Origin of the sequence: Collinsella sp. An271 (genome assembly GCF_002159695.1) — a bacterium.
In the GTDB taxonomy this organism is placed as follows: domain Bacteria; phylum Actinomycetota; class Coriobacteriia; order Coriobacteriales; family Coriobacteriaceae; genus Collinsella; species Collinsella ihumii.
In genome coordinates, this window is the sequence record NZ_NFJE01000005.1 from 1 (window position 1) to 57,671 (window position 57,671).

Here is a 57,671-nt window from a genome sequence, read left to right on the forward strand (position 1 = left end):
GAGGGCTATATCAAGCTCAACTTCTTCAACCTGTTCTGGGTATTCATGGTCTGCAGCGTCATCGGTCTCGTGCTCGAGATCATCTGGCACATGACCGTGGTCGACCCGGACCGCGCGGGGCTGCTCTTCGGCCCGTTCTCACCAATCTACGGCGTGGGTGCGGTGCTTATGACCGTCGCGCTCAACCGCTTCTACCGCAAGAGCTTCGTCATCATCTTCTTGGTGAGCGCCGTGATCGGCGGCGTGTTCGAGTTTGCCGTGAGCTGGTTCATGCAGACCGCATTCGGCGCCGTCGCCTGGGACTACACGGGCCAGATGATCTTCGGCATCATCCCCGACCCTATCGCCATGATCGCGCAAGGGCGCACGAGCACCATGTTCGCCGGCATCTGGGGCTTTCTGGGCCTCGTGTGGATCAAGCTGCTCCTGCCGCGCCTGCTCCAGGTCATCAACCTCATCCCGTGGAAGGCGCGCTACTCCCTCACCTCGCTGTGCGCGGTGCTCATGCTCGTGAACGCCGTCATGACGCTGCAGGCGCTTGACTGCTGGTTCGAGCGCGTGAGCGACATCCAGCCGTCATCGCCGGTCGAGGAGTTCTACGCGAAGCATTTCGATAACAGCTACATGGAGCACCGGTTCCAGAGCATGACCATCCATCCCGACGACTCGAGCCGTATCGACACGTCGACGCCGGGCGAGGTCATGCAGCCGAGCGCATAAGGGCGTGCCCGCCCGCCTCTCCGAAGGAGCGCGAGGGGACCGAAGGCAGCTTGGCCGACGGTCCCTTAAGCGGGTCGCTCGATCTCCGTGACGCACTCGTTTTTGAGGGTTCCCACGAGCGCCTGCAGCGCGTCGATGACGCGGGGGCGGATATCACCTCCGATGAGCACGAGCATGATGTCGTCGCCAACGGAAAGCTCGCCCTCGTTCAACCAGGCTCGCACATAGCCGATGCCCGGCATCTCGCGCGCCGCGGCAAGCGCCGTCTCGACCTTGTCGCGATCGTAGGAAAACGTCATGCCGCCGACCTTGCGACCCGCCTCGACGCCGTCCGTCTCGCACGCGCGCACCTGCGCCTTGGGCGTTTCGCGAACCGTGCCGTTATGGATGAGGTACATGCCGCAGGAGCGGAAGCTCGGGTCGTTTTTCGCCTCGGCAAGCCATGTATCGATCGAAGGCATCTGGTGCGCCATGGGAGCTCTCCTCACATCGTCGCGGAAAACGTTTCTGCCCTCCTTTGTTCCCACGGGAGCCCGTGTGTAAACGACTCGTAAGGAGCGCAAACGGGCGATTTGCACGAAAGCGCCCACGAACCGCCGTGCGCGCATCGGCCGCGCCGTAATTATTTTCATAGGAGAGGCCCGCGAAAGCTTATTTTCATTTTACGGACCGCTTAACGATATAAGCAGGTAGAGCCCCTATCTTTGACAGTGCCGGCACCATTGCCACCACGAAAGAGGGGAATCGATCATGTCTACCTATGCAGAGCGCGGCGCCACGGGGTCGCAAAAGCTCATGGTCTTCGTCCTATCCATGTCGCTGTACGGCCTGGCAACGCTCATCTCCGAGCTGATTCCGTCGGTCCAGATCGGCATCGTCGAGCTGTCGGTCGAGTTCTTCCTGTTCATCCCGCTGACGCTCGCCATGCTCTTCGACCCGCTGTCGGCCGCGCTTGGCGCCGCGACGGGCGAGCTGGTGTTCTCCGAGATCATGCTCGGCCAGTTCGGCGGACTCGGAGAGCTCGAGAAGTTCCTGACCGTCACCATCGCCGTCTACCTCGCGGGCCTTATGGTGCGCGACCCCAAAAACATCAAGCAGGTCGCCCTTGCCGCCATCAGCGGACCGGCCATCCAGCTCGCCATGAGCGCAGTGGTCGACATCGTCAAGGTCCAGGTCGCCGTCGACGACTTCGAGGCGATCCCGGGCCTTCCGGAGTCCGTCTTTGCCACCGAGGGCTTCTCGTTTCTGAACGACCTGTGCTTCTCGGGCATCCTGTTCTGCCTGCTGCCCACCATCTTCTTGGTCCCGAGCCTGTACGGCAAGATCGAGCCGCTGCTGGGCTGCAAGCCCCGCACGGCGACCGATGATGCCGCGCCTGCCCTGAGCGGACGCGTTGTCGCCTGGTCGGTCGTCGGCTTCGCCGTCGCCATCGCAGCCGCCTGCATCTCCAAGGCCGGCATGTCGATCATCGAGTGGGAGGTGGATTGGGCGGAAAGCCAGACCGCTGTTCTGGCCGGCATCGCCGTCGCCGCCGTCGCAGCCCTTATCGTCGGCTTCTGGGCACGGCGCAGCGCCCAGCTCAAAAACGCGTAAGGCGGGCGCCCCGTGTCTGCTGTGACCCTGCGCGACGTCAGCTTTACGTATCCCGGAGCAGCAGCCCCGACCCTCCGGCACGTCGACCTGGACGTGCCGGAGGGCGACTTTCTCGCCATCATGGGCGCGAACGGCTGCGGAAAGTCCACGTTGTGCAAAACCATGAACGGGCTGATCCCGCAATTCATCGTCGGCGACCTCAGCGGCTCGATCACCGTGTGCGGCGTCGATGCGGCCCGATCTCACATCGGGGATCTGGCGCAGCGCATCGGATACGTCTATCAGGATTTCGAGAACCAGCTTGTCCGCCCCACCGTCATCGATGAGGCGTCGTTCGCATGCCTGAACTACGCGTTCGACGATTACCTGGAGCGCGGCATGAGGGCGCTCGAGCTCTGCGGCCTCGCCGACCGCGCCGACTCCTATATCTGGCAGCTCTCCGGCGGCCAGAAGCATCTGCTCGCCCTTGCCGGAGCCATCGCGCTCGAGCCCGACGTCATCGTCCTCGATGAGCCGGTGGCGCAGCTCGACCCCTATCACGCCCGCCAGACCTATGAGGTTCTGCGCGACCTCAACGAGCATCATGGCAAGACGATCATCGTCATCGAGCACCACACCGACTTCATCGCCGACTACTGCACGTCGGCGGCGCTCATGCATGACGGCGCCATCTCATGGAACCTGCCCGCCCATGAGGCCCTGCAGCGCATCGAGGACCTCGAGGCGAGCGACGTGCACCCTCCGCAGATCGCTCTCGCCGGACGCGCGCTCAAGGAGGCGGGCGCCCTGCACGCCGCCGCGCCGCTGCCGACTACGGTCGAGGAGGGTTTCGCCGCCTTCTCCACCATCCCCTTCATGCCCTCTCCCCGCTCAAAGCGCAAGGCGGACGAGCCCTCGCGGCCGATGCGAGACCGTCCGATAGTCGAGTTCAGGAACGTATCGGTGAGCTACCGCAGCGTGAAAGGAGAGCCGCACCGCGTCTTCGACGGCCTGGACCTCACCATCCGCCGTGGGGAAAAGGTGGCGCTCGTGGGTTCGAACGGCGCAGGCAAGTCCACGCTCCTGAAGCTCATGTGCGGCCTCATCAAACCGCAATCCGGAGAGATCCTCCTGGACGGCACGCCCACGCGCGGCATGGGGCCCGACGAGCTCTCCGAGCAGCTCTCGCTTGTCTACCAGAATCCCGAGCAGATGTTCATCAAGGACTCCATTCGCGCCGATATCGAGTTCGCCATGCGCGCCCGCGGCGTCAAGGATGCCGCCGAGCGCACCGACGAGCTCCTGGAGCGCTTCCGCCTCAGCGATCTGGCCGACCGCGACGGACGGCTCATGTCCGGCGGCCAGATGCGTCGCGCCTCGCTCGCCATCGGCATCGCGCTCGATCCGCCCGTGCTGCTGCTCGACGAGCCGACCGCGAATCTGGATATCGGCACGCGGCAGGAGATCATCAGGCTCGTCGCCGACCTGCGCGGCGTGACCGACACCGTGGTGATCGCGACACACGACATGCAGCTCGTCTGCCAGTTCGCCGACCGCATCATCGTGCTGTGCCAGGGAGAGATCATCGGCGACGGCACCCCGGACGAGATCTTCATGGACGCAGGCATCGTGGAGCGATCGGGCATCAGGCCTCCGGAGATCTTTGCCATGGGACAGGCGCTCGACAGCACCGCCGCCTGCTACACGCTCGATGACTTCTTGAGCGGCTTTCCCGCATGGCGCGCGCGCAACGGATCGAGCGCATCCGACGGTGCGGCGCCCGGAGCACCGGGTGCCGCAGGTACAGACGATGGGAAGGGTTCAGCATGATCGAGAAGATATCCGAAAACGTCATGGACAAGGTGTCGATTGATTTTTTGCGCGACCAGGTGCTCAAGAATGCCTACGGCAACGACGACACGCCCATCGCCACGCTCGATCCGCGCGTCCTGTTGCTGTGGTACCTGTTCTTTGGCCTCGTGCCATGGTTCTTGAACGACGTCGCCGTCCTTTTGGGCATGTTTGCGTTCACCGCGATCACCACGCGCATGGCCCGCGTGGCGCCGCTCGTGCTGTTCGTGTTCGCCCTCGGCGTCTTCTCCCAAACCGGCTACATGTTCGTCGCCTCGCTGCTGTTCGGAGGCGACCTCTCCACGCTCGCCCCGCTGCTGGTGCTGACCCTCAAAGTCGCCACGGTCTCGCTCGCGAGCATCACGGTGTTCTCGGGGCTCGACCCCGACAGGCTCTCATGCGGCCTTCTGTGGTTCGGTTGCCCGGAACGCCTGTCGTTTTCCATCAGCTTCGCCTACCGCATCCTGCCCATCCTCATGGAAGAGCTGCAGAACATCCTGCTTTCCTACCGCATGCGCGGGCGTGCGCCGGAGCATGACACCGTCATGGGCAAGATCCACTGGATCGTCTACCAGGTGAAGACCATCGTGCAGTCATTCTATCCGCTCATGCTCAACACCGCGAAACGCTCGCGCACCACCGTCGAGGCGCTCGAGCTCAAAGGATACCGGTACGCCTCGACCAACATGAAGGTGCTCAAGATCAAGCTCTCGACGCTGCACGCCGGTCCTCGCGAAGCGCTCTTCGCGGCCGTCAGCGTCGCATGGGCGGCCCTGTGCTTTGCCGCCCCGCATATCCTGGAGGTCCTCTAAGTGATCATCGATTTTCACACGCATGGAAAACTTGCCAAATACCTCGAGTTTTCCCCTGCCTACACAGACTGGCTGTTCGGGGCCGCGCGACGCGCCGGCCTTGATGCGCTCTGTCTGACCGAGCACTTCAACACCCAGGGCTTTCGCCAGGTTTACGCCGACATCTCGTCGCGCTACCCGCGCGAGGGCGACGCGTTCGATGTCAACGGCCTGCTCGTGTTCCCGGGCATGGAGGTCGATATCGCAGAGGGCGGGCACACGCTGGTGCTTGGGCCGATGGAAGATATCCTGAGCTTCAACCTCGCGCTCGAGCCGCACAAGGCGAAGGGCTCCTTCCTTCCGTTTGACGAGCTCGCTGCCGAGGTGAAGCGGCGCGACCTGCACTTTGGAGCAGGCCATCCGTTTCGCGCGCCCGGGCACATCCCTGAGCTTTCCGACGAGCAGCTGCATGCGTTCGAGTTCGTGGACCTCAACGGCAAGGATCTCAGCCACGACCGCACGCGCACCGTCGAGAAGACCTACGCGTTTGCCCAGAGAATCGGCGATGTCCCGGTCGTGTCGGGCAGCGATACGCACCAGGCGTTCCAATACGGATGCGTCACCACGCGCATGGACGGCCGCTGCACGACGTACGACGAGCTGTTCGAGATGGTCAATGCGCGCGCATACCAGATCGAGCTTGCCGACGACCTGGAATTCCGCGTGCTCACCGCGGCCACGCTCAAACGCGCGCTCAAGGAGATCGATCGGCTGGGCGGCAGCTATGTCGACACCATCCTGGCAGGGCCCGCCGCCTGAGAACTGTGCCTTTCGGCGCCCGCCGGGCACGACCGCATGTGGTAGATATTCGCGCACGACCCCGAGGAGGATGCCCGCATGATGCCGATTTCGCTGTTCAAACAGGGCGTGGCCTACACGCAGGCGGAGCACACCATCATCGACTTCATCACGTCCAACCCGACCGAGTTTTTGGTCATGCCGATCCAGCAGCTCGCAGCACGCCTTGGCGTATCGGACGCCACCGTCTCGCGCTTCGCCCGCCATGCGGGGTTTCGCGATTTCAAGGAGCTCAAGGCGACCGTTGCGGCAAGCACCCTCGGCCCGGCGGAGAAGATCGCCGCGAGCATCGAGGGTGGCCCGACGTCGCCTCGGGCCTTTTTGGAGCGCCAGCAGTCCTACCTGGGCATCACGGCCGAGCGCATCGACGAGGAGGCGTTCATGAAAGCGGCACGCACGCTCGCTGGCGCCTCGCTCGTCCTGATTCACGGCAAGGGCGCCGCGTCCTGCTGCGCCGAGCTTCTCCGTTTTCGCCTGTCGCGTTTCTCCAAGCGCGTGGTCGTCGTGCCGCCCGCCGGCTCTGAGCTCTTCGAGGGATTGGTGCATATGGACAAAGACAGCGTCCTCGTGACGTTCGGCTTTCAGCGCCTGCCCGAGGAGAGCAGGATCGCCATCGAGCAGGCGCGCTCCGTCGGGGCCACGTCCATCCTGTTTACGAGCCGCGCGCTGCACGGAGCCGGGGCGGAGCCCGACATCGAGCTTGTCGCATATCGCGGGGAGCCGCTTGAGTACCATTCGATGGCGGGCGCCGTCGCGCTGGTGGACGCCCTCGTCGTGGCGGTTGCCGCGCAGCTGGACGGCAGCGCGACCGACGAGCTCGAACGCCTCCGTGCGCTCAAGCGGGCCTATGAGAGCACGCTGCCGCGATAACGGCCACCGCGCGCCGCGGCGCTATACGCCGTGGGCGACGATCTGGTCGACCGAAAGCACCATCACGGCGCGCGTGGTGCGCGGGATGATCTCGCCGGCGCAGGTGACGAGGCTCATGACCTGCTCGGTGTCCTCGATTCGCTCGGCGGCATCGGGAGCCTGCGCCTTCGCCTGCGCGAGCATGTCCTCGAGATACGCGGTGAGCGACTCGCCCTCGCCCAGGAAGTTCGGCTGGCGCGCCTGGATATAGGTGTCCTCGACCTGCGCGGTGAGCAGCGGCGTCATGACGAACGTGGCGCTCCGGGTGATGTAGTAGGCGGTTTGGATCTTGTCGAACTCCGCCTGGTCAGTCGAGTTGTCGACGACCTGGAACATCGTGCCGTCGTAGGTATGGTGGCCGTACAGCGTGGTCTGCTGATCGTACATCCCCGGAGGGGTGTTGGCCATGTCCATGAAGATCGCGCCCGAGTCGTTCGGGGTGCCGTCGAACAGCTGCTTGAGGTACGTGGTGTTGTCATCGGTCTGAACGACCGGATAGTTGACCGGAGTGCCCGGGATGTAGATCCATCCCACGATGTCGGAGTTGATGGCCGACAGCGCATCGAAATCGACGCTCGGGACGCCGTCGCCCATGTCGGACTCCACGGTATAGCTCTCCAACTCCTCGTAGGATTCCTGCGCCTGCTGGTAGCGCATCTGGATCGCGAGGAACAGGCCGCCCGCGACAAACAGAAGCGCGACACCGATCACGATCAAGATGATCGCGAGCACAGGGACCCTGCGCTTGCGGCGCACGGTCGCCCCCGCATGCTGGGACGGCTCATCTTTTGCGGAAGCGACTTGGCGTGCGGAAGAGGGTGCCGGGCGCGCTGCGGGCTTCGGCGCTTGAGGCGTCGCCGGGCGCGAAGCGGGCCTCGGGGTCTCAGGGGCGGGCCGAGGGCCAGAGGCGGCCGCGTTTTGCGAGGAGGCGACCGGGGCGCCGAGGCTTTCAAGGGCGGCGGCGCGCGCCGACTCCTCGGACAGCCCGGCAAACGCCTCACCGGGAAGCGACGCGGTCTGCTGCGCGTCGACCGCAGGGGCGACAGGGGTCTTCTTCGGCTGCTCGGCAGGATGCGGAACGGCGGACGCAGGCGCCGGACGCGCCGCGACGGGCGCCGCGCCCTGCCGCGCAAACCGCGTGCCGGCGGGGCGCGTCACGGCGTCAGAGGAGGGCGGCTCATCGCCAGCGGGCCTTGCGGGAGCGAAACGCTTGCCCGCGGGACGCCCGACATGCTCCTCGAGCGCAGACTCGCACGCGGGCGCCGCAAACCGCTTGCCCGCGGGGCGCCCGGAGCCATGCGGGGCCTCTTTTTGGGGAGCATGCGGGGAGGCCGGCGCGAAGTGCGTGCCGGCGGGAACCATTCGCGTGCGCAGCCCGGAAGCGGCGGCAGGATTGTCCCCCGCTCCGCGCGCCGGCGATGTCGCATGGTTGTTCCGGGTCTCGTCCGCAGCCATCTGCCCCGCCTCCTCGCTCTGCATCCGCGCCCTACGCGCGCTTGCTACGCCTCCGCCATCTCGCGCTTAAGGTTCTCCACGACCGCGCGGTACTCGGGCATCGTCGCGCCGAGGATCTGCGTGGCGTAGATCGCTGCGTTCTTGGCGCCGTTGATGGCCACGCAGGCCACCGGCACGCCCGAGGGCATCTGGACCATCGACAGCAGCGAGTCGAGGCCGCCCAGATCGCTCGTCTTCATGGGGACGCCTATGACCGGCAGCGGCGTGAAGGCCGCCACGACGCCGCCGAGGTGCGCGGCCTTGCCGGCGGCAGCGACGATGACCTTGATGCCGCGGTCGGCCGCGGTCTCGGCCCACTCGTGCACCTTGTCGGGCGTGCGGTGCGCGCTCGCGATCACGAGCTCGTACGGAACGCCCAGGCGCTCGAGCTCGGCGGTGCATCCCTCCATGGTGGGAAGGTCGGACTTAGAGCCCATGATGATGCCGACGAGCGGGGTCTTTTCGGTGGAATCTGCCATGTTGCGGCCTCCAATGCGAGAACGGCGGCGAGCACGAAGCGCCCGTCCCTTGACTACAAACGCCTTCAGTATACCCGCCCGCGCCGTCGTAGGGACCGCCCGTCCCGACCGCGCGCCCACGCAAATTGGGGCGATCTTTTGGGGACAGTCCCTTTTTGTTCACGACGGCGCATGTGCGCCGTCGTGAACAAAAAGGGACTGTCCCCAAAAGTTCGCCCCAATTTGCGTGGGCGGGCTGACCGGAGGTTTCCCTACACCTCGTACTGCGGCAGGTCCTGCAGGGCGATGACCTCCATGCCGGAGCCCTCGCCGCCTTGACGTGCCTGCTGCACCGCCTCGATGGCGGCCACGAACGCGTTCGCACCGGAAAGCGCCGTCACGCAGGTCACGCCGCGGCGCACGGCCTCGGTGCGGACCCGGTATCCGTCGCCGCGCGCGCCCTGGCCGTACGGCGTGTTGACGATCAGCGCGATCTCGCCGTTGGCGATCATGTCGCCGATGTTGGGATGAGGCCCGCTGATCTTCTCCACGACCTCGCACTTGACGTTGCCGCCGGCAAGCACGCGCGCCGTGCCCTCCGTGGAGCAGATCTCGAAGCCCAGGTAGTGGAAGATGCGCGCGACGGCCAGGATGTGGCGCTTGTCGCGGTCGTTGACGGAGATGAACACCTTGCCCTTATCCGGCGTGGGCAGCTCGTAGCTGATCGCCAGCTGGGACTTGGCGTAGGCCTCCGGATAGCTCTTGGCGATGCCCATGACCTCGCCGGTGGACTTCATCTCCGGCCCCAGGATCACGTCGGCGCCCGGGAAGCGGCCCCAGGGCATGACGGCCTCCTTCATGCAGAACCAGTCGAGTCGACGATCATCGGCGGGAAGGTGCAGGTCGGCGATCTTCTCGCCCGACATGATGCACGCCGCGGCCTTCGCAAGCGGCACGCCGGTGGCTTTGGAGATGAACGGGACCGTGCGGCTCGCGCGGGGATTCGCCTCGATGACGTAGACGGTTTCGCCGCGGATGGCGTACTGCACATTCACGAGACCGCACACGCCGAGCGCCAGCGCGATACGGCGCGTCGTGTCGCGCAGCTTCTCGACCAGGCTTTCGGAGAACGAGAACGGAGGGATGCACGTCGCCGAGTCGCCGGAATGGATACCGGCCTCCTCGATGTGCTCCAGGATGCCCCCGATGTAGACCTCCTCGCCATCGCACAGCGCGTCGACGTCGGACTCGATCGCACCCTCGAGGAAGCGGTCGAGATACACCGGGTAATCGGGGCTCACGCGTGCAGCCTCGGCCATGTAGTCGCGCAGGTGATCAGCATCGTAGGCGATCATCATGCCGCGGCCGCCGAGCACGTACGAAGGACGCACGAGCAGCGGATAGCCGATGCGCGCGGCGACCGCCTCGGCCTCTTCGAACGAGGTCGCCATGCCGGCCGGCGGGTACATGATGCCCAGGTTGTCGAGCAGGGCGCTGAAGCGCTCGCGGTCCTCGGCCAGGTCGATGGCCTCGGGCTGGGTCCCCATCACGTGGACGCCCGACTCGGTCAACATGCGCGCGAGCTTCAGAGGGGTCTGGCCGCCGAGCGTCACCACGACGCCGTCGGGGCGCTCGACATCGACGATGTCCATCACGTCTTCGTACGTCAGGGGCTCGAAATACAGGCGGTCGGACGTATCGTAGTCGGTCGACACGGTCTCCGGATTGCAGTTGACCATGATGGTCTCGTAGCCGCGGCTCGCCAGCGCGTAGCTCGCGTGCACGCAGCAGTAGTCGAACTCGATGCCCTGGCCGATACGGTTGGGACCGGCTCCCAGGATCATCGCCTTGGGCTTGGCGCACGGCGTGACCTCGTCGGGGGCGACGCGACGGCGCTCGTCGAGACCGGCGCGCATGGGCGCCTCATAGGTCTTGTAGTGATATTCCGTGGCGCTCTGGAACTCGGCGGCGCACGTGTCGACCGTCTTCATGGACGGCGTCACGCCCAGGCCCTTGCGGTAGGCGCGCACGAAGCGCTCGTCGCTCCCGGTGAGCAGGGCGATCTCGGCGTCGCTCGCGCCGTACTGCTTGAGCAGGCGCATGGTGTCGGCGTCGATATCCTCCACGCGCATGCCGCGGACCGCCTCGCGGACGCAGACCATGTCCTTCAGGCGCCCGAGGAACCACGGGTCGATGCCGCACGCCTCGTGCACACGCTCGACCGACCAGCCGCGGCGCAGGGCCTCGACCACGTAATGGATGCGGCTCTCGGTCGGGATGCGCACGCCCTCGAGCAGGTCGTCCTCAGACAGGCGATCAAGATCGTCCTTGGCCGAGAACAGGCCCACGCGGCCGTCTTCGAGCGAGCGCATGGCCTTGCCGAAGCTCTCCTCGAACGTGCGGCCGATCGCCATGATCTCGCCCACGGCCTTCATGCGGGTGGAGAGCGTCGTGTCGGTGCCCTTGAACTTCTCGAAGGCAAAGCGGGGCACCTTGACCACGCAGTAGTCGATCGACGGCTCGAAGCACGCCGGCGTGGCGCGCGTGATGTCGTTCACGATCTCGTCGAGCGTGTAGCCGACGGCCAGGCGCGCGGCGGCCTTGGCGATGGGGAAGCCGGTCGCCTTGGAGGCGAGCGCCGAGGAGCGGGACACGCGCGGATTCATCTCGATGACGATGAGGCGGCCGTTGCTGGGGTTGACGGCGAACTGGACGTTCGATCCGCCGGTCTCCACGCCGACCTTCTCCAGGATGGCGAGCGAGGCGGTGCGCATGCGCTGGTACTCGAGATCGGACAGCGTCTGGGCCGGGGCGACCGTGATGGAGTCGCCGGTGTGCACGCCCATGGGGTCGAAGTTCTCGATGGAGCACACGATGATGCCGTTGCCGGCGCGGTCGCGCATGACCTCCATCTCGTATTCCTTCCAGCCCTCGATCGACTCCTCGACGAGGACCTCGTGGGCGGGGCTGAGCTCCAGGCCCTGGGAGACGATCTCGATGAGCTCGGCCTCGGTGTGAGCGATGCCGCCGCCGGCTCCGCCCAGGGTGTAGCTCGGACGCAGCACGCAGGGGTAGCCCACGCGTGCAACGATGTCGAGGGCGTCTTCGACCGAATACGCGTAGCCGGAGCGCGCGACCTCGAGCCCGATCTCGGCCATGGCCTCGTTGAACAGCTTGCGGTCCTCGCCGCGCTCGATGGCGTCCAGATCGCAGCCGATCATCTCGACGCCGTACTTGTCGAGGGTGCCGTTCTTGGCGAGCTCGACCGCGGCGTTAAGGCCGGTCTGGCCGCCGAGGGTGGGCAGCAGCGCGTCGGGGTGCTCGCGGGCGATGACCTTCTCGACGAACTCGGCGGTGATCGGCTCCACGTAGGTGCGGTCCGCCAGTCCCGGATCGGTCATGATCGTCGCGGGGTTCGAATTGACCAGCACGACCTCGTAGCCCTCTTCTTTGAGGACCTTGCAGGCCTGGGCACCCGAATAATCGAACTCGCATGCCTGGCCGATCACGATCGGGCCGGACCCGATTACCAGGATGCGCTTGATATCAGTACGTTTGGGCATCTCTATCTCTTCTCTATCCCGTTTGGCATCAACATTCGGCGAGGGACCGACGCTGCACGCCGACCCCCGATCGACCGGCTACTCGGTCGCGAAGACCCAGCCGGCAAGGCGGTCTTTTGCGATATCGATGTTCAGGTAGTCGGCATCACCGTCCATGAGGCGCGTGAACGCCGTGAACAGGTAATGCGCATCGGTGGGGCCGGGGGCCGCCTCGGGATGGTACTGGACCGAGAAGGCGGGCTGGTCGAGCAGCTGAATGCCCTCCGCGGTGCCGTCGTTGAGATTCACGTGGGTGAGCCGGATGCGGCCGAAGCGCTCGTTCTCCACGACCGGCGCGACGCCGCGTTCGACCCAGAAGCGCAGGTCGCCATCGGCGGGATGCTCGGATACGCCGCCGGAGAGCTCGGGCACGAGCGCGCCGAGGCTGGGGAACACCAGGCCGAAACCATGGTTCTGCGCCGTGATCTCGACGCGATGCGAGATGAGGTTCATCACCGGCTGGTTGCCGCCGCGGTGGCCGAACTTGAGCTTCTCCATCTCGGCGCCGCACGCGAGGCTGATCATCTGGTGGCCGAGGCAGATGCCGAACAGCGGAACCTTGCCAATCAGCTTCTCGACCTGGGAGTAGGTCTCCTCCACGGCATCCGGGTCTCCGGGTCCGTTGGACAAAAACACGCCGTCGGGATGCTTTGCCAGCACGTCCTCGGCAGGCGTGTCCCACGGCACCACGGTCAGCTCGCAGCCGACGCGCACGAGCCCCTCGAGGATGCCGCGCTTGATGCCGCAATCGTAGGCGACAACGCGGTAGTGTGCCTGCTCGGGTGCGGGCGCGGATGCGAAGGCGTGATTGGCCGGCAGGTCGGCGGCGGTATAGGGGTGCGGCTCGTCGCAGCTCACGGTGCGCACGAGGTTCTCCCCCACAAGCGACGGAGCCTGCTCGAGCAGCTGGGCAAGTTCGGCCAGCGCAAAGACCTCCGTGGAGATGATGCCCTTCTGGGCGCCGTTGTCGCGCAGATGGCGCACGAGCGCGCGGGTGTCCACGCCCTCGATCGCCACGATGCCCGTGCGCTTGAGGTACTCCGGCAGGCTGATGGCGCTGCGCCAATTCGACGGCGTCGGGCACATATCGTGCACGACCATGCCTCGCAACGCGGGCGTCGACGCGCCCCGCTCGGGCGAACCCGGGTATGCGCTCTGGACGTCTGCCGGGTCGATGCCGTAGTTACCGATCTGGGGATAGGTCATGGTCACGATCTGACCGGCATACGAGGGATCGGTCAGAACCTCGAAATACCCCTCGAGCGACGTGTTGAAGCACACCTCCCCCGTCGCCGTACCGGATGCGCCGCACGCACGGCCATAAAAAACGGTCCCATCCTCCAGCATGAGGATTGCGGGACCGTGATAGCCTTTGCTTGTTTGCGCGATGATGCGTTGCGCCAGATCGCTGGGCGCGGCCTTGCGGGTCTCGATCCCCGCGGCGATGTTGCACTCCATCTGCTCTCCTTCTCGGTCTCTCCGTACCGCTTTAAAGGTTGAATGCCTGCGCGTATTGTAGGCTCTTTTTATCAGATGTAGGTTGACGGTGATTTTTTATTCACCAATACGCGCTTTTTTGGCAATAATATGCAGGAATTTCGTTTCATGCGTGAAGGTTCCGCGATGAAATAGGGGTCTTTTATTACCCTTCTCCGGATAATCCATGCCCTTCGAGCTGCCCATTTTGGATAATTATTTCTTATTGATTGCCTGATGCATGGAAGTTTTTATCACCCCCGACCGGAGCGCGTCTCCTTTCGCACCGATATGTGAACTTTGCCGAACGACACGACCACCACCGCGCAAGAGCGCTATGGTGGTCTCACGTACGCTGGTCCATAAGTCCGCGGAAGAAAGAAGGAATATCCATGTCCAACGAAATCACCAGCCCAGATCAGCCCCTTTACCAGCGCGAAGGGGCCTACATCCCGCGCGTCGCCGCCGTGCACGACATGTGCGGCTACGGAAAGTGCTCGCTCGGGGTCGCCATCCCTGTGCTCTCCGCAGCAGGCTGCGACGTGTGCCCCGTTCCGACATCGCTGTTCTCGTCGCACACGGCTTTTCCCGGCTGGTACATGCATGACACCACCGAGATGCTGAGCGACTACCTGCAGGCCTGGAAGAACATCGGGGTCGACATCGACGCCGTATACTCTGGCTTCCTCGGCGCGCCCGAGCAGGTCGACCGCATTCGCGACCTGTATGCCATGTATCCGAGCGCGCTGCGCGTGGTCGACCCCGTCATGGCGGACCACGGCAAGGTCTACCCCACCTACACGCCCGAGCTGTGCGCGGCGATGGCGGACCTCGCCGATGGCGCCGACATCCTGACGCCCAACCTGACCGAGGCCGCTATCATCCTGGGCGAGCCCATCGGCGATGATTGGGCCGGTGAGAACATCTCCGACGAGCAGGCGCATCACCTGGTCGACGGGCTGCTCGCCAAGGGAACCCGCACCGTGGTGCTCAAGGGCATCCAGCGCGAGGACGGCAAGATCCGCAATTTCGTCGGAACCGAGGGCGGCGCATTTTTCGAAGTCGGCAACGAGCTGCTTCCGTACATGCTGCACGGAACGGGCGACCTGTACTGCTCGTGCCTGCTCGCCGCCGTCATGGCGGGCCGCACGCTCAAGGAATCCGTCATCTTTGCCGGCGACTTCGTCCACGACGCCATGCTCGTGTCTTCGCAGCAGCCGCAGTTCCGCGACCGCGGCGTCTCGTTCGAGACCATGCTCGGACGCGTCAGCGACCTGCTGAAATAGCGCATCCTGCACTCAGATAGGGGTGTAATGCCGGATTTCCCGGCATTACACCCCTATCTTTATGTCTATAGAAAAACCGGGCGCGTCCTGTATGTGTGGCCTCAGGACGGGAGGGATTCGGTGGTAGCGAAAGGCAGATCTTCCGCACAGGTCAACGGTATCCATAGGCTCAACGTACCAGCCGAGCCGCGGGCGCACGCAATCGAATTGAGAAAATCCCTCGCGACCTTACCAGATACCTTCCTGAACCTTACAGGCAGGCCGCGTCAGCAGGGCATCACGCCTTGATGGCGTTCATCATGGCCGCGTAGGCATCGCGCATCTGGGGCACAAGGGCAAACGCGGCGGCGGTGTCCCCCGATCGGAACAGGTCGCACGCACGCGACGACAAATCGAACAGGGTCGTCATGGAAAGATTGCCGCACACCCCCTTGAGCGTGTGGGCTGCCTCGAGCGCAGCGTCGGCATCCCCATCGGCCTGCGCAGCCTCGAGCTTTGCCATGTTGCCGTCCGCGACAAACGTGCCGAGCAACCGTTCGAGCAGGGCCTCGCTGCCCATCAGGCGAGCGAGTGCACCGTCGACATCCATGCCGGCAGCCACCAGGGCATCCTTATTCATCGTATATCCCCTCCCCGCGCTCAGCGCGTCGCCGCCGAGCGGTCGTGCAGCTCGTTGATGCGCGGCTCGACCGCAAAGAAACAGTCCAGAAGCTCCGGGTTGAACACGCCGCACGCCCCGTCGCGAATCATGGCGAGCGCCTCCTCGCGCGGGAACGCGTCCTTGTAGACACGCTTGCTCATCAGCGCGTCGTACACGTCGGCCAGGCTCACGACCTGCGCCCAGATGCTGATCTGGTCGCCGACCAGACCGTCGGGGTACCCGTGCCCGTCCCAGCGCTCGTGATGATGGCGCGCGATGTCGATGGCATACCGGTACGCGCCCATGCTGCGCATCTGGGGGATGCGCTCCAGCAGCTCGGCGCCGCGAACCGTATGCGACTTCATGACCTCGAACTCCTCCGCCGTCAGCCTGCCGGGCTTACAGAGGATGGCGTCGGGGATGGCGATCTTGCCGACATCGTGCATGATCGAGGCGAGCGCGATGTCGTCGATATCCTCAGCGGTGAGGCCGTCGCCCAATCGGGTGCATTCAAGCACCATCTTGGTGATGTCGTGGATGCGGCGCACGTGGTCGCCGCTCTCGCCATCGCGAAACTCGATGGCCGCCGACAGGGACTCGATCATGCCGCGGTTGAGCTCGATGATACGCGCCGCACGCTCAAGCAGCTGCAAGCGCTGGTCCTCGACGGTCATCGACAGACGCTTGCGCGCCTCGAACAACTCGACCACCGACTGCACGCGTCGGATCACCGCATAGGGCACGATGGGCTTGCCGATGAAGTCCATGACTCCCAGGCGGTACGCCTCCTCCATGACCGCGTCGCCGCGCTCGGCAGTGATGAGAAACACGGGAACGCGCTGCAGGTAGCCCGTTGGAGCCAGGCGGCGCAGTACCTCGATGCCGTCAAGCCGCGGCATGACGACGTCAAGCAGCACGGCCACGTAGCCCTCGGGCTCCGCGGTGATCTTGTCGAGCGCCTCCTGGCCATCCGCCGCCTCATCGACGTCGTATATGCCGACGAACAGGTTTTCCAAGATCAAGCGGTTGATCTGCTCGTCGTCGACGATCAGCACGCGACCCTGGCTGTGCGCCCCAGCGTCCATGTCCCACCTCGCACTTCCCGTACAGCGGACGGCGCCCGGCGGCAGGCAAGCAGAGCCAGGCGCATGCGTTCGTACACTCTATTCTAGCTGTTCGTTCGCGCGTCCCTACGCGGCATCCTCAGCCGAGGCGTCCGCCGCCCCGTCTGTCACGGCATCGGGCGCCGGCAAGACGTCGGAGGGGCTCTTCTCGGGAGAGCCGCCGGAGAAGACCTCGGAGCCGTGCAGGTTCTGCTCCATGTTCTGCTCGCGCTGCTCTTCGTCGATATCGTCCTGCGTGACCTCGGTGCTTTCGGCAAGCGATGACACGGAGTTGACCTGCTCTTGGATCTTGCCGGCCGTCTCCTCGTCCATACCGACGATGCGCAGCTGCCAGTCGATGTTGCTGGTGCCGGCGGTGACCTCCTTGGTCCAGATGAACGTCAGCATGGCGCGACGCGTGCCGTCGCTCTTCAAGAACCCGAAGAAGCTGTCGTGCACGAAGTTGCCGCTCTCGTCCACGCGCACGTACACGTTGTAGACCACGCGGTTGATCTTGTTGTTCAAAAGGGCATTCGTGGCCAATGCCGCGGCCTGGATCTGCGAGTTGGACAGAAGCTCGAGCTCGTTTTTGGACGTCGTGTCGACGACCGACACCTCGACTATGCCGGATTGCTCGCTGGCCTCGTCGACCGTGAACTCCTCGGGGAACTGCGTGAAGCCGTTACCCCATTCCACACCGCTCTCCATAGCGTGCTCGACCGTCTCCACGTTGGCGCGATCGGACAGGTTCGCGGTGTTGAGGCGGCGGTTCACGCCGTAGACGACCTGCATGCCCACGACGAACACGAGCACGCCGATGATGCAGATGAGCGCAGTGCGCGTGATGGTCTGCCCGACCTTGGAGCCCGAGGGGTCGTCGGCAGAGAGCGGGTCCACCTGAGCCTGACGCGCCCGGCGGCTGCGCCGATGGTCGGACTCGAGCTTGTTGACCGCCTCGGCCCCGCCCTCCTCGCGCGCCTTGTCGCGCACGGCACGGCGGCGGGACGCGTCGCGGGCGCGCATGGGGTCGACAACGCCGGAATCATCAAGCTCTGAGAAGAGCTCGGTCGCTTCGTCCGCTGTCAGAGGTGGTCTTTTTGCCATAGCGCACCCTCAAACGTAGCGCGGGGGCCATAAACCCCCGCAGTCTCTCTCCATATCAATGCGACGCACGCGGCGGCGCTTTCCCTACAGTGCGGGGTCCGCAGACGGCACGTCTTTGGCGCGCACGCCTTCGAACTGCATCCGATAGTAACGGGCATAGGTGCCTCCGCGCGCGAGAAGCTCCTCATGCGTGCCGCGCTCCACGACCCGACCACGTTCCACCGTGGCGATCTCGTCGGCGTTTTTGATGGTCGACAGGCGGTGGGCGATGATGATCGTCGTGCGATCCTGCGCCAGCCGCTCAAGCGACTCCTGCACGGCCTCCTCGCTCTCGTTGTCGAGCGCGCTCGTGGCCTCGTCCAGAATGAGGATCGCGGGATCCTTGAGGAACACGCGGGCGATGGCAACGCGCTGCTTCTGGCCGCCGGACAGACGGCTGCCGCGCTCGCCGACCACCGTGTCGTAGCCGTCGGGCAGCGAGCAGATGAAATCGTGGATGTTCGCGCGGCGCGCCGCCTCCTCGATCTCCTCGTCGGTCGCATCCGGACGACCATAGGCGATGTTCTCGCGGATGGAGCCGTCGAACAGGTATACATCCTGCTGCACGAGGCCGATGGCACGACGCAGGCTCTCCTGCGTGACGTCGCGAACGTCCTGTCCATCGATGGTGATGGAGCCGGCATCGATATCGTAGAAGCGCGGCAGCAGCGAGCAGGTGGTGGACTTGCCGCCACCCGACGGCCCCACCAGCGCGATCGTCTCGCCCGGACGGATGGAGAGCGTGAGGTGGTCGATGACGGGACGCTGCGGGTCGCGGCCGCCCAGCTCGACGTCTTTGTACGAGAAGCAGACGTCGCGGTACTCGATGGCGCCGTCGCGCACCTCGAGCGGGCGGGCATCCGGCGCGTCGACGATGTCTGGCATGGTTGCGAGCACCTCGTCCATACGCTTGAAGCCGGCTATGGCCTTCTGGAACGTCTCGGTGGAGTTGACAAGCGTCTCGATGGGCGTGGCGAACAGGCTGATGTACAGCGCGAACGTCGCCAGATCGACCGCGGACATATTGCCCGTGGCAATGAGGTAGCCGCCGAGCACCACGATAGTGGTGTACAGCGCACCGGTCATGAGGGCGCTCGTGGCCTGGTAGTTGCCCATCACGTGGTACTGGGCCACCTTGGAGCCCAGATACGCCTCGTTGGAGCGGCGGAACTTGGCGCGCTCGGTGCCCTCGTTCGCGAACGACTTGACGACACGGATGCCGGACAGCGAGTCCTGCAGCTGCGAGTTGACATTGGAGATCTTGCGGCGGTTGTCGGCGAACACGGCGCGCATATGCAGGTTCTGGCGAACCATGATGGCCACGAACACCGCCGTGATGAGCGCCATGACGCCGGCGAGCACGGGTGCGATGGTGAACAGGATCACGAACGCGCCGATGATCTCGATGCCGCAGATGATGATCCATTCGGGCAGATGATGGGCACCCTCGCAGATGTCGAACAGGTCGTTGACCACGCGGCTCATCATGTCGCCGGAGTTCACGCGGTCAAAGTAGGAGAAGCAGAAGCGCTCATACTGGTCGAACAGGTCCTCGCGCATCTTGGACTCCATGCGCGCGCCCATGATGTGGCCCTGGGCGGACACGAAGTACTTGCATGCGGTGCGCACGAGATACATGGCGATCAGGCCGGTGGCCACAAACGCAAGGGAGCCCATAATGGCCTCCGGACCCTCCGTGAACAGGCCGCCGGTGAGGCTGCGCAAGATGACGGGGAACGCCAGATCGATCCCCGCGAGCACGAGCGCGCAGACCGTATCGGCGATGAACAGATGCTTTTGCGGCCCGTAATAGGCGACGAACCGGCGGAGCATGCTCGGTTGCTTGCTAGACAACTCTTCTCCTCACATGATGCGTTTTGGTACGTTTTGGGACGGGATCGTTTTCCCGTCGGTCGAACCGTCGCTGCGCGGCACCGATCATCGGGGACGGATGCAGATGGCAGATGTCGCGGTGCCGTCTCCGATTGCGACGACATGGCGAATCTGCCATCTGCATCCGTCCCACGGCGAAGCGACGGGACGGTCGCGTGAAATGCTACAGACGATGGGCGATGGCGTCGCAGGCGAGCGCACCGACGATGGTCTTGGAATCCTGGATCTTGCCGTCGAGCACGGCATCGATCAGCTCGTTGAGCGGCACCAGGTCGACGTTCAGGAACTCGTCCTCATCGGGGCACGCCTGGTCGAACTCGAGCTGGGTCGCCATGAAGATATGGATGAGCTCGTCAGAAAAACCGCAGGAAGAGGCCATGGTGGTCAGATAGCGCATGTTGTGCGCGATGAATCCGGTCTCCTCATGCAGTTCGCGCTTGGCGCACTCGAGCGGGTCCTCGCCCGGATCGAGCTTTCCGGCGGGCAGCTCGACCGTCACGCGATCGAGCGCGGTGCGATACTGGCGCACGAGTGCGATCTTGCCCGACTCGGTAAGCGCCACGATGGCGGCAGCCCCATGATGGCGCACAATGTCGCGCCGGGACGTATGGCCGTTCGGCAGCTGCACCTGCAGCGTGTTGACATCGAAGATCTTGCCGGACCACGCAAGCTCCTCGGACAGAATCTTCTCGTGCAGACCGGGATCGCGCTCATCATCGTCACCGAGCACGAGCGCAGGGACGTATTCCTCTTCGGCAGCGTCGTCGGCAGTCTCTTGGGTATTCAAATCCTGCTCTTCCATGATTGCTCCCTTACGTATGGTCATGTGCGATGCTTATTGTAGCGACCATCAGGCCATTATGAGTCCTGGACAAAAGGAGCACGAGATATCTCGAGCTTGCCCCCGGATACGGGGCAGCCCCACCTTCACCTCACTTCAACCCCATATGAGGTTAAAGTGAGGTGAACGTTAGCGCAGGTAGATGATGGCAGCCTCACAACCTCACCTCATTATGAGGTAGAAGTGAGGTTGAAGTGAGGTGAAGCAAACAGTGTGATGGGCTCGATAGGAGTCCGGCACAAAATAACCGGCCGGCCGGGAATCATCCCGACCGGCCGGCATCAGCCGTTTGTATCGGTCCCTAGCGACTGTTATGCCCAGGCGTCACGACCCCGCAGGGCGCGCAGGCCGATGTCATGGCGAAGCGTCTTGCCCTCGAAGTCGATCTTCTCGCAGGCCTCGTAGGCGAGATCGCGCGCGGCCTCGAACGTGGGCGCGAGCGCCGTCACGTTGAGCACGCGACCACCGTTGGTGAGCACCTGTCCATCCTCGTCCACGCGCGTGCCGGCGTGATACACCGTCACGTTCTCCATGGCCTCGGCATCCTCGATGCCCGTGATGACCTTGCCCTTCTCATACGAGCCGGGGTAGCCCGCGCTCGTGAGAACCACGGACACGGCGTATTCGTCTCGCCAATCGAGCTCGACGGCGTCCAGCGTCTGGTTGGCGCAGGCCAGCATCACGTCGACCAGATCGTTCTTCAGGCGGGGCAGGATGACCTGCGTCTCGGGATCACCGAAGCGCGCGTTGAACTCGAGCACCTTGGGGCCCGTAGGCGTCAGCATGAAGCCGCCGTACAGGCATCCACGGTAATCGATACCCTCGTCGGCAAGCTCCGCCACGACAGCATCCATGATGCGCTCCATCTCGGCGTGCTCCTCGGGAGTCACGATGGGCACGGGGCTGTAAACGCCCATGCCGCCGGTGTTGGGGCCCAGATCGCCCTCGAGGGCGCGCTTGTGATCCTGAGACGTCGCCATGGGGCGCACGGTCTTGCCGTCCGTGAACGCCAGAAGAGAGCACTCGGGACCCGTGAGCATTTCCTCGATGACCACCGTCGAACCGGCCTCGCCGAACACGCCGGCAAAGCACTCGTGCACGGCCTCTTCGGCCTGCTCGAGCTCGGTAGCCACTACAACACCCTTTCCAGCCGCCAGGCCGTCAGCCTTCACGACGAGCGGAGCGCCCTGCTCGCGCACGTACGCAAGCGCGCTCTCCTCATCGGTGAAGGAGCCGTAGGCCGCCGTGGGCACGCCGGCACGACCCATGACCTGCTTGGAGAACAGCTTGGAGCCCTCCATCTGGGCGCCCGCCGCACCGGGGCCAAAACACGGGATGCCCGCCGCGCGCACCGCGTCGGCGACGCCCGCCACGAGCGGGGCCTCGGGGCCGATCACCACAAGGCCGCAGCCCGTCTCGCGGGCAAAGTCGGCGACGGCGTCCGGATCGTTCTCATCAAGCGAGACGTTCTCGCCGACCGCGACCGTGCCGCCGTTACCCGGCGCGATGTACAGCTTGCCGCACCGAGCGGACTCGGACAGCTTCTTGGCAAGCGCGTGCTCACGGCCGCCGCTGCCCAAAAGCAGGATGTCGATGGTGTTGGTCGTCATGATGTTTCCTCCCAATCCGGCCACAAGGCCATCATGCGCAGCGATCATCGGGCGGAGCTGGCGGCTTGCCCCCTTGTACCCAACGTCTTCAGCGCAATCAAATCGTTATCGGCGGTGTGCCCGCACCCGCGCGCAGCCGCCGAGATTCCGCCACATGCGGCTTGCGGCCGCATCCGCGAGCCGCAAGCCCCTCTCATCGCCTCAGCTAGCAGGCGACGTTGTAGAACATATCGACCTCATCCAGCAGCGGGCTGTGCAGCTCGGCGGGATAGCTCAGAAGCCCCACCGCGTGCTCGCCCACATGCGTGGCGATGCACGGGCCGATCGTCGCGATGCCCGCGCATGAGGCGTTCAGCTCAAGCTCGCCCGAGACCGCCTTGTCGATCAGCTCGAGCCCGCGCTCCGAACGCGTATGCAGCTTGTAGTACGTGAGCTTTCCGAGATTCTTGGAACGCTCGACGAGCTGGCGCACCATGTACACCACGGCGTTGCGCATGCCCTTCGCCTTGTGCGCGACGTCGATGCAGCCCTTCTCTCCCAGCGCGATGACAACCTTCACGTTCAGAATCGAGGTCGCCAGGTGCTGAGCGCGCGAGGCACGGCCGCCTTTGACCAGATTGGCCAGCGTGTCGGGCACGAAGTGGATCTTGAAGGTGTCCCGGATGGCGAGCACGCGCTCGATGGCCTCGTCCATGGTGCCGCCGGCCTCGGCAATCGCCGCCGCCTCGAGCACCATAGCGCCCTCGCCCACCGTGGCAGCGTAGCTGTCGATGACCTCGATGCGCACATCCTTGAACACTTCCTGCGCCAGATAGCGCGGGGTCTCGATGGTCGAGGACAGCTCGCGCGCGATATGGATCGACAGGATCTCGGTATAGCCCTCTTCGATCAGCGCACGGTAGACCTCGACGAAATCGGCGGGCGCAGGCTGGGACGTCTGCGGCAGCTCCTGCTGCTGCTCCAGCAGATCGAGGTACTCATCGATCTGGATATCCATGCCATCGCGGTAATCGCGCCCGCCCGCAACGATGTGCAGGGGCACGATCCGGATACCAAGACGGCGCGCCGCCTCCTGGTTGATGTCCGACGCGCTGTCCGTAACGACGGCGAACTTCCGCATGGCCGACTCCTAATTCCAGAAGCGGTTGATGGTCTGCTCGCGATCCGGGCCGACGGACACGAAGGTCACGCGGGTGTGCGCGAGCTTCTCGATATAGGCGACGTAATCCTGGGCGGCCTGGGGCAGCTCGTCGAAGCTGCGGCACGCAGAGATGTCGCAGTTCCAGCCGGGCAGCTCCTCGTAGACCGGCACCGCGCGGGCGAAGACGCTCTCGTGCTCGGGCACGGTCGTGTAGCGCACGCCATCGCACTCGTAGGCAACGCAGACCTTGATGGTCTCGAAGGCGGAAAGCACGTCGAGCTTGGTGAGCGCGATGTCGGTCAGGCCGTTGACGCGCGCGGCGTAGTTGGCGATCACGCCGTCGAACCAGCCGCAGCGACGACGGCGGCCGGTCGTGACGCCGTACTCGTAGCCATCCTCCGTCAGGGTGTGGCCGGCCTCGCTCTCATAGGAAAGCTCGGTGGGCATGGGGCCGGAACCGACGCGCGTGATATACGCCTTCATGATGCCGAGCACGCGGTCGATGTTCTTCATTCCCACGCCCGAACCGGTGACGGCGCCGCCGGCGGTGCAGTTGGAGGAGGTGACATACGGATAGGTACCGTGGTCGATATCGAGCAGCGTCGCCTGGGCGCCCTCGAACAGGATGGACTTGCCCTCCTCGACCATGCCGTTGAGCAGAAGGCCGCTCTCGCAGATATAGGGACGCAGGCGCTCGGCATAGCCCAGATACTCGTCGCAGATCTGGTCGACCGTGTAGGTCGGCATGCCGAAGATCTTCTCCAGCTGCGGGTTCACGCGGTCGAGCGCGCGGCCGACCTTCTCGCGGAAAACCGCCTCGTCAAGCATGTCCTGCATACGCAGGCCGATACGCGCCATCTTATCCTGATAGCACGGGCCGATGCCGCGCTTGGTGGTACCGATGTTGTGGTCGCCCAGCAGCTGCTCGTAGGCGCCGTCCAGGTCCATGTGGTACGGCATGATGATGTGCGCGTTGCCCGACACCTTGAGGTTGGCGGTGGAGATGCCGTCGTTCTCGAACATGTCGATCTCTTCCAACAGCACCTTGGGATTCACCACGCACCCGTTGCCGATCACCGAGACGCACTCTGGATACATGATTCCCGACGGAACCTGGTGCAGGCCATATTTACGGTCGCCCACCACGATCGTGTGGCCGGCGTTGTTACCGCCCTGATAGCGAACGACGCAGTCGAAATCCCCGGCGATCAGGTCGCAGATCTTGCCCTTGCCCTCATCGCCCCACTGGGTTCCGACCAACACTGTCGACGGCATGTTGTCTCCTTACGTAAAGCTTGTGCTTCTCCATATAAGCACTCAAACATCAATATTATAGGTCCTTACCCGGACCGGCACGCTCTTGTCGAGGTATTTCCGGCAACCATCATGGTTTGGGCCGCCGAAGGTGCACCGCGGCGCCCCGATCGCACATGCGACCGCCTTGCCAGAAATCATGCCGTGCCCTTCGTCACGCACGTCCGTACAAGCGCCGAAAACACAGGTTGCCCGCGCCTTATCGCGGCGCGGGCAACCTGTGTTACTCCTCTGCGTGCTCGTTGAGCTCGTAGAATTTTGTTGATGCGGGCAAAAAGACCAGGTCCACGTCTCCAATCGGACCCGAGCGGTTCTTCGCCACGATGATGCGCGTGATGCCCTCGGGTGGACGGTCGTCACGGCCCGCCTCCTGCTCGGAGCTCGAGCGATCCAAGAACATGACGATGTCGGCGTCCTGCTCGATGGAGCCCGATTCACGAAGGTCGGACAGCTGCGGGCGCTTGCCCGTGCGCGACTCGACCGCACGGGAGAGCTGCGAGAGCGCGATCAGCGGCACGCCCAGCTCTTTGGCCATGATCTTGAGTCCACGGCTCATCTCGGAAACCTCGACGGCGCGGTTCTCGGCGCGGCGTCCCGCCGGCGGGTTCACGAGCTGCAGGTAGTCGAGGATGATGACGCACTTCTCCTTGTTGTGCAGCATACGGCGCGCCTTCGCGCGGATCTCGGTGACCGTGGTGCCCGGCGTGTCGTCGATCAGGATATCGAGGCGCGACAGGTCCTGTGTCGCCTCGTTGATGTTTGCCCACTCCTGCGGCGAGATGCGGCCGGTACGGAAGTTCGACATGTTGATCTGGGCGTGAGCGCAGATGAAGCGCTGCGCGATTTCCTTGCCGGACATCTCGAGCGAGAAGAACGCCACGGTATAGCCTTCGGACGCGGCGTTCAACGCCAGGTTCAACGCGAACGACGTCTTACCCACAGCGGGTCGCGCGCCGATGATGATGAGCTGGCCCTCGCGCAGGCCCATAAGCATGCGATCGAGGCTCGGGTAACCCGTGGGCGCACCGTGCACGTCGCCGCCCGCCGCGCAGACCTCCTCGGCCTCGTTGTAGGCCTCGATCATGAACTCGGTCAGCGACTTATATGAGCTGCGGACCTCACGCGAGGTGACCGACAGCAGCATGGACTCGGCGCGCTCGATGACCTCCTTGGTATCGGAGGGCGCATCGTAGGCGAGCGCGTTGATCTGGTTGGTAGCTCCGATGATCTCGCGCAGCATGGAATCACGGCGCACGATGCCGGCGTGATGCTGCCAGTTGACCAGCGAAAGCGTCTGGCCCATCAGCTCGAGAATGTACGCCTCTCCGCCCACCGCCTCCAGCTTGTCGATGGACTTGAGATAATCGACCAGCGAGATGGCATCGATCGGGAGGTTGCGGTCATACATCTCGTGCATGGCCTGAAACAGCGTCTTGTGCGCAGGACGGTAGAAGTCGTCCGGCAGCAGCTCGACGAGCGCCTCTTCGACGACTTCGCCCGACAGCAGCATGGCGGCCAAGACATTGGCCTCAGCCTCCACGTTATTGGGCAGACCCTTGTGAGCGCCGCGATCGGTCACGCCCGACGGCGACCACGAGTAATCCGAAGAAGACGGTGCCATGCACGCTCCCTTCCAACCTCATCGATGCAGCGCCCATCCGGCGCCTGCTCGGACCTCAATGGTAAAGCATCGCGCGCATGCGCACGGGGCTCAGCGCGCGCGGTAAATCGGCCAAACCTGACCTCAACATGCCCTGTTGAAATCTCCGTGCTCATTACGGTGCAAAACGACGGCTTTCAACGTTTTCAACAGTTTTACACTCTATCTGACGAGAGTTTTCAACAGCACAGCGTTTACCAGCGAATATACGCAAACCACGGGCGCGATGCCGCGTTTTGATCGAGACTTTACTTGAGGATTTATTGAATCCGCAGGTAGTTGAGGTGTGAATATACAAAGCCCTGATAATCGGCCCATGCGCGTATGCATGCGAACACATGAACGTATCCACTTTTGTCTTCGGCTCCAGCGTTTTCAACAGGCTTACGACGTATGACCTGTGGATTTCTTCATTCGTTTTCTTGTCAAGCCTCATCGCGATTTTTTCTAGGGAAACGCTGATTAATTGCCTTCGTGCCGAGCGGCGCCGTTCCGGGCGCTCGGCGCGGAATGAATTGATCAGCGTTTCCCTGGAATTCCCTCGCGATCGACCCAGCAAAAAGGGGCCCGGACACAGGTCCGAGCCCCTACCGAAGACTTCGGGTGCCAGATGCCTACTCGGCAGCGGCCTCGGTCTCGACGGTCTCCTCGGCAGCAGCCTCGGTCTGCTCGACCTCAGCCTCCGCCTCGACACCCACGAGCACGTTCACGGTAGCGCGGATCTCGCGATACAGAGAAACGACGACGGGGTGAGTGCCGGCGACCTTGATGGGCTTACCGAGCTCGACGCGCTTGCGGTCGATCTCGACGCCCAGCTGGGCGTTGATGGCGTCAGCGACCATGGTGCTGGTCACGGAGCCGAACAGGATGCCCTCGTCGCCGACCTTGGCGTCGACGGTGACGGACTTGCCGTCGATGGCGTCCTTGAGCGCGTTGGCGTCGGCCAGACGGACGGCCTCGCGCTTAGCGATGTTGTTGCGGCGCTCATCGAGCTGCTTCAGGTTGCCCTTGGTAGCCGCAATGGCGAGCTTCTTCGGGAAGAGGTAGTTCTCGGCGTAGCCCTGCGCGACGTCGACGACGTCGCCCTCGCCACCCTTGCCCTTGATCTCACCCAAGAGAATGACTTTCATGAGATCTCCTTGCGTTCGCACCGCTCATGACGGCGCAGAAATTACTGTTGCTCCTGGATGTACGAGCCGTCCCGCGGAAGTTTGCGGAAGTTCGCCCATACATCGATCAGGCCGACGATGCTCATGATAAAGAACATCATCTCGGACCAGAAGATAAAGAAGATGCTGAGGGTCCTCGTCGCGCATCCTATCCGCTTGCGAGACATCCAGGCGTTCACCACGCCGAATCCCTGGCACGCGAAGATGATGCGTATGCTCATCAGCGCCGTGGCGCTGATCGTGCGCAAAATCCCCGCCTCGGCAAAGCCGGTAAACGAGGCTCCCAGGCACACGATCGCAATCGAAAGCACCCCGACGCTCCACATGGGGGCATCGAAGTTCGACAGCGACGGCCGCTTGGGACGCCCGGTGCTGCGCGTGTGCATCAGGTAGGACCCGATGCCCGCAACCAGCGCATCGAGCGAAGCGCTGCTCACATACATGAACGGCCACATCGCTTCGATCAGGTAACCGATCTGCTGGAACAGAAGGTCACCCTCGATGTCCGACCCTGCCGATACCCGAAGGCTGTCGGCAAAGTAGGACGTAGCGATATCGTGGATCGAATCGCCGCTTGACGCGGCAATCGCCGCGTCAATGCCAAAGCTCGCAAGCGCCGCGATCGCGATCGCCACCGATATGTTGGTGACCGTCGCGCCGCGCCACATGCAAAACACGACACCCAGGCAGCTCACCATCATGGGAGCCAGAAGTATCGAGGCATTGACGTCGGAGAACAAGGAGATGAGGACGAGCCCGGCGCACAGTGCAAGTGCGAGGACAAGTCCACGCAACCCCTTAGCCTCCGCCAGCTCACGCATGCCGTATGCGATGAGCAGGACCCCAACGAACGGAAGGAACATCGCGGCGATGCATCCGAGCACCAACATGAGCGTGCCGTGCAAAATCGACGGCGCGACTGCATGCGAGGCCGGATCCGTGGGCACCATGGCGCCCCGCTGCGGATCTTGGCTTCCGTCCTGCATCAGCTAAATCCTCGTCCCTCGCCTAGCCGCGGTTGCGCTCGCCGCGGGAAGAAACCACGGGAACGGTGTAGGGCAGGAGAGCCATCACGCGAGCGCGCTTGATGGCGTTCGCGATGTCATGCTGGTGCTGCGTGCAAGCGCCAGTGACGCGACGGGGCTTGATCTTGCCGCGGTCGGTCATGTACTTACGGAGAAGCTGAGTATCCTTGTAATCGATGTACTCGGTGTTCTCCTTGCAGAACTGGCAGTACTTACGACGCGGCTGACGTGCTGAATAATCATTAGCCATGTCAAAATACCTTTCATTTGGCGCCGCCGGCACATGCCGCAGCGCCGCTCACTTACAACGTGTATCCCGTCCTAGAACGGAATGTCCTCATCGTAGACGTCGACCGCCGGGGGAGCCTGCACCGGTGCGGGTGCGGGCGCCGGCTGGGCCGCGGGAGCGGCATAGCCGCCCGAGTAGCCGCCACCATAGGAGCTGCCGCCGTCCTGGCTGTAGCCACCCTGGTTCTGACCACGGCTCATGAACTCGATTTCATCGACGATGACCTCGAGCTTGCTGCGACGCTGACCGTCGCGCTCCCACGAGCTGTAGCGCAGCTTTCCCTCGATCGCGACCTTCGACCCCTTCTGGAGGTAGCGACTCACGGCCTCGGCACGCGTTCCGAACATCGTGCAGTCGACGAAATTGGGGTAGTCCTCCCAATCGCCGGTCTGCGGATTGCGGCGACGGTCGTTGACCGCCACGCCAAACGAGAGCACCTGGGTGCCACTCGCCGTGGCACGCAGCTCGGGATCGCGGGTGAGGTTACCGGAGATGTTGACTCGATTGATACTCATCAGGCTCACTACCTCTCTTGTTCGGCACGCCTCTCGGCGCGCCGGCTTCCAGACGATTCTTACTCCATGTCGTCACGACGAACGATCATGTGACGAACCACGGCATCGGTGATGCGCAGCACGCGGTCGAGCTCGGCGATCTGGGTGGGATCTGCGTGGAAGTTGATGAGGGTGTAATCACCTTCGGTGAGCTTGTTGATCTCGTAGGCGAGCTTGCGCTTGCCCCACTCGTCAACGTTGTCGACCTTACCGTTACCCTCGGCAATCGTGGTATCGATACGCTTCATCACGGCGAGACGGGTCTCGGGATCGAGCGCGGGGTCGACGAAGAACAGCAGTTCATAAGCCTTCATTTTGTCACCTCCTCTGGACATAAGGCTCCGGGTCGTGAAGGTGCGCCCAGAGCAGGAAAAGACCGGATTACTTTAGAACAACCCGGCAGCTTCCTCAAGTGTCCGTGCGTTCCCGCAGGTACAACCTCATGACCTCCACACATATCGCTGCGTGTGACATGCGGCGGACCAAAACGCGCTGCGCTCCACCAGCATGCCATGGCACCCGGACAGAAATCCTGTGCCTCCATGACGGCGTCAAACAGGACGCCGAACGCATCCATGACATATCCGATGCCCCCCGCGTGGTGCCCACACGCGTCGCGCGCGGGCACGGGTTGCCCTGCCGTCTCGGCGCTCTTCATCATGAAAAAAGGCGCCGCGGCAAGGCGGCGCCTGAGAAGAAGCTATCGGTCTTCATCCCCATCGTCGGTGCTGATGGGGCCGAGCAGGATCGGCCCGCGCTCGGATGCGGGCTCGGCATCGGGGGCGCTATCGGCCTGCGAGGCCGGCACGACCGGCGCCGGCTCGTCGGGAACCTGCTGCACCGCGGCCGGCTCGGCCGTCTGGGATGCAGCCGGCGCGGCCGGCTCGGAAGCACCTGCAGGCTGCTCTGCCGCAGACGCGTCCGCATCGGGCCTGCGAGGGGGCTGGTCGGCCTGGGCGCCGGGATAGGGGTTCGACGCCGCAGCGCTCGCCTGGTACGGAACGCCGTCGGGCAAGGGGGCCGAGGACACGCCCCAGCGGCCGACGTCGAAGCGGCAGAACCACTGACCGACCGCGTTGATGGAGATGAGCTGCATCGCGGTGCCGATCACGCCCCCGAAGAACATGACGACGACCACGAGCACCACCGCCAAGACGATGATGCCGGGCCCGACGCCCTGGATCATATGGCTCGCGTACTCGCTGCCCCTCAATCCGGCCCCGAGCACGAAACCCATCACGCCGCCGAAGGCAAACAGGCTTCCCACCAGCGCGATCGCCATCGAATAGGCCGTGGTGACCAGCCCGCCGATAAGCGACACGCCGTACGCGTGGAGAAATCCGCGCGGATCGCGCCCGATCATCTGGAACAGGCGGTCGACGCGCCAGCCGGCGGCGAAGTTGTCGTAAATGGTCGCGCGCACCATGGCCGCCGTGGCAAACGTCCCCATCAGCAGATTGACGATCAGGATCACCAGAGCGATCAGAATGGACGTGTCGCGCGCGAGATCGAACACCGAGCTCGAGAACACCCCGATGCCCATGGGGAACGCGGCGATGGGATACCAGCCGCCGAACAGCATGAGGTCGATCGCCCCGAGCACGAGGCCCATGGTCACCGTGAGCAGAAACGCGATGCCGCCCGTCGAAAGCACCTTGCCGTAGGCGACGCCGCGCTGCTTGGGCGCTGCGTCGACGCCCCATGCGGTCAGGCGCGCCCACTCCAGGCCGTATCCAAGGATGGCGATCTGGCCCAAGATGGGAATCCAGCCGACAAGGGTGAGGATTAGCAGCGGCTTGATCCATCCCTTGTCGCGCGTCAGCATCTTCCAGGAAGAGACGAATCCCAGCTGCTGTGCGTACATATCTCTTACTCCTCTGATCTCAGGTCGCCGAGGCGACCGTGCCATGCACCTTCACCGCTTTATCGCGCCGCGATAGCCTCGCCTACCGGGCAACGTCCGCGAACAGCGACCGCACCGTCCCCATGCAGATAGACGATTCGGCAAACGAATACGCAGCGCCCGCGCGATACGGCAGCACCATCAGGCGCGCCATGGCGTCCCCGCGACACGCCGCCTCGCATATGAGGGCGCCGGTATGCCCGGCATCGACATCAACGAACCCATCATAGACAAAGGCATACGCCTCCGGCTTCTCGCGGACCAAAAGATCGCGCACGGAGCGGTAGATATCCCGTGCCGACCGACCGTGGTGCTCAACGATGTCGTACCCGTCGGATGCGCACATGATGGTAAAGGGAGCGAGGGAACCGCATCCGATAAGGCACGACCGCGCCTCCGCAAACGCGTGGTCGACGGCGACGCGCAGCGCCTCTGCCGGCATGGCGTGCGTGGCTATGCTCGTGGCGTACATCGCGGTTCCTCCTTTCTCACATCCTCAGTGTATCCGCGACAGAATGCCCTTATGACGGCATTTGCCCAGATTAAGCGGGTCTTAAGGCGTCGGGGGAGACAGAGACTCCTGCCTGCCGGCTCCTTAACTCCCCCACATTTTTTCGCCATCTTGCAAATGACACTTGCGCGCGGCGCTGGATACGGTAAAATTGCCGTTGCATTTCACGGAGAGTTGTCCGAGTGGCCGAAGGAGCACGATTGGAAATCGTGTAGGCGCCAAAAGCGTCTCCAGGGTTCAAATCCCTGACTCTCCGCCAGCATCTTCTCATGGCGCGCCCCTTGTGACGCGCCATGTTTCACTCCAACGGAGGAGTGGCAGAGTGGTTGAATGCGGCGGTCTCGAAAACCGTTTACCCGGTAACCCGGGTACGAGGGTTCGAATCCCTCCTCCTCCGCCATCATGGAACGCAAAGCGCCCGCCAGCTCGGGCGCTTTTTTGTATGTCGCCCCACCTGCGAAGACAGAGCGAGCGCAAAGCCCTCCGGCCAGAACGCGGGAGCGAAGCTGGAGCTCTTGTTCCAAATCTATGACGGCAAACGATGCGAGCGCTATCCGGTATACTTTGTCTCACATCCCACGGGGCGCAAAGCCCGGAACGGAGCTGAGCATGATTCCGACCATCATCGCGATCGTTGTCGTCATCGTCATCGTCTGCGTAATCGCGGGCATCTACAACAACATGGTCACGCTGCGCAATCGCATCGACAACGCGTGGCAGAACATCGATACCCAGCTTCAGCGTCGAAACGACCTGATCCCCAACCTCGTCGAGACCGTCAAGGGCTACGCGTCGCACGAGCGCGAGGCGCTTGCCGCCGTCACCAACGCGCGCAACGCGGCCGTCACGGCGACGACGCCCGACGAGAAGATGGCCGCCGACGGCGTGCTCACCAGCGCCCTGCGCCAGCTGTTCGCGGTGGCCGAGGCCTATCCTGATCTCAAGGCCAACGCCAATTTTATGCAGCTCCAGACCTCGCTCGAGGACACTGAGAACAAGGTCTCCTACGCCCGTCAGAGCTACAACGACTGCGTGCTCAACTACAACAACGCCATCCAGACGTTCCCCGGCGTCATCTTTGCCGGCATCTTCCAGTTCAAGGAGCGTCAGGGCTTCGAGGCGGAAGAGGCGGCGCGCTCCGTCCCGAACGTGAAGTTCTAAGCAGCGCCGATCACGTGGCCGATGTGCGCCCGGGGGCTTTACCTCGGGCGCTTTTTTGCGCGCCGCCCCGCACTCCCCGCTCACGGGAATCCCCTTCATTCATGAAAAAGTACGGGTGTCAAACAAACAAATCCTGGGCAAACGCCGAAAAGGGTCCCGTTCATTCATGAATGAACGAAGGCCCGCATCTGCCACAAGGGACCGGCTGCCCATCGGGCACAGGCGCATATGCCCTTTTGCCGCGCACAGCGGTACAATCAGGCGGACTGCGAACCCGATGCACGAACGGATCGACCCGAAGACATGACTTCCCCTCAGCCCAAGCAGGAGACCACCGGCACCAAGCCCGCATCCGCGCACGCCCCGCGCGCAGATGCAGCCCGCCAGCAGGACATGCGCCCCGCTCGCCCGCGCTCACGCTATATCCCGGCGCTCGACGGCATCCGCACGCTTGCCGTCGCGGCGGTCGTCCTCTACCACCTGGGCTTCTCATGGATCCAAGGCGGCCTCCAGGGCGTCACGATGTTCTTCGTGCTGTCCGGATACCTCATTACCCACCTGCTGATCGTGGAATACCGCGGCACCGGACGCATCGACCTCAAGGACTTCTGGATTCGCCGCATCCGTCGCCTGCTGCCCGCCGTGCTGACGGTCATCGTGGCGACCATCATCTTGTGCGCGCTGTTCAACCATGTGATGCTCACCAAGATGAGGCCGGACATCGTCCCCTCCATCCTGTTCTTCAACAACTGGTGGCAGATCCTGCGAAACGTGTCGTACTTCGATGCGCTGGGCGACCCCTCGCCGCTCACCCACTTCTGGTCGCTGGCCATCGAGGAGCAGTTCTATCTGATCTGGCCCCTGCTGCTGATGGGCGTCTGGAAGCTCGGCGGCAAGAACAAGCTCGTGCGCCGGGGCACGCTCGTGCTGGCCATCGTGTCGGCGGTCGCCATGACGGCGCTGTACGATCCGTCGGTCGACCCGAGCCGCGTGTACTACGGCACCGATACGCGCGTGTTCTCGCTGCTTCTGGGCGCCTGGCTCGCGTTTATCCCGACCTCCTCGATGCGTCTCGGCTGGCTCGCCCCGCATCTGCGCAAACTCGCCAGGAGGCTTGGGAAGGCCGCAGGCGAGCACAAGCCGGCGGATTCTCACCGCGCGGGCGCCCCGCATCCTACCTACCGCATGGTCGCCCAGAAGTCCGCCGATGCGATCCGCGGCGAGCAGAGGGGGGCGAACAGCCCGTGGCCCATCGACGTCATCGGCCTTTTGAGCCTTGTGGCGCTGATCGCCATCATGGCCCTCACCAACGGTTACACCGCCTTCCAGTACCAAGGCGGCACCCTGCTGTGCTCGCTGCTCACGGTTGCGCTGGTGGCCGCCTGCGTGCAGCCCGACACGCTGCTGTCACGCGCGTTCTCGCTGCCGCCGCTCGTGTGGCTCGGCAAGCGCTCGTACGGCATCTACCTGTGGCATTACCCGCTGCTTTTGCTCATGAACCCCGTGAGCGACATCAGCGAGAAGCCCTGGTGGGTCTATATCATCCAGATCGCCCTGGTCATCCTAGCGGCGGAGCTCTCGTACCGCTTCATCGAGACGCCGTTCAGGCACGGGCTGTTCGGCAAGATCGTCAAGCAGCTCAAAGGGTCGCACGAGACGCCCGGTCGCCTGGCGCGCAAGCACCCGCTTCCCGTTGCGGCGACCACGCTCGTGCTGGTCGCCGCCGTAGCGGGGCTCGTCCTGGTGCCCGACACCTCCGCCCTGTCGGCAGAGGGCGCCGCCCTGCTCGAGCAGGGCACCGATGACGGGCAGGACGCTACGGGCGCCGAAGGGCAGGCGGATGGCACCCCTGCCGATCAGGAGGATGGCGAGACGACCGCCGCCGAACCCCAAGGGGCCTATGACATCGTGATGATCGGCGATTCGGTCTCGGTGCGCGTCATCCCGGCGTTTGAGGAGAAATTCCCCCACGGATACATCGACGCGGCGAAGAACCGCCAGTTCGGCACGGGCATCGAGATCTATCAGAGCCTCGTCGACCAGAATCTCGCCGGAGGCATCCTCGTGTTCGCCCTGGGCACGAACGGACCGATGAGCGACGAGCAGATCGACACGCTCATGGGGATCGCCGGGGCGGACCGCACCGTGGTGTTCGTCAACACGCGCAGCCCGCAGCCATGGACCGGCCCCACGAACGAGACGCTTGCGCGAGCGGCCGAGCGCTATTCCAACGTGCGCATTGTTGACTGGTACGGCTACAGCGAGGGCCGCAACGACGTCTTCGACGGCGACGGCACGCATCTGAACGAGTCGGGCGCGGTCGAATACGTGGATCTCATCTACTCTGCGGTCGAAGACATCCTGCCCGTGCACCTCGATGACCCCGAGCTGCAGCAAGAGCTGCAGAGCCGGATGCAATCGGTGACCGACGGCATCAGGACCTCGCTGACCGATAGCATGACCTCGGTGCTGCTCGAGCCCTATAACGCGCAGGAGTAGCCGGGGCGCGTCATCGGCATCGGCATGCCCCGGCTTCGCCTCTGTGCCGCCTCGCGAGCGCGCGCCTTTCGGTCCGATCAGTACCCGAGGGCCTGGAGCACGAACATGATGATGGTCAGCACGGTGATGATGACGATGGTCGCCCAGGTCAGCACGTTCCACACGCGCCCGTTGCGATACTCGCCCATGATGTGGCGGTCCTGGGCGATGAACAGCAGGAAGACCAGCAGCACCGGCAGCAGCACGCCGTTGATGACCTGCGCGCTCATCATGATCTGGAACAGATTGACGCCGGGCATGATCACCAGCAGGGCCGAAGCGACGATGACCGCGGTGATGATACCGCGGTAGATCGGCGCCTCCTCCCAGCTGCGGTCCGCTCCGCGCTCCCAGCCGAACGCCTCGCAGATCGCGCTCGAGGTGACGCCGGGCAGCACGCAGGCGGCCAGAAAGCTCGCCGCCACCAGGTCGGATGCGAACAGGATGGTGGAGAACTCGCCCGCGATGGGCTCGAGGGCGAGCGCCGCGTCGGCGGCATCCGACACCTGGACGCCCGCCGGGTAGAGAACCGCACCGGTCGTGACCACGATGAACCACGCGACGGCGCAGGCGATGATCGAGCCCGACGTCGTGTCGATGCGCTGCAGGATGATGCCGCTCTCGTCGACGTTCTTGTCGACCACGTTGTTTTGCGCCAAGAAGATCATCCACGGTGCGATGGTGGTGCCGATCGTCGCCACGAGCAGCGAGACGTACTCGGGTTCGGGCACGATATGAGGCGACACCGTCGCCGCCGTGACCTGCCCCCAATCGGGACCCGCCAAAAACGCCGCCACGATATAGGTCACGAACACGCAGCTCACCATGAGCAGGATCTTCTCGATGCGCTGGAAGCTTCCCGACATGGTGAGCGACCAGATGGCCAGACCGACCAGGGGAACCGATACCGTGGCGGGCACGCCGAACAGCGCGAGGCCGCTTGCGATGCCGGCAAACTCCGAGATGGTCACGGCGGTGTTCGCGACCAGCAGCGCACCCATCGCCAGCGCGCTCTTCCGCACGCCGTACTTCTCGCGGATGAGCGACGCGAAGCCCTTGCCGGTCACGCAGCCGCACCGCGCCGCGGTCTCCTGTACCACGATGAGGAGCACCGCCATGAGCGGCAGCATCCACAGCGTGCCGTAGCCGTAGCTTGCTCCCGCGCTCGAATACGTGGCGATGCCGCCCGCGTCGTTGCCCGATAGAGCAGCCAAAAGACCGGGACCCATGGCGCCGAGCACCATCCCGATCGTCAACTTCTGATGCGTCCGTCTTGCCATGTCAGCACCCCTACGCGGCGATCACGGAGACCGCGAGGGTCGAGACGACCGAATAGAGCGCGCACGCGATCAGCACGGCCGACACGCTGAGCGCGATGCCCGACGTGTTGAGGTCGTGCTCGTCGCGCCAGAACAGCACCTTGAGGTAGATGACCGAAAGCGCGCAGCTCACAAACGTCACGCCCGCCGCGCAGGCAAAGCAGGCGGACAGCATGCGCGCCGCCCCGATGAGCGCGTTGACGGCGCCGTCGGGATCCGCCGCGGCAGGCATCCACCCGCCAGCCGAGGCGCTGGCCAGCACGTCGTCGGAATAGGCGGCGCCCAGCACCAGCTGGCCGCATAGGTAGATCACGAGCGCCAGCACCGCGCCGACAAGCACGGTCTGCAGGAAAAAGGCCAGGTAGGGCTTGTCCTCATCGTCAGCCTCATCGTACTCCAGATAGTAGTTGCGCACGTATGAGACGACACGGCTCGCCGCGAGCAGGGAGACGGGCATGACACACATGGGGTAGATGAAGTAGCTTCCAAGACCGCCCATCATCTGCAGGACCGCCGCGATGATGCCCGATGCGATGGCCCAGACGAGCAGCCAGTACTGGCGGCGCGCGAACCACGAGAACACGTGCATGGACTCGCCCGATCCGCCCTCGGCGCCCGCCATGCCGGCGATCTGCAGGTCCTCCTGGTGCTCCTCGTTCATGACCTCCATGGCGTCGTCGACCGTGACGATGCCCAGGATATGGCGATTCTCGTCGCACACGGGCATGGCCGCGAGGTTGTACTTGGACATCTCCTCGGCGACGTCTTCCTGGTCCTCGTCGGGCGAGACCCAGACCACGTCGCGATACGCAAGGCTGTTCAGGCGCGCATCGTGATCGGCAACGATCAGGGTGCGCAGCGAGAGCACGCCGGTGAGTGCGCCCGCGGGGTCGGTGGTGTAGACGTAATACACGCTCTCGAAGTCCTCGTCGAGCTTGCGCAGGCCGTCGATGGCATCGGCAACGGTCGATGTTGCCGGCAGGGCCACGAACTCGGACGTCATGATACGACCGGCGGTGTTCTCCTCGTAGCCCAGCAGGTTGCGGATGGCACGCTCCTCCTTGACGCCCATGAGGCGCAGAAGCTTCTCGGCCTTCTCGTAGTCGAGCTCGTCGATGAGGGCGGCGGCGTCGTCGGGGTCCATCAAGGCCAGCATCGAGGACGCATCGCGATCGGACAGGCCCTCGAGCATCTCGGCCACGAGCTCGTCGTCATCGAGCTCGGAGATGGCCTCGGCGGCCTGCGCCGTGTCGAGCTGGGCGAAAACCTGGCCGCGTAGGCGCGGGTCGAGCTGCTCGATGATGTCGGCGATGTCCGCCGGGTGCAGCTCGCCGAGGGTCTTGTGGGAAACGGACAGCTTGATGGTCTGCGTGGAGCGCTCGAGCAGGTCCATGTACGACCACGCGATGATGTCCTCTTGGAGCGGCTTGCCCACCGCGCGCGAGGCGGCGACCACGACGCGCTCGAGCACGGGATGCAGCGTGCGCAGAAGGCCGCGGACGCCCACCTCGGCGCCGAGCAGGCGCAGCTGGTTTTCGCCCGACGCGGACAGCTTGATGTCGTTCACGCGCACGACCTTCATGCCCTGCGTGTCGACGATCTGCTTGTTCATGATGTCGCGAGCGAGCAGCACCTCGTCGGGCTGCAGATAGGAGAAGCGAATGTCGGTGGCGGGCATTTTGAGATACACGCCATCGTCATCGAAGCGCTCGACATATTTGCGCCACGAGATCATGAACGGGGTCTTGCCGGGCCCCTGGAACGCGAGTGACGTCACATGAGGGAAAACCTCACCCGTGGCGATGCCCAAGTCATTGACGATGCCGATGCGCTCGCCCGCCGAATCGACGACAGGAAGCTTGAGCATCTCTGAAAGATAGTTCATGGTGCTCCTTCGAAGAAGAAAAGAAAGCTATGGCCGCGCAACCCCGGCGCGCGCCATGACGAAGGGCACCCGCAGGGGTCAGCTACTGTGTGGTCGAGGTTTGGATCTCACCTGTTACCTTTCTCGTGACCCCCATACAAGAACAAGACGGCCGCGCCCGATAGGCACAGCCGTCTGTACTATAGCATGCAATTTTAGGGACAGTCCCTAAAATTGCAGGGGGCGATTCCGCCATCACCCTCTGCGACGTATGTGAATTTTTAGGGACTGTCCCTAAAATTTCACTACAGGTTGGGGAGTGTAGCGTCTTCGGGCATCTTGACGGTCCCATCGATCACGTCCTGGGGAAAGCGCCCGTCGAGCTCCATGAGCTCCGACACCGTCACCAGCTCGTAGCCGTCGGCCTGCAGGGCCTCGATGATGCCCGGCAGCGCCTCGACGTCCTGGGCGCGGTTCCCGCCGCCGTCATGCATAAGCGCGATCGCGCCGTTGTAGGCACCCGCGAGCACCTTGTTCTTGATGGCCTCGGCGCCGGGCAGCTTCCAGTCGAGCGTGTCGATGTTCCACAGCACGTTGCAGCTGATCAGATCCCCCGCGCGCGCCCATTCGGTAAGCGTGAAGGCGCCGTACGGAGCTCGGATCATCTGAGGCCGGAAACCCGACGCCCCCTCGATGGCGTCCGCCGCGCTGCTGATCTCGGCGCGCAGCGAATCGCGATCGCAATCGGGCAGGTTGGCGTGCTGATTCGTGTGGCTCGCCATCTCATGGCCGCCCTCCACGACCGCCTTGCTGTCGCTGTCGACCTGCGTGCCGAGATTGAAGAACGTCGCCTTGACGCCATAGCGGTCGAGGATGGCCAAGATGTCTTTGGTGTACGCGCTCGGACCGTCATCAAACGTCAGCGCTATGTACTTCTTGTCGCCTTTGGGCTTGGGATTGTACATGGAGACCACCATGTCCACCGGAGCCTCGACGACCTCCTTGTCGGCGGTCTCGCCGGACTGCTTGCCCGTCCACACCTTCTTTTTGCCCGGCTTGCCCCACTGCGACACGAACTGGATCGCACCGGAGCCATCCGATGTGATGTTCGGGGCGATCTCGACGATCTCCTCGACATACTCCTCGGTCTTGTCGAGACCGTCGGACACGGTCAGCGTAAGGTCGTCGTCGAGCTCCATCTCGGGAAGCTCCGACGTCTCCACCGCCTCGCCTTCGCTGATGACCGAGCAGCGCTCTCCGCCCTGTTCATCGAGAACGTTGCCGTTGACCGACAGCAGGCGTCCGGCCTTGACGCCGAAGTAGTTGTTGTCGGCAAGGAACTGGTCGACCGGCGTGCCGATCTTGCCCGACACCTCCTGGCCGTTGACGGTAACGTCGATGGAACGCCAGAAGAACTGATAGCCGATACCGATGCCGACGGCGGCGATCAGCACGACCGCCACGGCCGCCGCGATGAGCGGCACGCGCTGCATACCGCGATGCTCGTGACGCACGTACGCCTCGCGATGCCGCACGGGCGCCACGCCCCGAGGCGCCCCGTGTCCCTGACGCGGCGCAGAAGATGTCCGAGGCGAACCCTGCGCTGCGTGCGGCGTATACGCCTGCTGGCGGGATCTCTGCGGGCGCACCGCCCTTGGATGGGCAGCCCCCGACGATTGGGGCCGAGAAACGGCCTTCCGCGGTCGCGGCGCAGGAGTCTGGTGGGATGCAGGGGCAAGCCGAGACGAAGCGGCACGGGTGTGGGCGGTCGGCTTGTGCGACGCCCCTGCCGTCGAGGCGTGTCCCGATGCCGGCCGATAGGTCGGATGCTGAGACGGGACCGATGTGCGCGCATGGGGACGCGACGCGGCGCCCTTCTGGACACCGCGATCAGGCTGCGATGCCGAACGGGCACCGGACGGGGACTGGGCCGTTTTCCCCTGTGGGCTCTTCTCATGCATGTCGCTCATCGGACCATCTTTTCGTATCGATCACGTCGCGCAGCGGTACGCAACGTCGAACAGGCTGTGTCCATCATGACCTTCGTCGCGGCCGCAACCCTGCATGCCTGCGACAACCGGATGATTTTCGACGATTCCTACATCATGATTGTATTTTTATCTATTCGGATTCCCCCTCACCCTCATCTATTTCAAGCGATAGATGAGGCAGGACGGCATCCGCGGGCATCGAGGTGCGGGACAGGTCGAGCGTGTTGGCCAGCTCCTCGTCGGTCTTGATGAGCTCCGAGAGGCTCACGATCTGATAGCCCTCGTCTTGAAGGCGCGAAAGCAGGGCCGGCAGCAGCTCCAGGGTCTGCTCGCCGCACGAGTCGTTGTCGGTCAGAAGGATGATGTCGCCGTTGCCGACCGAACCCATGACGGTCTCGATCACCGAATCGGCGCCGGGCAGCAGGTAGTCGCCCGAATCGATATTCCACGTCACGACCGCGCTCACCAGATCCATGGCCTCGGTCCAATTCTGCTCGGAGAACAGACCGTAGGGCGGTCGCAGCAGCGCGCAGGTCGTATCTGCGGCACGATCGATCGCGTCGAAACCCTGGGTGAGCTGCTGGCGCAGGTCGTCACCGGACAGCGTCGTGAGGTCGACATCGTTTTGACCGTTCGAGCCCAGCTCGTTGTCGCTGGCGGCGATGCTTGCCACCGCAGCCTGGTTGGCATCGACCCGATCGCCCTGCATGAAGAAGGTCGCCGTGGCGCCCGCGTCGGAGAGCACCCGGAGGATCTGCTCGGTATAGCTGCTGGGGCCCTCGTCGAAGGTCAAGGCCACGTACTTTCCGTCCGCCGGAGAGACGGACGTCGCGCGCACCACGCAGTTCTGGACCTCCTGCACCACACCGCGATCGGCGGTGATGCCGGAGACCGCGCCCGTCCACACCTCGGTCCTTCCAGGGATGCCCCAGGTCTCGACGTACTGGATGGGGCCGCTGCCCTTGAGCGTCAGCGTCGGCTGGATCGCGGTGGCCTGGACCTCGTGCTCCTCGTAGACATCGCGCCCGTCGCCGATGGTGAGCTCCTCGCCACCCGTGAGCTGGGTGGTATCGAGCTCGGCGTTGCCGATCTGCTCGCCGTTCAGCACGACGGAATAGGCCTCTCCCCCGCGCTTCTCGAGCACGCTGTCATCGACCGCCAGCAGATCGCCCGCACGATAGCTCAGCTCCTGGTCGTCGATGAGCTGCTGGATGGTCGAGTTGATGCGCACCGAGCTTTCTGAACCGTTCAAGGTGATGGGCACGCTGCGGTTGATGTACCACACGACGCTCGCCACGAACAGCAGGGCGGCGCAGGCGACCGCGATGATCGCATAGGGTCGGCGCGAATCGTTGCGGCGGGGCATCATGCGGCCGCGACCGTGGCGTCCGAACCCCTGCGTATGGTGGAGATATTGCGCCCCCGGCCGGCGCTTGCCCTTGCGGCGCGCAGAAGGCAGCTGGTTGCCGTTGCTGCGCCGATAGTGTGGCTTCTTCGAGATTTTGGAGTAGGAGGTGGTGTAGTTAGGCAATGGTTCTCCCCTTGGTGCGTTTGGGAAAACTGTACCATTGTTGGCCGTGCAATTTTGGGGAAACACCGATCAATCGCGTCCGCGGCACCCGGCACGGGGCGACTGGCGCGAAATGAATCGATCAGCGGTTCCCCGAGGACTCATCCCAAAATTGCACGCGCTACTTCTTTTTCTTCTTGGGCGCCCCCGCCGCCTTGCGATACTCCGCGGCAAACGACGAGAACATCCCCTTGGTCTTGCCGAGCTGCTTGCCCAGCGCGCGGCTTCCCTTGTCGAGCGCTTTCGAGCCGTGCTCGTCGATCTTGGCCGCGCCCTTTTTGACCTTGTCGCCGATCACGACGGTCGCCTCGGCCGCCTTGGCGGCAGCGCCGCCGGAAAGCTCCAGCTCGCACGCCTTGTCGGAAACGACCATGGCGCCTTTTTTATAGCCCTTGAGGTAGGAGGCGGGCATCTCGATATCGCCCACGAGCATACTCGAGGTGCTGCCGTTGGTGATCTTAAACGTGGAGACCTTGCCGGTCTTGGCGTCGAAGGCGCAGTCGGCGCAGTAGCCCATGGCCTTACCGGAAGCGGTCACGACATCCATGCCGGTCCAGATGAGGCACTCATCGAGGTTGATGCCCAAGCGCTTGGCCGCCGCATCATCGTAGTTCTCCTTGCCGTCGGCCACCGCGATCACGCCTTCATATACCTTGAGCGCGTCGAGTGCCACGAAGCGATCGGGCTGCTTGATCATCGCGGCGACATCGGGCAGCTTGACCATGAAGCCCACGACGCGCAGACCATCGGGCGAGAACACGGCAAAATGCACCCGCCCGAGTCGCTTGGGCTCGCGCGGGGTGCCATCCTTGTTGGTTCGCTTGGATTCGGCGGGCATGCGGTAGATGCGCGCGCCCTGGAGATCTGCGACGAGCATTTACGCCTCGGCAGCGGCCTCAGCGCCCGCAGCGGGGGCATCGGTCACGACGGACTCGACGACGACGTCGGCAGCGGGCGTCACGTTGCCCCCGGCGATGGCGTCGTTGAGCTGCTCGCGGAGCTGATCCATGCGCTCGCGGGCCAAATCGACCTTGGCGCGAAGCTCATCGGTCTTGGCGTCCACCATGGGGCCGAAATCGGTTGCGGCGGCACGGGCCGTATCGACGCCCTGCTCATACATGTCGCGTGCGCTGTCCCATGCGTCGTTGGCCATGTCGGCGGCCATGGCGCGCGTCTCGGCGCCCGAGCGAGGAGCCACCAGGATGCCGGCGACCACACCAGCGGCGGTACCCAAGACCGCGCCTGCGACAAAACTGAATCCCTTACCCATGTTGCTCCTCCCGTATAGAGTGAACGTTGTCGATGGAGTCTTCATTATACCTGCGTGTACCCACTCGGGGCATCGCATAGACCCAAACGGCGCCGGGTGGCCCGTATCGATGGGCCGCCCGGCGCCGTTTGCGGTCGGTTTTACTCGGAACGGCGGTTGGACGCCGCGCCGCCGAACATCGGGCGGAACACGTCGGCAACGCGCTTGGCAGGCGCATGACCTGCCATCTTGGCCCGCATGCGCAGGCCCTCGGTGTCGATGGCGCGACGCGGGGCATCCTGGCGGGGTACGGCGGCCTCCGGCTGAACCGGAGCCTGGGCCTCAGTCGCCGAGACGGGTTCGGGGCTACCCTCGGAATCAGTGCCCTCCGCTTCCGCGTCCTCGGCGGCGTCGGCGGCCTGCTCCCCCTCGCCGCGCAGATTGAGCACCAGGCTGCGCAGAGCGGCGACGGTGCCGGGAAAATCGGGCGCCGGCGCCGAGGCGTGCAGGAACGCCCAGTCCATCATGAAGGATGCAGAGGAAAGCGCGCCGACGGTCAACGCGTCATCGGGGCACGAAAGCTCGACGTCGAACAGGCGCTCGTCACCGGGGACCGCACGGGTGCGCCCGCACGACACGTTGCCGCCCAGGCCGGTCTCGTTCATGATCTCGACCGTCAGATGCTCAAGCAGGTGCGCGAGCTCGGTATCGCCCATGCACTCCTGGAATTCACGGCCGGTGTCGCCCAGGCACAGATGCTTGGCGATGGCCGGCGCCAGATAGTAGACGCGCGCCGTCGCCTCGATATCCTCCGAGGTCTTGAGAGGCATGCCGGGGTTGACCAGCACGCGGGCGCAGAGCTTGTCGACGCCCACCGTGATCTTCAGGATGTTGAACAGCTGTGCCATGAACGTTTCCGCCTTTTCGTCTTTCGCTACGCCCGCGGCAAGCCGCGAACCGTTACTTATCATTATGCCCGTCTTCGGCCTCGTCCGCAGGCTTGGGCTCTGCGTCGGGGTCGGGACCGGTCACGCGGATGAGCGAGATGCGCTGCCCGCGCATGGACTGCACCTTGAACTTGTACCCGTCCTGCTCGAAGACGGCGCCGATATCGGGCACCGAATCACACAGATCCAAGATCCAGCCGGCAAGGGTCTCGTAATCGTCGCTCTCCTCGATGGGCCAACCGAGCTCGGCAGCATCATCGCACGAAAAGCGTCCGTCGACCAGCCACTCGCGACGCGACAGGCGGGTGAGGTACTTGTTGTCGGGGTCGAACTCGTCCTCGATCTCACCCACGAATTCCTCGACGATGTCCTCGATCGTGATGACGCCGGCCGTTCCGCCGTACTCGTCCACCACCACAACCATCTGTTCATGCGCCGTCTGCATCTCGGACAGCAGCGGCAGGATGTCCTTGGTGTCCGGAACGAAGGTGGCGTCGCGCACGTAGTCGCTCACCGGGGAGTCCGACAGGCCCTCGAGGGCGGGGCGGATCAGATCCTTGATGTGGGCGATGCCCACGATGCAGTCCTGGTCCTCGCGATAAATGGGGATGCGGGAGAAACCGGTCTCGCGCATGACGGTGAGGACGGACATGATGTTGTCGTCCTCTTCGCACATGGTGACGTCGACGCGCGGCACCATGACCTCGCGCGCCACGGCATCGCCCAGGTCGAAGACCTCGTGGATGATGCGTTTCTCCTCATCGAGCAGCGTGTCCTGCTCGCTGATCATGTACTTGATCTCCTCCTCGGAGACGTTCTGGCGATCGTCGGCACTCTTGATGCCCAGCAGCTTGGACAGGCCGTTGGCGGAGGCCTGGGTCAGCCACACGAGCGGCTTGGCCAGGTTCCGGAAGGTGGAGATGGGGCCGGCGACGGACTTCGCCATGCCCTCGGCGTCCGCGAGGCCGATGCGCTTGGGGACGAGCTCGCCGATCACGATGGACAGATACGACACGACCAGCGTGATGATGATGGGCGAGATGACCGGGGCGATTGTCGTGAGCGGGCTCAGGCCGAACGACTCGAGCCAGGTCGCCAGCGGATCGGACAGCGTGTTGGACGACACGGTCGCGGAGAAGAAACCGACGAGCGTGATGGCGACCTGGATGGTCGCGAGAAAGTCGGTGGAATCCGTCGAGAGCTCGAGCGCCTTGGCGGCGCGCCTGTCGCCCTCCTCGGCGTCGTGCTCGAGGCTGGCGCGCTTTGCCGTGGTGAGCGCCATCTCCGACATGGAGAAATAGCCGTTCAGAAGCGTCAGAAGAAGCGTTGCGATGATGGAAATTGCTATGCCCATAGCGTAATGATCGAACCTCCGAGGTCGAGTGGAAACGTGGCGATCCGCCTGCGCGGATGACGGTACGGGTGGCGCGAGGGCGCCCGAACTATCAGATCACGAAAAGGATCACCACCATAAAGATGAAGATGCTGCCGGCAAGCACCCACAGGTGCCAGACGCTGTGCATGTAGCGGATGCTCTTCATGAGGTAGAAGATGGTGCCGATGGTGTAGCACAGGCCGCCGACGACAAGGAGCGCGAGCGCGAGCGGATCGAGCGCCGCTACGAGCTGGGGCAGACGGAACACCACGAGCCAGCCCATGACGAGGTAGATGATGATCGTCACCCAGCGCGGCTGGCGTTGACGTCCGACGATCTCGAAGGAGATGCCCGCGAAGGCGAGCGCCCAGATGACCACGAACATGACGATGCCGCCGTACGGCTCGAGCGTGATGAGGAGAAACGGGGTATAGGAGCCCGCGATAAGCAGGTAGATGCAGCTGTGGTCGATGGTGCGGAAGATGCGCTTCGCCGCGGGCACCTGGATGGCGTGGTACAGCGTCGACGCAAGGTACTCGAGGATGATCGAGACGCCGAACACGATGGCCGAGGCCATATGCGCAGGCGCCGCGCCGCCGAGAGCGGCCTTCACGATGAGGAGCACGAGGCCGGCGATGCCGAGCAGGACGCCGATGCCGTGCGTGATGGAGTTCGCGATTTCTTCGCCGACCGTGTAGTGCGGCGGTTCTTTGGGATTGCGCCCACGGTCCTGCTTGCAAGGGTATTTGGGGCAGGAGCGTCGCCGTTTGGGGCAGGTGGCGCATACATCCTCGACGGCGTCGTCGCGCACGTCGGTTACCACCTGAACAGGTGAGGGATCATCGGATTCGGGCACCGGCGCGGACGAGCCGCCCGGCACCGTGGTACTTCGCGATGTGGAACTGTCGCCTGATGCGGACATGTTGCTGAGCAATCCTCCAAATATAGACCGCTCAAAACTATAGCAAACGAGCAGGGTGTCGTACAAGTAGCAACGTTTTGGGTCGTTTGGGGACGGGTTCATCTTCGTCGACGACATGTCGTCGACGAAGATGAACCCGTCCCCAAACGACCCAAAACGCCGCCCGCCCCAGGACAATCCTGGGGCGGGCGGCCCAATCGACTGCTTGTCGCTACTTCATCGTGATGAGCTCATAGCGGCTCGTACCCAGACCGATCTTCTCGGCGTGCTCGATGCAGGAGCGCCAGTTGGTGTCGGGATGGGTCATGTTGAAGTGGTCGTGCTCGCAGCGCTCGGGAATGCCGCCCTCGGCCTCGAGCTTGTCGCGCATGTCGGTGAGCTCGGTGTTCGGCAGCGCCGGCGCGGCCAGCGCCATGTCGATGCAGGCCTGGTCGATGGCAACCGGGTCGAAGCTCGCGAACATGCCCAGATCGGGCACGATGGGCGTGTCGTTCTCGGCATGGCAGTCGCAGTTGGGGCTGATGTCGATGGCGAGCGAGATATGGAAGTTGGGGCGATCCTGCACGACGGCCTGCGTGTACTCGGCGATCTTGCAGTTCAGCACATCCACGGCCTGGTCGTAATCCGGCTCGATGGCATCCTGGTTGCAGGCGCCGATGCAGCGGCCGCAGCCCACGCAGCGGTCGTGATCGATGTGCGCCACCGGAACCGTCACGACCTTGCCGCTCTTGAGCTCGCGCTCGCGCGTCTCCTCGAACGTGATGGCGCCGTGGGCGCAGATGCGCTCGCAAGCACGGCACCCGATGCAACCTTCCGTATGGACGCTGGGCTTGCCCGACGCGTGCTGCTCCATCTTGCCGGCGCGGCTGCCGCCGCCCATACCCAGGTTCTTCATGGCGCCACCGAAGCCGGCCTGCTCATGGCCCTTGAAATGCGTGAGGCTGATCACGATGTCGGCGTCCATCAGCGCGCGGCCGATCTTGGCCTCCTTGACGTACTCGCCGTTCTTCACCGGCACGAGCGCCTCATCGGTGCCTTTGAGACCGTCGGCGATGATCACATGGCAACCGGTGGCATACGGGGTGAATCCGTTCTGGTAGGCGCAATCGATGTGCTCGAGCGCGTTTTTACGGCTGCCCACGTACAGCGTGTTGCAGTCGGTCAGGAAGGGCTTGCCGCCGAGCTCCTTGACCACGTCGGCGACGGCGCGGGCGTAGTTGGGACGCAAAAAGCTCAGGTTGCCCAGCTCGCCGAAATGAATCTTGATGGCGACGAACTTGTTCTCGAAGTCGATCTGATCGATGCCGGCGCGGCGAATCAGGCGCTTGAGCTTATCGACCTGGCTCTCGCGGCCATGGCTGCGAAGATCGCAGAAATATACCTTGGACGGTTCGGTGATGGTATCCATAAGATCCCCTCTGTGTCGTATGGATTACTGGCGCGAGCGCATTGTACCAAACGCCCATGCGGTGCGAACCGGTACGGCCGCGCCAGCCCTACTGAACAGGACGGGAGCGAGCGGCAGCGAGCCCGATGGCCGCAAAGGCCACGGCGAACAGCGCCGTGATGCCCATGCCGCAACCGGCCTCGGCGAGCACATCGGCCGTGAGCTGCGGAGCCGAGAGCAGCGAAGCGACGGCCTCGTTGGTCCAGAAAGCCGGAGAGAACCGAGCCGCAGTCTGCACGGCGTCACCCAGCAACGCGATGGGCACCCATGCACCGCCCAGAAAGGACATGATTATGCCGCCGATATTGCCGAGCGCGTTGAGCCCTTCCTCGCCCACGCCCAGCATGGCGAGCATGAAGGCGACGGACAGCGGCACGAGGGCGAACACGAGCATGGCGACGAGCGCCAGCATCACCTGGGCCGGTGCGACGACGAGCGTGCCGATGCCGCTCGACACGACCCCCACCGCGCTCGTAGCCGCCCACACGCCCACCGTGATCACAAGGCAGCCGAGCAGCATGTTCAAACCGAGCCTGCGGGGGCGCAAAGGCGATGCGAGCATGCGGCGGCGAACATCGGGCTCCGTCATCTTGGAGAGCACGAGACCCACGCAGACCACCACCGAGCACATGAGCGTATAGGTGCTGAAGCTCAAATATGTCTGCAGCGGATACGCGGAGCTCGTGGCGACCTCGGCGGCCTCGACCTCCACGTCAGCACGGCGACCCGCCGCGGCATCGACGGCGGCGGCGACCTCGGCGGCGCTCGCCTCGGGCTCCAACGCCGCCTCGGCGCCTGCAAGCGAGACCCAGCGGGCGGCCTGCTGCTCGGCAAACGCCGACGCCTGCGTGTAGCCGCCGTACGCGACCTGCAGACGCGGCAGGTCGCCGTCGCTGCGCGCGGCAGACAGGCAATCGTCCTCGAACCCCTGGGGCACGATGATGACCGCATCGACCTGATTGGTCGCCAGCGCATCCTGCAGCGCGAACTCCTCGTCGGGGACGTCAGCCACATCGTGTATGCGGGAGAGATAGCCCTCCAGGGCTTCCGACAGGTCGGAATCGTCGCGATCGATCACGGCCAAGCTCGCCTGCGCGGGTTCATATGTTTGGGTATCCTCCTCGACGTAGGCGGCACCGCCGGTGACAAACGATCCGATGAGGGACAGAAATAGCACGTACACGCCCAGATAGATGGGGTGCTTGAACGCGATGGCGAGAGCGGTCCTAAAGATGCGCATAGCGATGCCTCCTGAACAGCGGGGCCGCGCACGCGAAGAGCACCGCGCCCCACGCGACGCAGGCGAGCAGGCGGGCGGCGAACGGTACCAGGGACTCGTAGAAATACAGGCTGTAGAACAAGTCACATACGAGCTTGGTGGGATTGATCCACGCCGAGATGGGCACGGCGCGCGCGATGCTGTCCGCCAGCTTCATGGTGGGTTCGCCGTACAGGCCCGCAAAGATGGACAACACGCAGGTGAGGCCCGTCAGGATACCCGACCCCGACGATGCCGACCCCTTGAGCGGCAGCGATCCGACAAGCGCCCCAAACCCCGTGGCCATGCAGGCTCCGGCTGCCAAGGCCAGAAGGCACAGCCCCTCGCGTCCCTCGAAATCGATACCGACAACGAAGCGGATGAAGGCGAACGCCACGGACAGGAAGATCGCCGACAGCGCCCACGAGCCCAGCAGGGCGCCCGCAAGCTGCCGGATGCGGCTCGTGCCGGCGATGCAGCGGCGCGCCGCCACGGCAGAGGCCGTGGGCCTGATGTTGCTCACGGCGATCATGGAGAGCTGGGCCACGAACATGGTGGCCATGCCCATAAGGGCATAGTAGTAGCGCACGGTCTCGTCGGGCGTGCCGCGCGTCAGCGAGATGTGCTCGGTGTTGGCCGCGAGCGACAACGCGCGCTCGACGACCTGCGGGTCGGACAGGGCGGAAGGGTCGCGTGCGACGAGGTCCTCCAACAGCGTCTCGGACTGGGTATAGGAGCTCGCCACGGTTTCCAATATCGAACGGTTGATTCCGTAGCTTCGCCCCCGATCTCCCTGGTGCGCCGAAGAATACTCAGGTGCCACGGTAAGCTGGACCTCCCCCGCGTCATCGACGCGAAACACGCCGTCGACCTCGCCGGTATCCAGTAGATCGCGGGCCTCTGCGAGGGTTTCGACCTCGGTGACGACGAGCAGGGCGGCACCGGAGTCGTCCCCGGAGACGTCGCCGCCCTCATCGGCTAGAGCGCTGACCGCCTCCGCGAACATCGAATCATCCCAGGTGGCATCGGCCACCACCGCAACCGGCACGGCGTCCACCGATCCGTCGTTGCGCATACTTGAGAACATGAACATGAACAGCGTCGCCATCAGCACGGGGAACGCGAGGGCCCACACGAGCGCGCTGGGCGTCCTCAGCAGCATGATCACGGTCGCTTTGAAGGTACTTCGCATGATGGCCCCCTAATCGCGCAGCTCGCGGCCGGTAAGCTCGAGAAACACGTCGTTTAAGGTCGGAGGCTCGGCATACACGCGCCCCAGCTGCACGCGGGCCGCTCCCAGCACCCCGAGCACGTCGGTGAGGTTGTGCGGGCTCGCCTCGCAGCGCACGGTGAGCGTCTGGTCGGCATGCCCTGCCTCCAGCACGTGGGGCAGCGCGCGAAGGCGCCGCAATACGGCATCGGACACCGAGGGGACCTCGATCACGATCTTCTCGCCCGTGGACACCATGCGCTTGAGCTCCTCGTTGGTGCCCTGCGCCAGCACGCGGCCCCCATCCATGATCATGATGCGCGAGCAGATCTGCTCGACCTCCTCCATGTAATGGCTTGTATAGACCACGGTCGCACCCTCGTCGCGAAGCCCCTTGATACCAGCGAGAATGGCGTTGCGGCTCTGCGGATCGACCGCCACGGTGGGCTCGTCGAAAAAGATGAGCTCGGGCTTGTGCGCAATGCCGCACGCGATGTTGAGGCGGCGCAGCAGGCCTCCGGAGAGCTTCTTGGGGCGGAACCCCGCGAACTCGGCGAGGCCCACGAAGTCGATGGCCTCATCAACCAACGCGCGGCGGCGCGCGCGGTCCGATACGTACAGCGAGCAGAAGAAATCGATGTTCTCGCGGACCGACAGCTCTTCGAGCACCGCCACCTGCTGGGGCACGATGCCGATCCTCCTCTTGAGGTCATAGCGCGCCGGCGCCATATCCTCGCCGAACAGGCGGATCGAGCCCCGATCGTATGTGAGCAGCTGGAGCATGCAGTTGATGGCCGTGGTCTTGCCGCTGCCGTTGGGCCCCAGCAGTCCGAATATCTCCCCCTCGGCGATATGGAGATCGAAGTGGTCGAGTGCGAGCAGCTCGCCATAGCGCTTGACCAGTCCGTCCACCGCGACGATATCCATGGATGCCTCCCATCCGGTCCTCGATCCGGCACGACGCCGAACCCGCCTGCATCGGCATCTCGGGCAGGCGGACGCCGCGCGGCCGATCATTTTGGAAACCATGCTGCGTCCAGTGTGCTCGAGCACCGCGACGAACGCCAGTGACATTTGTCATGGTCTATGTTTTCGCAGGTAGATAGCATTGGTTGTGCACGCTTGCGCACCGATGGACAAAGGGAGGCGAACGCGGCTTGAACCCCCGGGCGCCCGCCGCGCAACACGAGCACGAGGCCGATCCGCCATCGCAGCCGCCTTCTTCAGGCAGAAGGAGGAACCTCCCTTGCTATGATAGGAACATGGAACGCACGATCGACAAGCTTCTGGTCTTCTGCGGGTGCGCAGCCTGCCTTCTGCCCCTCCTTCCCGGGGGCCTGGGCACCGCTGGCGTCATCATGACGCTGCTCGCCATCTGCAGCGCGGCGCTGTCCGATGCGCTCCCCGAGCGAATTCGTGCAGCGATGCCCATCTGCTACTGCATATGCGCTTTGTCCACGCCCGCGGGAGCAGGCTTCATTCCCCTGGCGCTCTACGACACCGCACGCGACCTGCACCGCATCGACCGGATGCGCGCCTCATGGATTGCGCCGGTCGCCTCGCTGTGCATATCGGCCGTCCTCTGGCGGCCCGAACTGCTCACCCTGTGCGCCACGGCGGCCCTCAGCGGACTCGCCGCAGCGCTCTCGGCGCGCACGAGCCGCATGCTCGCCCGGCAGGCGACCCTCAACCGCACACGCGACGACCTGACCACGCGCGCCCGAGCCCTCCTTGACCGGGCACGGGGCCTCGAAACCCGCCTGGACGACGCGCTTCGGCATGCAGATACGACGGATACGGCATCCCGGACAGCGGGCGCGGACGAACCCGAAAGGCGGCCCGCGGCCTTCGCCTGCCTCACCGACCGTGAATACGAGGTCGCCCGCCTCATAGCCGAAGGGCTGGACAACCGGGAGATCGCGGCGGCGGCCTATATGGGCGAGGGCACCGTCCGCAACCACATCAGCTCGATCCTCTCCAAGCTGCGGCTCAAAAATCGCACGCAGATCGCCATCGCGTTCTGGCGCGGCTGAGCAGGGCCCCATGCGGGCATCGCCATGCGCATGGGAGACGGGCGACGTCTTTCGGTAACGCGCGAGTTACTCGGCGCTTCCCCGACGGATACCGAGCGCTCTGTCGAGCTGAACGTTATCGGGCTCATAGGGCTCGCGCACGCCGTTGCGCAACATGAAGGCGTCGTCGCCCTTGCCCGCCACGACGATCACGGCGGGACCGGACGTCTCGCGCACGATCGTGCGAATCGCCTCGGCGCGGTCGAGCACGATCTTCCAATTCTCGTTGCCCTGGGCGGCGACCGCACGCGCGATGGCGTCGCAGATGTCAGCCGGATTCTCGGGACCGGGGTCGTCCTCGGTGATCACGATGCGATCGGCGAACTTGCCGGCCGCCTCCCCCATCGTCTCGCGACGATCGACGCCCTTGCCGCCCGTCGATCCAAAGACCACGGCGATCTCGCGCTCCGGATAGGTCTGACGCAGCTCGCGCAGCAGCATTTCCAGACTCATGCCGTTGTGCGCGTAGTCGACGACGCCGACGATACGGCCGTCGTCGGAGCGATGCATCTCCATGCGGCCAGGGACGCGCACCGCCTTGAGGCCTCGCTCGATCGACGCTCCCTCGACGCCGAGCGCCACCGCGCAGGCGATCGCCGCCAGTGCGTTCGACAGGTTGAACGTAGCAGGTGTCGGAAGGTCGACGGTCAGCACGCCCGCAGGCGTCTGCACGCGAGCGCGCAAGCCCGAATCGCCGCGCACGGCACCGAGCGCATGGATGTCCGCCCGCACGTCGGAGAGCGAGTAGGTGAGCACGCGCCCGCAGGAGCGCGCGGCCTCGAGCACACGGTCGGCCACATCCATGTCCAGATTGACCACCGCGACGCGGCAGTTGTTGAACAGCATCAGCTTGCTGGCAAAATAGTCCTCGAGCGTCGGGTGCTCGATCGGCGAGATGTGGTCTTCACCGAAGTTGGTGAACGCGCCCACGGCAAACTCGATGCCCAGCGTGCGATGGAACTTGAGCGCCTGGCTCGACGCCTCCATCACGATCTGCTGGCATCCGGACGCTGCCGCGTTGGCGATGCGGCGCTCCAGGGTAAACGGCTCGGGCGTCGTCAGCAGGCTCTCGCCTCGCTCCGCTCCGTCATCGAACTCGACACCGGTCAGGAAGGCGGGCGCCGCGGCGCCGTTGCGTCGAGCATGCTCGGCGAGGATGCTGCGCAGATAGTACACGCAGGTCGTCTTGCCCTTGGTGCCCGTGAACGCGCAGACCTGGGTCCGTGCGGACGGATGATCATAGGCGGCGTCCGCAAGGAGACCGAGGGCGCGACGGATGTCGCGCACAAGCACGCAGGGGGCATCCACGCCGTAATCGACGGTAGAGACGTAGGCGACGGCGCCGGCGCCGCAGGCATCAACAAGATACTCGCGCTTGAACGCTGCACCCTTGCAGACAAACAGCGTTCCCGGAACCGCCTCGCGCGAATCATCCGTCGCGCAACGGATTTCCAGCTCGCCTGCACCCTCAGGAGCCTGCAGCAGATTGCCGTCCTGTGCAAGGATTGAAAGATAGTGCTCGAGCGGATACGTTTGCTGGATGGCGGCGGGCATGCGCACTCCCTGGTGTCTGCGTTCAGTTTCGGTCACAGTCACCAAGTGTACTCCAAGGGCGCACGGCGTGCCCCGATTCGGGCCGCCCGCGGTGCGGCCGGCAAGGCGTCGCTGGCGGATTCCAGGGCCCGTATGCGCACGGTGGAAAAACCGCACCGCAAAACTGCAGGAGCGAGGGGATTGGTATATCTTGAAAACGAATTTGGTATCAACTCGGGAAGTACGGATGGAAAACGGCCATACCTGACAAGCTTGTGACCTGCGGTTTCTTTACCCAGCGCATTCCGAAGGCCTTGGGAAGGGCCTTCGATCCGCTCGCACGTGGCCTCTTTTCCCGTAATTTGATACCAAATTCAAAACGGAGCACCCTCAAGCCTTGGTAAAACCTTTTATCGGGGTGCGGTTCTGCACGCGGGCGGATACAGCGGTCTCCTCACGCGTTCCGGAAGACAAACAAAAACGACGAGGGCCCCGCCCGCACGGCAAGACCCTCGTCATGTGACAGCTTGCAGAATCCCAGACCTACTCGGAGGCCTCCTGCGCGGCCTTGGCGGCCTTCTTTGCCGCAGCGGCCTTGCGCGCAGCCTCGACGCGCGCCTGCTGCTCAGGCGTCAGCTCGCGCTTAGACTTGGCAGCAGCGCCACCTGCCGCCTTGGCGCCGGCGGCGGGCTTGGCGGGTATGTCCTTGTGCATCGTGAAGACGGAGAGCTCCGTCGCGGGTTCCGTGCAGTGGACATCCATCGACAGGCAGTTCTTGGGGCACTCGTGCGTGCATGAGGCGCACTGGACGCAGCGATACGGGTCGATGGTCCAATCGCCCGCCTTGCGATCGACCGTGATCGCGCCGACCGGGCAGGCGCGCTGGCACATGCCGCACAGGATGCAGACGTCGATATCGTTGACCACATGGCCGCGCATCTGGGGGAACAGGCGCTCCAGGTCGCGCTTCTCATACGGGTAGCGCACCGTCGCGGGCTTGCTCACCAGGGAGCGCAGCGTCATCTTAGCGAGATTGAATGATCCCATACGGCCCTACCTTTCCGTGCAGCTGATGCACGGGTCGATGGTCAGGATGATCATAGGCACGTCGGCCAAGTCGACGCCCTGCAGCGCACGCACCATGCCGGCCAGGTTCTGCGAGGTCGGCGTGCGCAGGCGGAAGCGGTCGAGGTACTTCGTGCCGTTGCCGCGCACATAGTAGAACGCCTCGCCACGCGGCTGCTCGATCAGCACGTGCGCGCGTCCCTCGGGAGGCACCACCTTGGGTCCGGGCTTGCCGCCGATGCCGTCGTGCGGAATCTTGGCGACCAGCTCCTTGACGATATCGATGGACTGGAAAACCTCCTCGCAACGCACCTTGCAGCGGGCGTAGCAATCGCACTCGTTGGAGATGATGGGCTCGAAGTGCTCGAGGTCGCCGTAGGCGCCGAACCCCGTCGTACGCATATCGTGCTCCACGCCGGAGCCCTTGGCGAACGGACCGACCATCGACAGCTCGAGGGCGTCCTCGAACGAGATGTAGCCCACGCCGCACAGACGGCTGCGCACCGAGGAATCGTTCAGCATGGTGTCGACGATGATCTTGTAGTCATGGCGCAGGCTCTCGAGCTTGTCGCATACGTCGCGCAGCATGCTGTCCTCGATGTCGTGAGCCATGCCGCCCACGATGCAGATGGACAGGATGATGCGGCCGCCGCAGGTCTCCTGGAAGATGTCGAGGATGGTCTCGCGCAGGCGCCAGCAGTGGTTGAACAGGCTCTCGAATCCAAAGCCGTCGGCAAGCAGGCCGAGCCACAGCAGATGCGAATGAATACGGGACAGCTCCTCGAGAATGGCGCGCAGGTAGTCGACGCGGCGGGGTACCTCGATGCCGAGCAGCTTCTCGGTCGCGGCGGCATAACCGTAACCGTGACCAAAGCTGCAGATGCCGCAGACGCGCTCGGCGACGTACACGAACTGGTTGTAGTCGCGCTTCTGAACGAGCTTCTCCAGGCCGCGGTGGACAAAACCGATCTGCGGGATGGCCTCGACGACGTTCTCGTCCTCGACGACCAGGTCAAGATGAACCGGCTCGGGCAGCACCGGATGCTGCGGGCCGAACGGGATGACGGTACGGGTTGCCATGCACTACTCACCAGCCTTCTGGGTACGCGCGGCGAGCGCGGCGCGAATCTTGGCCGCCTTCTCGGGATCCATGTTCGCGAGCTTCTCCTCCATCTTCGCCGCACGCTCCTCGGGCGTGGGCTTGGCGGCCTTGGGCCCCAGATCGTCGACGGCCGCCACGGCAGCGGCGTCGGCGGTGGCGCGATCCTCGGTCAGCGCGCGTTCGGCGCTCTTGGCCTCGGCGGCCTCGCGGGCGGCCTTGGCCTCCTTGGCGGCCTTCGCGGCGCGCAGCTTGGCAGCCTTCTCGCGCTCCGCCTTCATCTCGGGCGTGATCACGGTCATGGGCGCCTTCTCGGCAAGCTCGAAGAAGTGGCCGCCGAAATCAAGCTTCATGTTGATGAACTGCACGCCGAACAGGTCATGGGCCTCGTTCTCATATGAAAACGCGGCGAAGTACAGATCCTGAATCGAGGGGACCTCGGCCCCCTCGGGCACGCGCACGCACAGGTTGAGGGCGTTGTCGCACGTCTCGTCGTAGAACGTGTAGACCAGATCGATGCCGCCCTCGGGAAGCTCGGCGCACAGCTGGACGAACCGCATGCCCTGGTGCTTGAGGCTCTGGATGCGCGTCAGAAGATCGCACAGGTCGATATCGACGAACTCGGTGGTGTACATCTACTCTTCCCTCGCCTTCATGGCAGCAAGACGCGCATTGACCGCCTCGTCGTCCAACAGGTCGTCGGGATCGCGCAGGACCTCGCCCGCCTCCAGACGGCGCGCCTTCTCGTCAAGGATCTCAACGCCCTTGAGCACCGCATCGATGATCGTCTCGGGGCGCACCGCGCAGCCCGGCGCGTACACATCGACCGGAATGGCCTTGTCCACGCCGCCGATGACGTTGTAGGCGTCGCGGAACACGCCGCCGGTGCACGCACAGATGCCGCATGCGACGACGACCTTGGGCTCCAGCATCTGGCTGTAGATATGGCGCACGACGCGGATGTTCTGCGCGTTGATGGAGCCGGTCACCAAGAAGATGTCGGCGTGCTTGGGGTTGCCCGTGTTGATGATGCCGAAGCGCTCGATGTCGTAGAGCGGCATGAGCGAGTCGAGCACCTCGATATCGCAGCCGTTGCAGCTCGATCCGTCGTAATGGATGAGCCACGGCGATTTGGAGTTATATCCCATATCACTTGCTCCTTAGATGAACGGGGTGACGAGCACGTAGAACAGGTTGACGACGCCCATCACCAGCGCGACGAGCCACGCGAGCTTCAG

At 64.3% G+C, this 57,671-nt stretch carries 50 protein-coding genes and 2 tRNA genes (1 of these 52 running past the window's edge); 12 read left to right on the top strand and 40 right to left on the bottom strand.

Translation table 11 applies throughout. The annotated features are described in order from the left end of the window. Positions 1–720: putative ABC transporter permease (locus B5F74_RS05575; RefSeq protein ID WP_143753805.1), on the top strand; the 720-nt coding region annotated here is incomplete at its 5' end. A gap of 65 nt (positions 721–785) precedes the next feature. Here B5F74_RS05575 and B5F74_RS05580 read toward each other — a convergent pair. Beyond that, entirely contained in the window at positions 786–1,193 is a 408-nt protein-coding gene (locus tag B5F74_RS05580; RefSeq protein ID WP_087200760.1) for a molybdenum cofactor biosynthesis protein MoaE, read from the bottom strand. Positions 1,194–1,470: 277 nt separating this feature from the next. On the opposite strand from B5F74_RS05580, the gene B5F74_RS05585 reads away from it, so the two are divergent. The 5 genes from B5F74_RS05585 to B5F74_RS05605 all read left to right on the top strand — a co-directional run bounded on the left by B5F74_RS05585 (position 1,471) and on the right by B5F74_RS05605 (position 6,662). Further along, positions 1,471–2,313, top strand: a complete 843-nt coding sequence (locus B5F74_RS05585; RefSeq protein ID WP_087200762.1) for a cell division protein FtsQ — start codon at positions 1,471–1,473, stop codon at positions 2,311–2,313. A gap of 12 nt (positions 2,314–2,325) precedes the next feature. Further along, positions 2,326–4,122, top strand: a complete 1,797-nt coding sequence (locus tag B5F74_RS05590) for an energy-coupling factor transporter ATPase (RefSeq protein WP_087200764.1) — start codon at positions 2,326–2,328, stop codon at positions 4,120–4,122. Beyond that, on the top strand, positions 4,119–4,955 hold the full coding sequence (locus B5F74_RS05595) for an energy-coupling factor transporter transmembrane component T (RefSeq protein ID WP_087200765.1): 837 nt from the start codon (positions 4,119–4,121) through the stop codon (positions 4,953–4,955). The genes B5F74_RS05590 and B5F74_RS05595 overlap by 4 nt, the downstream gene beginning before the upstream one ends. After that, entirely contained in the window at positions 4,956–5,753 is a 798-nt protein-coding gene (locus B5F74_RS05600; protein ID WP_087200767.1) for a hypothetical protein, read from the top strand. It begins immediately after the preceding gene. 78 nt (positions 5,754–5,831) lie between these two features. Beyond that, on the top strand, positions 5,832–6,662 hold the full coding sequence (locus tag B5F74_RS05605; protein ID WP_087200769.1) for a MurR/RpiR family transcriptional regulator: 831 nt from the start codon (positions 5,832–5,834) through the stop codon (positions 6,660–6,662). Positions 6,663–6,683: 21 nt separating this feature from the next. On the opposite strand, the gene B5F74_RS12595 is transcribed toward B5F74_RS05605, so the two are convergent. The 4 genes from B5F74_RS12595 to carA form a co-directional block, all read right to left on the bottom strand. After that, positions 6,684–8,156 (bottom strand): class B sortase, encoded by a 1,473-nt coding sequence (locus tag B5F74_RS12595; protein WP_239283369.1) that lies wholly within the window; start codon positions 8,154–8,156, stop codon positions 6,684–6,686. A gap of 44 nt (positions 8,157–8,200) precedes the next feature. Next, complete coding sequence (gene purE, locus B5F74_RS05615) at positions 8,201–8,674, bottom strand: 5-(carboxyamino)imidazole ribonucleotide mutase (RefSeq protein ID WP_066831151.1); 474 nt, start codon at positions 8,672–8,674, stop codon at positions 8,201–8,203. Between the two features lie 251 nt (positions 8,675–8,925). Then, positions 8,926–12,216, bottom strand: a complete 3,291-nt coding sequence (carB, locus tag B5F74_RS05620) for a carbamoyl-phosphate synthase large subunit (RefSeq protein WP_087200771.1) — start codon at positions 12,214–12,216, stop codon at positions 8,926–8,928. A 78-nt stretch (positions 12,217–12,294) separates the two neighbouring features. After that, positions 12,295–13,713 (bottom strand): glutamine-hydrolyzing carbamoyl-phosphate synthase small subunit, encoded by a 1,419-nt coding sequence (carA, locus tag B5F74_RS05625; protein WP_087200773.1) that lies wholly within the window; start codon positions 13,711–13,713, stop codon positions 12,295–12,297. A 410-nt stretch (positions 13,714–14,123) separates the two neighbouring features. Between carA and B5F74_RS05630 the strand changes: the two genes are divergently transcribed. Next, positions 14,124–15,017 carry a PfkB family carbohydrate kinase gene (locus tag B5F74_RS05630; protein WP_087200775.1) on the top strand — a complete coding sequence of 298 codons (894 nt, stop codon included), beginning with the start codon at positions 14,124–14,126 and terminating at the stop codon, positions 15,015–15,017. A 277-nt stretch (positions 15,018–15,294) separates the two neighbouring features. Here B5F74_RS05630 and B5F74_RS05635 read toward each other — a convergent pair whose 3' ends face one another. From B5F74_RS05635 to B5F74_RS05710, 16 genes are all read right to left on the bottom strand, one after another. After that, a complete protein-coding gene (locus B5F74_RS05635; protein ID WP_087200777.1) occupies positions 15,295–15,636 on the bottom strand; it encodes an Hpt domain-containing protein in 342 nt (113 codons plus the stop codon). Between the two features lie 20 nt (positions 15,637–15,656). Beyond that, a complete protein-coding gene (locus B5F74_RS05640) occupies positions 15,657–16,742 on the bottom strand; it encodes an HD domain-containing phosphohydrolase (protein WP_087200778.1) in 1,086 nt (361 codons plus the stop codon). Positions 16,743–16,847: 105 nt separating this feature from the next. Continuing rightward, positions 16,848–17,864, bottom strand: coding sequence for a hypothetical protein (locus B5F74_RS05645; RefSeq protein WP_087200780.1), 1,017 nt, complete (start codon positions 17,862–17,864; stop codon positions 16,848–16,850). A gap of 84 nt (positions 17,865–17,948) precedes the next feature. After that, the gene (locus B5F74_RS05650; RefSeq protein WP_087200782.1) at positions 17,949–19,736 is read right to left on the bottom strand and encodes an ABC transporter ATP-binding protein; all 1,788 of its coding nucleotides are present in this window, start codon (positions 19,734–19,736) and stop codon (positions 17,949–17,951) included. Positions 19,737–19,959: 223 nt separating this feature from the next. Next, the gene (locus B5F74_RS05655; protein WP_087200784.1) at positions 19,960–20,598 is read right to left on the bottom strand and encodes an NUDIX hydrolase; all 639 of its coding nucleotides are present in this window, start codon (positions 20,596–20,598) and stop codon (positions 19,960–19,962) included. A gap of 350 nt (positions 20,599–20,948) precedes the next feature. Next, positions 20,949–22,247: a phosphoribosylamine--glycine ligase gene (gene purD / locus B5F74_RS05660; RefSeq protein ID WP_066831127.1), complete on the bottom strand. Its 1,299-nt coding sequence runs from the start codon at positions 22,245–22,247 to the stop codon at positions 20,949–20,951. A gap of 205 nt (positions 22,248–22,452) precedes the next feature. Continuing rightward, complete coding sequence (locus B5F74_RS05665; RefSeq protein WP_087200786.1) at positions 22,453–23,367, bottom strand: DegV family protein; 915 nt, start codon at positions 23,365–23,367, stop codon at positions 22,453–22,455. A gap of 9 nt (positions 23,368–23,376) precedes the next feature. After that, positions 23,377–24,663 (bottom strand): adenylosuccinate synthase, encoded by a 1,287-nt coding sequence (locus B5F74_RS05670; RefSeq protein WP_066831122.1) that lies wholly within the window; start codon positions 24,661–24,663, stop codon positions 23,377–23,379. A 262-nt stretch (positions 24,664–24,925) separates the two neighbouring features. Beyond that, the gene (dnaB, locus tag B5F74_RS05675) at positions 24,926–26,323 is read right to left on the bottom strand and encodes a replicative DNA helicase (protein ID WP_066831119.1); all 1,398 of its coding nucleotides are present in this window, start codon (positions 26,321–26,323) and stop codon (positions 24,926–24,928) included. 653 nt (positions 26,324–26,976) lie between these two features. Next, the gene (gene rplI / locus B5F74_RS05680) at positions 26,977–27,492 is read right to left on the bottom strand and encodes a 50S ribosomal protein L9 (RefSeq protein ID WP_066831117.1); all 516 of its coding nucleotides are present in this window, start codon (positions 27,490–27,492) and stop codon (positions 26,977–26,979) included. Between the two features lie 41 nt (positions 27,493–27,533). After that, a complete protein-coding gene (locus B5F74_RS05685; protein ID WP_087200788.1) occupies positions 27,534–28,517 on the bottom strand; it encodes a DUF2232 domain-containing protein in 984 nt (327 codons plus the stop codon). A gap of 22 nt (positions 28,518–28,539) precedes the next feature. Next, the gene (gene rpsR, locus B5F74_RS05690; RefSeq protein ID WP_066831111.1) at positions 28,540–28,806 is read right to left on the bottom strand and encodes a 30S ribosomal protein S18; all 267 of its coding nucleotides are present in this window, start codon (positions 28,804–28,806) and stop codon (positions 28,540–28,542) included. Between the two features lie 71 nt (positions 28,807–28,877). Next, positions 28,878–29,360, bottom strand: coding sequence for a single-stranded DNA-binding protein (gene ssb, locus B5F74_RS05695; RefSeq protein WP_066831109.1), 483 nt, complete (start codon positions 29,358–29,360; stop codon positions 28,878–28,880). A gap of 59 nt (positions 29,361–29,419) precedes the next feature. Next, complete coding sequence (gene rpsF / locus B5F74_RS05700) at positions 29,420–29,713, bottom strand: 30S ribosomal protein S6 (protein ID WP_066831107.1); 294 nt, start codon at positions 29,711–29,713, stop codon at positions 29,420–29,422. A 386-nt stretch (positions 29,714–30,099) separates the two neighbouring features. Further along, positions 30,100–31,263, bottom strand: coding sequence for a DUF4013 domain-containing protein (locus tag B5F74_RS05705; protein WP_158095708.1), 1,164 nt, complete (start codon positions 31,261–31,263; stop codon positions 30,100–30,102). A gap of 82 nt (positions 31,264–31,345) precedes the next feature. Continuing rightward, positions 31,346–31,774 (bottom strand): hypothetical protein, encoded by a 429-nt coding sequence (locus B5F74_RS05710; RefSeq protein WP_087200792.1) that lies wholly within the window; start codon positions 31,772–31,774, stop codon positions 31,346–31,348. A gap of 207 nt (positions 31,775–31,981) precedes the next feature. Here B5F74_RS05710 and B5F74_RS05715 point away from each other — a divergent pair. From B5F74_RS05715 to B5F74_RS05730, 4 genes are all read left to right on the top strand, one after another. Further along, positions 31,982–32,072 (top strand) — tRNA-Ser (locus B5F74_RS05715). 49 nt (positions 32,073–32,121) lie between these two features. After that, positions 32,122–32,213 (top strand) — tRNA-Ser (locus B5F74_RS05720). A gap of 209 nt (positions 32,214–32,422) precedes the next feature. Further along, the gene (locus tag B5F74_RS05725; protein WP_087200794.1) at positions 32,423–32,974 is read left to right on the top strand and encodes a LemA family protein; all 552 of its coding nucleotides are present in this window, start codon (positions 32,423–32,425) and stop codon (positions 32,972–32,974) included. A 303-nt stretch (positions 32,975–33,277) separates the two neighbouring features. Beyond that, positions 33,278–35,473: an acyltransferase family protein gene (locus tag B5F74_RS05730; RefSeq protein WP_204212463.1), complete on the top strand. Its 2,196-nt coding sequence runs from the start codon at positions 33,278–33,280 to the stop codon at positions 35,471–35,473. A gap of 77 nt (positions 35,474–35,550) precedes the next feature. Here the strand turns inward: B5F74_RS05730 and B5F74_RS05735 are convergent, their stop codons facing one another. The 13 genes from B5F74_RS05735 to B5F74_RS05795 form a co-directional block, all read right to left on the bottom strand. After that, on the bottom strand, positions 35,551–36,792 hold the full coding sequence (locus tag B5F74_RS05735) for a divalent metal cation transporter (protein WP_087200796.1): 1,242 nt from the start codon (positions 36,790–36,792) through the stop codon (positions 35,551–35,553). Between the two features lie 10 nt (positions 36,793–36,802). After that, positions 36,803–38,716, bottom strand: a complete 1,914-nt coding sequence (locus B5F74_RS05740; RefSeq protein ID WP_087200799.1) for a CBS domain-containing protein — start codon at positions 38,714–38,716, stop codon at positions 36,803–36,805. A gap of 284 nt (positions 38,717–39,000) precedes the next feature. Beyond that, entirely contained in the window at positions 39,001–40,230 is a 1,230-nt protein-coding gene (locus tag B5F74_RS05745) for a polysaccharide deacetylase family protein (RefSeq protein ID WP_158095709.1), read from the bottom strand. Positions 40,231–40,816: 586 nt separating this feature from the next. Further along, the gene (locus tag B5F74_RS05750; protein WP_087200803.1) at positions 40,817–42,217 is read right to left on the bottom strand and encodes a polysaccharide deacetylase family protein; all 1,401 of its coding nucleotides are present in this window, start codon (positions 42,215–42,217) and stop codon (positions 40,817–40,819) included. A gap of 160 nt (positions 42,218–42,377) precedes the next feature. After that, the gene (locus B5F74_RS05755; RefSeq protein ID WP_087200805.1) at positions 42,378–43,133 is read right to left on the bottom strand and encodes a hypothetical protein; all 756 of its coding nucleotides are present in this window, start codon (positions 43,131–43,133) and stop codon (positions 42,378–42,380) included. Next, positions 43,134–43,526: a YtxH domain-containing protein gene (locus tag B5F74_RS05760; protein ID WP_066831321.1), complete on the bottom strand. Its 393-nt coding sequence runs from the start codon at positions 43,524–43,526 to the stop codon at positions 43,134–43,136. 140 nt (positions 43,527–43,666) lie between these two features. After that, positions 43,667–44,413, bottom strand: a complete 747-nt coding sequence (locus B5F74_RS05765) for a hypothetical protein (RefSeq protein WP_239283371.1) — start codon at positions 44,411–44,413, stop codon at positions 43,667–43,669. 52 nt (positions 44,414–44,465) lie between these two features. Further along, entirely contained in the window at positions 44,466–45,806 is a 1,341-nt protein-coding gene (locus tag B5F74_RS05770) for a hemolysin family protein (protein ID WP_087200807.1), read from the bottom strand. 91 nt (positions 45,807–45,897) lie between these two features. Then, positions 45,898–46,749: a hemolysin III family protein gene (locus B5F74_RS05775; RefSeq protein WP_239283373.1), complete on the bottom strand. Its 852-nt coding sequence runs from the start codon at positions 46,747–46,749 to the stop codon at positions 45,898–45,900. Positions 46,750–46,960: 211 nt separating this feature from the next. Next, positions 46,961–48,157, bottom strand: coding sequence for a DUF362 domain-containing protein (locus B5F74_RS05780; RefSeq protein WP_066831315.1), 1,197 nt, complete (start codon positions 48,155–48,157; stop codon positions 46,961–46,963). 88 nt (positions 48,158–48,245) lie between these two features. Next, complete coding sequence (locus tag B5F74_RS05785) at positions 48,246–49,436, bottom strand: ABC transporter permease (protein WP_087200810.1); 1,191 nt, start codon at positions 49,434–49,436, stop codon at positions 48,246–48,248. Further along, positions 49,423–50,646: an ABC transporter permease gene (locus B5F74_RS05790; protein WP_087200811.1), complete on the bottom strand. Its 1,224-nt coding sequence runs from the start codon at positions 50,644–50,646 to the stop codon at positions 49,423–49,425. Before B5F74_RS05790 ends, B5F74_RS05785 begins: the two co-directional genes overlap by 14 nt. Positions 50,647–50,655: 9 nt before the next feature. After that, positions 50,656–51,591 carry an ABC transporter ATP-binding protein gene (locus B5F74_RS05795; RefSeq protein ID WP_087200813.1) on the bottom strand — a complete coding sequence of 312 codons (936 nt, stop codon included), beginning with the start codon at positions 51,589–51,591 and terminating at the stop codon, positions 50,656–50,658. A gap of 335 nt (positions 51,592–51,926) precedes the next feature. On the opposite strand from B5F74_RS05795, the gene B5F74_RS12600 reads away from it, so the two are divergent. Further along, positions 51,927–52,697: a LuxR C-terminal-related transcriptional regulator gene (locus tag B5F74_RS12600; protein WP_239283374.1), complete on the top strand. Its 771-nt coding sequence runs from the start codon at positions 51,927–51,929 to the stop codon at positions 52,695–52,697. Between the two features lie 66 nt (positions 52,698–52,763). Here B5F74_RS12600 and B5F74_RS05805 read toward each other — a convergent pair whose 3' ends face one another. From B5F74_RS05805 to B5F74_RS05830, 6 genes are all read right to left on the bottom strand, one after another. After that, entirely contained in the window at positions 52,764–54,290 is a 1,527-nt protein-coding gene (locus B5F74_RS05805) for a UDP-N-acetylmuramoyl-L-alanyl-D-glutamate--2,6-diaminopimelate ligase (RefSeq protein ID WP_087200815.1), read from the bottom strand. A 522-nt stretch (positions 54,291–54,812) separates the two neighbouring features. Then, a complete protein-coding gene (locus B5F74_RS05810) occupies positions 54,813–55,316 on the bottom strand; it encodes a 4Fe-4S binding protein (protein WP_087200817.1) in 504 nt (167 codons plus the stop codon). A gap of 6 nt (positions 55,317–55,322) precedes the next feature. Then, entirely contained in the window at positions 55,323–56,414 is a 1,092-nt protein-coding gene (locus tag B5F74_RS05815; RefSeq protein ID WP_087200819.1) for a nickel-dependent hydrogenase large subunit, read from the bottom strand. Positions 56,415–56,417: 3 nt separating this feature from the next. Further along, positions 56,418–57,068, bottom strand: coding sequence for an NADH-quinone oxidoreductase subunit C (locus tag B5F74_RS05820; protein WP_066831297.1), 651 nt, complete (start codon positions 57,066–57,068; stop codon positions 56,418–56,420). Then, entirely contained in the window at positions 57,069–57,581 is a 513-nt protein-coding gene (nuoB, locus tag B5F74_RS05825; RefSeq protein ID WP_239283375.1) for an NADH-quinone oxidoreductase subunit NuoB, read from the bottom strand. 12 nt (positions 57,582–57,593) lie between these two features. After that, positions 57,594–57,671: the 3' portion of a proton-conducting transporter membrane subunit gene (locus B5F74_RS05830; RefSeq protein ID WP_204212465.1), read on the bottom strand. Its footprint extends 2,796 nt past the window's final position; the window shows 78 of its 2,874 coding nt (coding positions 2,797–2,874); its start codon lies beyond the right edge, outside the window; its stop codon occupies positions 57,594–57,596.

Excerpts from the sequence above, each read along its gene's own strand:
- B5F74_RS05580 (WP_087200760.1), bottom strand. The coding sequence starts at position 1,193 with ATGGCGCACCAGATGCCTTCGATCGATACATGGCTTGCCGAGGCGAAA.
- B5F74_RS05585 (WP_087200762.1), top strand. The coding sequence starts at position 1,471 with ATGTCTACCTATGCAGAGCGCGGCGCCACGGGGTCGCAAAAGCTCATG.
- B5F74_RS05595 (WP_087200765.1), top strand. The coding sequence starts at position 4,119 with ATGATCGAGAAGATATCCGAAAACGTCATGGACAAGGTGTCGATTGAT.
- B5F74_RS05605 (WP_087200769.1), top strand. The coding sequence starts at position 5,832 with ATGATGCCGATTTCGCTGTTCAAACAGGGCGTGGCCTACACGCAGGCG.
- B5F74_RS12595 (WP_239283369.1), bottom strand. The coding sequence starts at position 8,156 with ATGGCTGCGGACGAGACCCGGAACAACCATGCGACATCGCCGGCGCGC.
- purE (WP_066831151.1), bottom strand. The coding sequence starts at position 8,674 with ATGGCAGATTCCACCGAAAAGACCCCGCTCGTCGGCATCATCATGGGC.
- carB (WP_087200771.1), bottom strand. The coding sequence starts at position 12,216 with ATGCCCAAACGTACTGATATCAAGCGCATCCTGGTAATCGGGTCCGGC.
- carA (WP_087200773.1), bottom strand. The coding sequence starts at position 13,713 with ATGGAGTGCAACATCGCCGCGGGGATCGAGACCCGCAAGGCCGCGCCC.
- B5F74_RS05630 (WP_087200775.1), top strand. The coding sequence starts at position 14,124 with ATGTCCAACGAAATCACCAGCCCAGATCAGCCCCTTTACCAGCGCGAA.
- B5F74_RS05635 (WP_087200777.1), bottom strand. The coding sequence starts at position 15,636 with ATGAATAAGGATGCCCTGGTGGCTGCCGGCATGGATGTCGACGGTGCA.
- B5F74_RS05640 (WP_087200778.1), bottom strand. The coding sequence starts at position 16,742 with ATGGACGCTGGGGCGCACAGCCAGGGTCGCGTGCTGATCGTCGACGAC.
- B5F74_RS05645 (WP_087200780.1), bottom strand. The coding sequence starts at position 17,864 with ATGGCAAAAAGACCACCTCTGACAGCGGACGAAGCGACCGAGCTCTTC.
- B5F74_RS05650 (WP_087200782.1), bottom strand. The coding sequence starts at position 19,736 with ATGCTCCGCCGGTTCGTCGCCTATTACGGGCCGCAAAAGCATCTGTTC.
- B5F74_RS05655 (WP_087200784.1), bottom strand. The coding sequence starts at position 20,598 with ATGGAAGAGCAGGATTTGAATACCCAAGAGACTGCCGACGACGCTGCC.
- purD (WP_066831127.1), bottom strand. The coding sequence starts at position 22,247 with ATGACGACCAACACCATCGACATCCTGCTTTTGGGCAGCGGCGGCCGT.
- B5F74_RS05665 (WP_087200786.1), bottom strand. The coding sequence starts at position 23,367 with ATGCGGAAGTTCGCCGTCGTTACGGACAGCGCGTCGGACATCAACCAG.
- B5F74_RS05670 (WP_066831122.1), bottom strand. The coding sequence starts at position 24,663 with ATGCCGTCGACAGTGTTGGTCGGAACCCAGTGGGGCGATGAGGGCAAG.
- dnaB (WP_066831119.1), bottom strand. The coding sequence starts at position 26,323 with ATGGCACCGTCTTCTTCGGATTACTCGTGGTCGCCGTCGGGCGTGACC.
- rplI (WP_066831117.1), bottom strand. The coding sequence starts at position 27,492 with ATGAAAGTCATTCTCTTGGGTGAGATCAAGGGCAAGGGTGGCGAGGGC.
- B5F74_RS05685 (WP_087200788.1), bottom strand. The coding sequence starts at position 28,517 with ATGCAGGACGGAAGCCAAGATCCGCAGCGGGGCGCCATGGTGCCCACG.
- rpsR (WP_066831111.1), bottom strand. The coding sequence starts at position 28,806 with ATGGCTAATGATTATTCAGCACGTCAGCCGCGTCGTAAGTACTGCCAG.
- ssb (WP_066831109.1), bottom strand. The coding sequence starts at position 29,360 with ATGAGTATCAATCGAGTCAACATCTCCGGTAACCTCACCCGCGATCCC.
- rpsF (WP_066831107.1), bottom strand. The coding sequence starts at position 29,713 with ATGAAGGCTTATGAACTGCTGTTCTTCGTCGACCCCGCGCTCGATCCC.
- B5F74_RS05705 (WP_158095708.1), bottom strand. The coding sequence starts at position 31,263 with ATGTACGCACAGCAGCTGGGATTCGTCTCTTCCTGGAAGATGCTGACG.
- B5F74_RS05710 (WP_087200792.1), bottom strand. The coding sequence starts at position 31,774 with ATGTACGCCACGAGCATAGCCACGCACGCCATGCCGGCAGAGGCGCTG.
- B5F74_RS05725 (WP_087200794.1), top strand. The coding sequence starts at position 32,423 with ATGATTCCGACCATCATCGCGATCGTTGTCGTCATCGTCATCGTCTGC.
- B5F74_RS05730 (WP_204212463.1), top strand. The coding sequence starts at position 33,278 with ATGACTTCCCCTCAGCCCAAGCAGGAGACCACCGGCACCAAGCCCGCA.
- B5F74_RS05735 (WP_087200796.1), bottom strand. The coding sequence starts at position 36,792 with ATGGCAAGACGGACGCATCAGAAGTTGACGATCGGGATGGTGCTCGGC.
- B5F74_RS05740 (WP_087200799.1), bottom strand. The coding sequence starts at position 38,716 with ATGAACTATCTTTCAGAGATGCTCAAGCTTCCTGTCGTCGATTCGGCG.
- B5F74_RS05755 (WP_087200805.1), bottom strand. The coding sequence starts at position 43,133 with ATGCTCGTCGCAGATCTCCAGGGCGCGCGCATCTACCGCATGCCCGCC.
- B5F74_RS05760 (WP_066831321.1), bottom strand. The coding sequence starts at position 43,526 with ATGGGTAAGGGATTCAGTTTTGTCGCAGGCGCGGTCTTGGGTACCGCC.
- B5F74_RS05765 (WP_239283371.1), bottom strand. The coding sequence starts at position 44,413 with ATGGCACAGCTGTTCAACATCCTGAAGATCACGGTGGGCGTCGACAAG.
- B5F74_RS05770 (WP_087200807.1), bottom strand. The coding sequence starts at position 45,806 with ATGGGCATAGCAATTTCCATCATCGCAACGCTTCTTCTGACGCTTCTG.
- B5F74_RS05775 (WP_239283373.1), bottom strand. The coding sequence starts at position 46,749 with ATGTCCGCATCAGGCGACAGTTCCACATCGCGAAGTACCACGGTGCCG.
- B5F74_RS05780 (WP_066831315.1), bottom strand. The coding sequence starts at position 48,157 with ATGGATACCATCACCGAACCGTCCAAGGTATATTTCTGCGATCTTCGC.
- B5F74_RS05785 (WP_087200810.1), bottom strand. The coding sequence starts at position 49,436 with ATGCGCATCTTTAGGACCGCTCTCGCCATCGCGTTCAAGCACCCCATC.
- B5F74_RS05790 (WP_087200811.1), bottom strand. The coding sequence starts at position 50,646 with ATGCGAAGTACCTTCAAAGCGACCGTGATCATGCTGCTGAGGACGCCC.
- B5F74_RS05795 (WP_087200813.1), bottom strand. The coding sequence starts at position 51,591 with ATGGATATCGTCGCGGTGGACGGACTGGTCAAGCGCTATGGCGAGCTG.
- B5F74_RS12600 (WP_239283374.1), top strand. The coding sequence starts at position 51,927 with ATGGAACGCACGATCGACAAGCTTCTGGTCTTCTGCGGGTGCGCAGCC.
- B5F74_RS05805 (WP_087200815.1), bottom strand. The coding sequence starts at position 54,290 with ATGCCCGCCGCCATCCAGCAAACGTATCCGCTCGAGCACTATCTTTCA.
- B5F74_RS05810 (WP_087200817.1), bottom strand. The coding sequence starts at position 55,316 with ATGGGATCATTCAATCTCGCTAAGATGACGCTGCGCTCCCTGGTGAGC.
- B5F74_RS05815 (WP_087200819.1), bottom strand. The coding sequence starts at position 56,414 with ATGGCAACCCGTACCGTCATCCCGTTCGGCCCGCAGCATCCGGTGCTG.
- B5F74_RS05820 (WP_066831297.1), bottom strand. The coding sequence starts at position 57,068 with ATGTACACCACCGAGTTCGTCGATATCGACCTGTGCGATCTTCTGACG.
- nuoB (WP_239283375.1), bottom strand. The coding sequence starts at position 57,581 with ATGGGATATAACTCCAAATCGCCGTGGCTCATCCATTACGACGGATCG.